The organism is Microbacterium kunmingense (assembly GCF_023155745.1).
Lineage (GTDB): Bacteria > Actinomycetota > Actinomycetes > Actinomycetales > Microbacteriaceae > Microbacterium > Microbacterium kunmingense.
On the sequence record NZ_JAKNUS010000007.1, the window covers coordinates 113854 to 170905 of the forward strand.

The 57052-nt window shown below is 69.1% G+C and carries 57 protein-coding genes and 2 tRNA genes (2 of these 59 running past the window's edge); 34 read left to right on the forward strand and 25 right to left on the reverse strand.

The window, feature by feature from the left end; all coding sequences use genetic code 11:
* Both MA875_RS11685 and pknB read left to right on the forward strand, forming a co-directional pair.
* A protein-coding gene (locus tag MA875_RS11685; protein WP_248242462.1) for a serine/threonine-protein kinase crosses the window boundary here: on the forward strand, window positions 1-347 show its 3' end. Its footprint begins 1420 nt before the window's first position; the window shows 347 of its 1767 coding nt (coding positions 1421-1767); the start codon falls outside the window, past its left edge; the stop codon is at window positions 345-347.
* A 79-nt stretch (window positions 348-426) separates the two neighbouring features.
* Window positions 427-2127 carry a Stk1 family PASTA domain-containing Ser/Thr kinase gene (gene pknB, locus MA875_RS11690; RefSeq protein WP_308221524.1) on the forward strand — a complete coding sequence of 567 codons (1701 nt, stop codon included), beginning with the start codon at window positions 427-429 and terminating at the stop codon, window positions 2125-2127.
* A gap of 341 nt (window positions 2128-2468) precedes the next feature.
* Here the strand turns inward: pknB and MA875_RS11695 are convergent, their stop codons facing one another.
* From MA875_RS11695 to MA875_RS11705, 3 genes are read right to left on the reverse strand one after another with little or no spacing between them, the layout of a single operon-like run.
* On the reverse strand, window positions 2469-3113 hold the full coding sequence (locus tag MA875_RS11695) for an anthranilate synthase component II (protein WP_248242463.1): 645 nt from the start codon (window positions 3111-3113) through the stop codon (window positions 2469-2471).
* Window positions 3110-3265: a hypothetical protein gene (locus MA875_RS11700; protein ID WP_248242464.1), complete on the reverse strand. Its 156-nt coding sequence runs from the start codon at window positions 3263-3265 to the stop codon at window positions 3110-3112. The genes MA875_RS11695 and MA875_RS11700 overlap by 4 nt, the downstream gene beginning before the upstream one ends.
* Window positions 3265-4119, reverse strand: a complete 855-nt coding sequence (locus MA875_RS11705; protein WP_248242465.1) for a class E sortase — start codon at window positions 4117-4119, stop codon at window positions 3265-3267. The genes MA875_RS11700 and MA875_RS11705 overlap by 1 nt, the downstream gene beginning before the upstream one ends.
* A gap of 54 nt (window positions 4120-4173) precedes the next feature.
* On the opposite strand from MA875_RS11705, the gene MA875_RS11710 reads away from it, so the two are divergent.
* Window positions 4174-4413 (forward strand): cell division protein CrgA, encoded by a 240-nt coding sequence (locus MA875_RS11710; RefSeq protein WP_248242466.1) that lies wholly within the window; start codon window positions 4174-4176, stop codon window positions 4411-4413.
* Between the two features lie 58 nt (window positions 4414-4471).
* Here the strand turns inward: MA875_RS11710 and MA875_RS11715 are convergent, their stop codons facing one another.
* Both MA875_RS11715 and MA875_RS11720 read right to left on the reverse strand, forming a co-directional pair.
* A complete protein-coding gene (locus tag MA875_RS11715; RefSeq protein ID WP_248242467.1) occupies window positions 4472-5353 on the reverse strand; it encodes a rhomboid family intramembrane serine protease in 882 nt (293 codons plus the stop codon).
* A 23-nt stretch (window positions 5354-5376) separates the two neighbouring features.
* Complete coding sequence (locus MA875_RS11720; protein WP_124292015.1) at window positions 5377-5934, reverse strand: peptidylprolyl isomerase; 558 nt, start codon at window positions 5932-5934, stop codon at window positions 5377-5379.
* Between the two features lie 101 nt (window positions 5935-6035).
* On the opposite strand from MA875_RS11720, the gene MA875_RS11725 reads away from it, so the two are divergent.
* Both MA875_RS11725 and MA875_RS11730 read left to right on the forward strand, forming a co-directional pair.
* The gene (locus MA875_RS11725) at window positions 6036-6620 is read left to right on the forward strand and encodes a DNA helicase (protein ID WP_248242468.1); all 585 of its coding nucleotides are present in this window, start codon (window positions 6036-6038) and stop codon (window positions 6618-6620) included.
* Window positions 6621-6637: 17 nt separating this feature from the next.
* The gene (locus MA875_RS11730; RefSeq protein WP_248242469.1) at window positions 6638-7096 is read left to right on the forward strand and encodes an aminoacyl-tRNA deacylase; all 459 of its coding nucleotides are present in this window, start codon (window positions 6638-6640) and stop codon (window positions 7094-7096) included.
* On the opposite strand, the gene MA875_RS11735 is transcribed toward MA875_RS11730, so the two are convergent.
* From MA875_RS11735 to dnaA, 10 genes are all read right to left on the reverse strand, one after another.
* Window positions 7093-7551: an NUDIX hydrolase gene (locus MA875_RS11735; RefSeq protein ID WP_248242470.1), complete on the reverse strand. Its 459-nt coding sequence runs from the start codon at window positions 7549-7551 to the stop codon at window positions 7093-7095. The two genes, MA875_RS11730 and MA875_RS11735, sit on opposite strands and share 4 nt — an antisense overlap.
* A 198-nt stretch (window positions 7552-7749) precedes the next feature.
* Window positions 7750-7822, reverse strand: a tRNA-Ala gene (locus MA875_RS11740).
* Window positions 7823-7832: 10 nt separating this feature from the next.
* Window positions 7833-7909: transfer RNA gene (locus MA875_RS11745), tRNA-Ile, on the reverse strand.
* A 69-nt stretch (window positions 7910-7978) separates the two neighbouring features.
* The gene (locus MA875_RS11750) at window positions 7979-8383 is read right to left on the reverse strand and encodes a DUF3566 domain-containing protein (RefSeq protein WP_124292011.1); all 405 of its coding nucleotides are present in this window, start codon (window positions 8381-8383) and stop codon (window positions 7979-7981) included.
* A complete protein-coding gene (gene gyrA / locus MA875_RS11755; RefSeq protein WP_248242471.1) occupies window positions 8380-11004 on the reverse strand; it encodes a DNA gyrase subunit A in 2625 nt (874 codons plus the stop codon). The genes MA875_RS11750 and gyrA overlap by 4 nt, the downstream gene beginning before the upstream one ends.
* 65 nt (window positions 11005-11069) lie before the next feature.
* Window positions 11070-13118 (reverse strand): DNA topoisomerase (ATP-hydrolyzing) subunit B, encoded by a 2049-nt coding sequence (gene gyrB / locus MA875_RS11760; RefSeq protein ID WP_248242472.1) that lies wholly within the window; start codon window positions 13116-13118, stop codon window positions 11070-11072.
* A gap of 120 nt (window positions 13119-13238) precedes the next feature.
* Window positions 13239-13760 (reverse strand): DciA family protein, encoded by a 522-nt coding sequence (locus MA875_RS11765; RefSeq protein WP_248242473.1) that lies wholly within the window; start codon window positions 13758-13760, stop codon window positions 13239-13241.
* On the reverse strand, window positions 13753-14958 hold the full coding sequence (gene recF, locus MA875_RS11770; RefSeq protein WP_248242474.1) for a DNA replication/repair protein RecF: 1206 nt from the start codon (window positions 14956-14958) through the stop codon (window positions 13753-13755). Before recF ends, MA875_RS11765 begins: the two co-directional genes overlap by 8 nt.
* A 51-nt stretch (window positions 14959-15009) precedes the next feature.
* A complete protein-coding gene (gene dnaN, locus MA875_RS11775) occupies window positions 15010-16161 on the reverse strand; it encodes a DNA polymerase III subunit beta (protein WP_248242475.1) in 1152 nt (383 codons plus the stop codon).
* A gap of 471 nt (window positions 16162-16632) precedes the next feature.
* The gene (dnaA, locus tag MA875_RS11780) at window positions 16633-18084 is read right to left on the reverse strand and encodes a chromosomal replication initiator protein DnaA (RefSeq protein ID WP_248242476.1); all 1452 of its coding nucleotides are present in this window, start codon (window positions 18082-18084) and stop codon (window positions 16633-16635) included.
* Between the two features lie 326 nt (window positions 18085-18410).
* Between dnaA and rpmH the strand changes: the two genes are divergently transcribed.
* From rpmH to MA875_RS11830, 11 genes are all read left to right on the forward strand, one after another.
* A complete protein-coding gene (gene rpmH / locus MA875_RS11785; protein WP_248242477.1) occupies window positions 18411-18548 on the forward strand; it encodes a 50S ribosomal protein L34 in 138 nt (45 codons plus the stop codon).
* 8 nt (window positions 18549-18556) lie between these two features.
* Entirely contained in the window at window positions 18557-18895 is a 339-nt protein-coding gene (rnpA, locus tag MA875_RS11790) for a ribonuclease P protein component (protein WP_248242478.1), read from the forward strand.
* Entirely contained in the window at window positions 18892-19248 is a 357-nt protein-coding gene (gene yidD / locus MA875_RS11795) for a membrane protein insertion efficiency factor YidD (protein ID WP_248242508.1), read from the forward strand. Before rnpA ends, yidD begins: the two co-directional genes overlap by 4 nt.
* 8 nt (window positions 19249-19256) lie before the next feature.
* Window positions 19257-20303, forward strand: a complete 1047-nt coding sequence (gene yidC, locus MA875_RS11800) for a membrane protein insertase YidC (protein WP_248242479.1) — start codon at window positions 19257-19259, stop codon at window positions 20301-20303.
* 25 nt (window positions 20304-20328) lie between these two features.
* Window positions 20329-20838: a Jag family protein gene (locus MA875_RS11805; protein ID WP_248242480.1), complete on the forward strand. Its 510-nt coding sequence runs from the start codon at window positions 20329-20331 to the stop codon at window positions 20836-20838.
* Complete coding sequence (gene rsmG / locus MA875_RS11810; RefSeq protein ID WP_372492572.1) at window positions 20831-21499, forward strand: 16S rRNA (guanine(527)-N(7))-methyltransferase RsmG; 669 nt, start codon at window positions 20831-20833, stop codon at window positions 21497-21499. Before MA875_RS11805 ends, rsmG begins: the two co-directional genes overlap by 8 nt.
* 302 nt (window positions 21500-21801) lie before the next feature.
* Complete coding sequence (locus MA875_RS11815; protein WP_248242481.1) at window positions 21802-22089, forward strand: GIY-YIG nuclease family protein; 288 nt, start codon at window positions 21802-21804, stop codon at window positions 22087-22089.
* A 658-nt stretch (window positions 22090-22747) separates the two neighbouring features.
* A complete protein-coding gene (locus MA875_RS17565; protein WP_282448962.1) occupies window positions 22748-22876 on the forward strand; it encodes a hypothetical protein in 129 nt (42 codons plus the stop codon).
* 679 nt (window positions 22877-23555) lie between these two features.
* A complete protein-coding gene (locus MA875_RS11820) occupies window positions 23556-24488 on the forward strand; it encodes a ParA family protein (protein ID WP_248242482.1) in 933 nt (310 codons plus the stop codon).
* Entirely contained in the window at window positions 24488-25525 is a 1038-nt protein-coding gene (locus MA875_RS11825; RefSeq protein ID WP_248242483.1) for a ParB/RepB/Spo0J family partition protein, read from the forward strand. The genes MA875_RS11820 and MA875_RS11825 overlap by 1 nt, the downstream gene beginning before the upstream one ends.
* A gap of 58 nt (window positions 25526-25583) precedes the next feature.
* The gene (locus tag MA875_RS11830; RefSeq protein WP_248242484.1) at window positions 25584-25931 is read left to right on the forward strand and encodes a tryptophan synthase subunit alpha; all 348 of its coding nucleotides are present in this window, start codon (window positions 25584-25586) and stop codon (window positions 25929-25931) included.
* A gap of 115 nt (window positions 25932-26046) precedes the next feature.
* On the opposite strand, the gene trxA is transcribed toward MA875_RS11830, so the two are convergent.
* The 4 genes from trxA to MA875_RS11850 form a co-directional block, all read right to left on the reverse strand.
* Window positions 26047-26370 (reverse strand): thioredoxin, encoded by a 324-nt coding sequence (gene trxA, locus MA875_RS11835; protein WP_124291993.1) that lies wholly within the window; start codon window positions 26368-26370, stop codon window positions 26047-26049.
* A gap of 87 nt (window positions 26371-26457) precedes the next feature.
* Entirely contained in the window at window positions 26458-27444 is a 987-nt protein-coding gene (gene trxB, locus MA875_RS11840) for a thioredoxin-disulfide reductase (RefSeq protein WP_248242485.1), read from the reverse strand.
* 100 nt (window positions 27445-27544) lie between these two features.
* Window positions 27545-29164: a murein biosynthesis integral membrane protein MurJ gene (gene murJ, locus MA875_RS11845; RefSeq protein ID WP_248242486.1), complete on the reverse strand. Its 1620-nt coding sequence runs from the start codon at window positions 29162-29164 to the stop codon at window positions 27545-27547.
* On the reverse strand, window positions 29161-31449 hold the full coding sequence (locus tag MA875_RS11850) for a DUF6049 family protein (RefSeq protein ID WP_248242487.1): 2289 nt from the start codon (window positions 31447-31449) through the stop codon (window positions 29161-29163). Before MA875_RS11850 ends, murJ begins: the two co-directional genes overlap by 4 nt.
* A gap of 185 nt (window positions 31450-31634) precedes the next feature.
* Here MA875_RS11850 and MA875_RS11855 point away from each other — a divergent pair, with 185 nt between their 5' ends.
* From MA875_RS11855 to MA875_RS17820, 6 genes are all read left to right on the forward strand, one after another.
* Window positions 31635-33212: a DUF7059 domain-containing protein gene (locus MA875_RS11855; protein ID WP_248242488.1), complete on the forward strand. Its 1578-nt coding sequence runs from the start codon at window positions 31635-31637 to the stop codon at window positions 33210-33212.
* A 22-nt stretch (window positions 33213-33234) separates the two neighbouring features.
* A complete protein-coding gene (locus MA875_RS11860; RefSeq protein WP_248242489.1) occupies window positions 33235-34665 on the forward strand; it encodes a CCA tRNA nucleotidyltransferase in 1431 nt (476 codons plus the stop codon).
* Window positions 34666-34880: 215 nt separating this feature from the next.
* On the forward strand, window positions 34881-36218 hold the full coding sequence (locus MA875_RS11865) for a GAF domain-containing protein (protein ID WP_248242490.1): 1338 nt from the start codon (window positions 34881-34883) through the stop codon (window positions 36216-36218).
* Window positions 36219-36302: 84 nt separating this feature from the next.
* Window positions 36303-37853, forward strand: a complete 1551-nt coding sequence (gene exaC, locus MA875_RS11870; RefSeq protein ID WP_248242491.1) for an acetaldehyde dehydrogenase ExaC — start codon at window positions 36303-36305, stop codon at window positions 37851-37853.
* 102 nt (window positions 37854-37955) lie between these two features.
* Window positions 37956-38354: a DUF779 domain-containing protein gene (locus tag MA875_RS11875; protein ID WP_248242492.1), complete on the forward strand. Its 399-nt coding sequence runs from the start codon at window positions 37956-37958 to the stop codon at window positions 38352-38354.
* 218 nt (window positions 38355-38572) lie between these two features.
* Window positions 38573-39748 (forward strand): mechanosensitive ion channel family protein, encoded by a 1176-nt coding sequence (locus tag MA875_RS17820; protein WP_248242493.1) that lies wholly within the window; start codon window positions 38573-38575, stop codon window positions 39746-39748.
* Between the two features lie 29 nt (window positions 39749-39777).
* Here the strand turns inward: MA875_RS17820 and MA875_RS11885 are convergent, their stop codons facing one another.
* From MA875_RS11885 to MA875_RS11895, 3 genes are all read right to left on the reverse strand, one after another.
* Window positions 39778-40815 carry an NAD(P)-dependent alcohol dehydrogenase gene (locus MA875_RS11885; protein WP_248242494.1) on the reverse strand — a complete coding sequence of 346 codons (1038 nt, stop codon included), beginning with the start codon at window positions 40813-40815 and terminating at the stop codon, window positions 39778-39780.
* A 103-nt stretch (window positions 40816-40918) separates the two neighbouring features.
* Complete coding sequence (locus MA875_RS11890) at window positions 40919-42142, reverse strand: hypothetical protein (RefSeq protein WP_248242495.1); 1224 nt, start codon at window positions 42140-42142, stop codon at window positions 40919-40921.
* Window positions 42139-43155: a hypothetical protein gene (locus MA875_RS11895; protein ID WP_248242496.1), complete on the reverse strand. Its 1017-nt coding sequence runs from the start codon at window positions 43153-43155 to the stop codon at window positions 42139-42141. The genes MA875_RS11890 and MA875_RS11895 overlap by 4 nt, the downstream gene beginning before the upstream one ends.
* 620 nt (window positions 43156-43775) lie before the next feature.
* Between MA875_RS11895 and mmuM the strand changes: the two genes are divergently transcribed.
* From mmuM to rplI, 5 genes are all read left to right on the forward strand, one after another.
* Window positions 43776-44678, forward strand: a complete 903-nt coding sequence (mmuM, locus tag MA875_RS11900; RefSeq protein ID WP_248242497.1) for a homocysteine S-methyltransferase — start codon at window positions 43776-43778, stop codon at window positions 44676-44678.
* Window positions 44679-44827: 149 nt separating this feature from the next.
* Window positions 44828-45232 carry a 30S ribosomal protein S6 gene (gene rpsF, locus MA875_RS11905; protein ID WP_308221525.1) on the forward strand — a complete coding sequence of 135 codons (405 nt, stop codon included), beginning with the start codon at window positions 44828-44830 and terminating at the stop codon, window positions 45230-45232.
* A gap of 5 nt (window positions 45233-45237) precedes the next feature.
* Window positions 45238-45747, forward strand: a complete 510-nt coding sequence (locus tag MA875_RS11910) for a single-stranded DNA-binding protein (RefSeq protein ID WP_248242498.1) — start codon at window positions 45238-45240, stop codon at window positions 45745-45747.
* 28 nt (window positions 45748-45775) lie between these two features.
* Window positions 45776-46030 carry a 30S ribosomal protein S18 gene (rpsR, locus tag MA875_RS11915; protein WP_124291977.1) on the forward strand — a complete coding sequence of 85 codons (255 nt, stop codon included), beginning with the start codon at window positions 45776-45778 and terminating at the stop codon, window positions 46028-46030.
* Window positions 46031-46039: 9 nt separating this feature from the next.
* Complete coding sequence (rplI, locus tag MA875_RS11920) at window positions 46040-46492, forward strand: 50S ribosomal protein L9 (protein WP_248242499.1); 453 nt, start codon at window positions 46040-46042, stop codon at window positions 46490-46492.
* Window positions 46493-46809: 317 nt separating this feature from the next.
* Here the strand turns inward: rplI and MA875_RS11925 are convergent, their stop codons facing one another.
* The 3 genes from MA875_RS11925 to MA875_RS11935 form a co-directional block, all read right to left on the reverse strand.
* Complete coding sequence (locus MA875_RS11925; RefSeq protein ID WP_248242500.1) at window positions 46810-48363, reverse strand: chaplin family protein; 1554 nt, start codon at window positions 48361-48363, stop codon at window positions 46810-46812.
* Window positions 48364-48442: 79 nt separating this feature from the next.
* Window positions 48443-49663 carry a hypothetical protein gene (locus tag MA875_RS11930; protein ID WP_248242501.1) on the reverse strand — a complete coding sequence of 407 codons (1221 nt, stop codon included), beginning with the start codon at window positions 49661-49663 and terminating at the stop codon, window positions 48443-48445.
* A gap of 72 nt (window positions 49664-49735) precedes the next feature.
* Window positions 49736-50254, reverse strand: coding sequence for a GNAT family N-acetyltransferase (locus MA875_RS11935; protein WP_248242502.1), 519 nt, complete (start codon window positions 50252-50254; stop codon window positions 49736-49738).
* A gap of 417 nt (window positions 50255-50671) precedes the next feature.
* Between MA875_RS11935 and dnaB the strand changes: the two genes are divergently transcribed.
* The 7 genes from dnaB to MA875_RS11970 form a co-directional block, all read left to right on the forward strand.
* Window positions 50672-52039 carry a replicative DNA helicase gene (dnaB, locus tag MA875_RS11940; RefSeq protein ID WP_248242503.1) on the forward strand — a complete coding sequence of 456 codons (1368 nt, stop codon included), beginning with the start codon at window positions 50672-50674 and terminating at the stop codon, window positions 52037-52039.
* A 303-nt stretch (window positions 52040-52342) separates the two neighbouring features.
* On the forward strand, window positions 52343-52552 hold the full coding sequence (locus MA875_RS11945; protein ID WP_067119704.1) for a heavy-metal-associated domain-containing protein: 210 nt from the start codon (window positions 52343-52345) through the stop codon (window positions 52550-52552).
* Window positions 52552-53514: a DUF8832 domain-containing protein gene (locus MA875_RS11950; protein WP_067119702.1), complete on the forward strand. Its 963-nt coding sequence runs from the start codon at window positions 52552-52554 to the stop codon at window positions 53512-53514. Before MA875_RS11945 ends, MA875_RS11950 begins: the two co-directional genes overlap by 1 nt.
* A gap of 35 nt (window positions 53515-53549) precedes the next feature.
* Window positions 53550-55823: a heavy metal translocating P-type ATPase gene (locus MA875_RS11955; RefSeq protein WP_067119698.1), complete on the forward strand. Its 2274-nt coding sequence runs from the start codon at window positions 53550-53552 to the stop codon at window positions 55821-55823.
* A 49-nt stretch (window positions 55824-55872) separates the two neighbouring features.
* A complete protein-coding gene (locus tag MA875_RS11960; RefSeq protein WP_067119694.1) occupies window positions 55873-56115 on the forward strand; it encodes a YHS domain-containing protein in 243 nt (80 codons plus the stop codon).
* Window positions 56116-56170: 55 nt separating this feature from the next.
* On the forward strand, window positions 56171-56467 hold the full coding sequence (locus MA875_RS11965) for a metal-sensitive transcriptional regulator (protein WP_067119691.1): 297 nt from the start codon (window positions 56171-56173) through the stop codon (window positions 56465-56467).
* A 55-nt stretch (window positions 56468-56522) separates the two neighbouring features.
* Window positions 56523-57052 carry the 5' portion of an FAD-dependent oxidoreductase gene (locus tag MA875_RS11970; RefSeq protein ID WP_067119688.1) on the forward strand. The gene runs 622 nt beyond the window's last position, so only the first 530 of its 1152 coding nucleotides appear in the window; the start codon lies at window positions 56523-56525; its stop codon lies off the right edge, out of view.

Here is a 57052-nt window from a genome sequence, read left to right on the forward strand (position 1 = left end):
CCCCCGGCGGCACGCTCACCGTCAACTGGCAGGGCTACTCCTGCCCGGCGGGTGAGGGATCGCCCGGCGCCTACACGCTCACCGCGGTGAACGGGACGTTCTCCAACGGCCAGAACACCATGCCGTTCGACACCAACACGCGCCAGGCGCAGCTGTCGGTGCCCAACAACGCCAGCGGCACGGTGCTCGTCACCTACACCGTAACGTGCACCGGCGGGCCGTCGGGAGAGCGCACGTCGGGCAACTCGCCCGAGGCGCAGGCGGCCATCCAGGCCGCACCGTCGCCCTCCCCGTCCGACGACAACGGCGGGGGCGAAGGCGGCGGTGACGACGGCGACAACGGCTGACCCGCGTCATCCGATCCGGTCCCCAGGAAGACCCCGGTGACCGTCCGTTAGGCTGTACCCGTTCCACCAGGGGGTGACTGTGACCACTGAGACGCGCGTGCTTTCAGGGCGATACCGCGTCGATGAGATCATCGGTCGCGGCGGAATGGCCACGGTGTACCGGGGCGAGGATCTGACGCTCGGTCGCCAGGTCGCGATCAAGATCCTCGACCGCGATCTCGCCGGCGACAACGCCTTCCGCACCCGGTTCCGGCTGGAGGCGCAGGCGGCGAGCCGCATGGCGAACCCCGCGATCGTGCGCGTGTACGACGCCGGCGAGGACTCCGAGTCCGGCGTCGACGGCGTGACGCGTCCGGTGCCCTTCATCGTGATGGAACTCGTGCGCGGGCGTCTGCTGAAGGACATCATCGCCGCGGGTCCGGTCCCGGTCTCCGACGCCGTGCGCTACGTCGACGGCATCCTCGAGGCCCTGGAGTACTCCCACCGTGCGGGGGTCGTCCACCGCGACATCAAGCCCGGCAACGTCATGGTCACCGATGCCGGCCAGGTGAAGGTGATGGACTTCGGCATCGCCCGCGCGGTGTCCGATTCGTCGTCGACGGTCGCCGAGACCACGCAGATCCTCGGCACCGCCGCCTATTTCTCGCCCGAGCAGGCCAAGGGCGAGCCGGTCGACGCGCGCGCCGACTTGTACTCGACGGGCGTCGTGCTCTACGAGCTCCTGACCGGACGGCAGCCCTTCCGCGGCGAGTCGCCCGTCGCGGTGGCGTACCAGCACGTCAGCGAGACGCCGCTCGCTCCCTCCGAGGTCGTCGAGACGGTACCCCGGGCCCTTGACACGGTCGTGCTGCGGGCGCTGGCGAAGGATCCGTTCCAGCGGTATCAGGATGCCGCGGGCTTCCGCGAGGCGCTGGATGCGACCATCGACGGTCGCACCCCCTCCAAGCGCCAGGTCGGCGCGCTCACGAGCGAGCTCTACGGCCCGAACCCTCGCGCCGCGGCTGAGACCGCGCGGTCGCTGCGCCAGCTCAGCACCGACACCACCATGAAGCGCACCCAGGCCGGACCCCCGGTCGCGTGGATCTGGGCGGGCGTCGCGCTCCTTGCCGTGCTGCTCATCTCCGTGCTCTTCTGGGTCGTCACGATCCAGCCGGCGAACGAGGTGCCCACGAGTGCTCGCATCGTCCCCGACGTGTCGGGGATGACCTATGAGCGCGCGGTCGAAGAGCTCGAAGCGCAGGACCTCGTGCCCTCTCAGCTCACCGAACCGAGCATCGACGTTCCCGAGGGCGCCGTCATCCGCACCGATCCCGCGTCGGGCCTCTCGGTCTCGCCCGGGCAGGGCGTGCTCGTCGTGGTGTCGGAGGGCCAGGATCTCTCGACCGTTCCCACCCTCGAGGGTCTGACGCGCGACGCCGCGGCTCAGGCCCTCGCCGACGCGGGGCTCCGCGTGGGAACGATCCGCACCGAGAACGATCCCGGACGCGAGGCGGGCATGGTGCTCTCGGCCGACCGCGATGCCGGGGTCGAGGTGCCCGCGGGCACCGTGGTGAACCTCGTCGTCGCCACGGGCAACGTCACCATCCTCGACTACCGCGGCTACACCGTCGAAGCCGCCACGCGCGAGCTGCAGTCCGAAGAGCTCGGCCTCACGGTCGAGACCGCCGAAGACCCCGGCTGCCCGGCCACGAACCCGGCGACGGTGTCGCAGCAGTCCCTGGCGCCGGGCGATGTGCCGGTGCGCTCGACGATCACCCTGACGTACTGCACCGGCGGCTGACGGCCCCGCGAGTCGGCCGCGCGGGCCGGGCCGGGGCATCCTGATGCCTCGCGCTTGCACGCTCGGCTCAGACGCGTACATTCGGCCCGGACGCGTACATTCAGGCCGGAATCGTCCTCGCCTCAGCCGATCGTCCGCGTGCGGGCTGCTTCCGCCGCGACGTCTGGCCCGCGGCATCCGGATTCCTCGCGCGCGTACGTTCGGCTCGGACGAGTACGTTCGGGTCGGGATCGTCCTCGTCTCACCCGATCGTCCTCGTCTCAGCCGATCGTCCTCGTCTCAGCCGATCCTCCGTGCGCGGGCGGGCGGCACGCGGCCACGCACCGTCGGCGGAGACGTCGTCAGCGGCGCGGGCTGAGCTGGGCGCCGCGCTCCCCAGCCCCGGCGACGCCGAGCGTCTCGAGCCAGTTGCCGAGGAGGCGGTGCCCCCCGTCGGTGAGCACGCTCTCGGGGTGGAACTGCACACCGAGCACGGGCGCCGAGACATGGGCGATGCCCATGATCACCCCGCTGCCGGTCTCGGCGGTGACCTTCAACTCGCGCGGGAGCGTCTCGCGCTCGATGGCGAGCGAGTGGTACCGGGTGGCGGTGAAGGGATCGGCGAGCCCCTCGTACAGCGCACTGCCGTCGTGTCGGACCTCCGAGGTCATCCCGTGCATCAGCTCGGGAGCGTGGCCGACCCGCGCGCCGAACGCCTCGGCGATGGCCTGGTGACCGAGACACACCCCGAGAAGCGGGATGCCACGGGCAGACGCGGCGCGGACGACATCGACCGACGCCCCCGCGTCGGCGGGAGCGCCGGGGCCGGGGGAGACGAGGATGCCGCGGTATCCCCCGAGGGCGTCGCCGTCGCCCGCCTCGAGTGCCGCCGCGTCGAGCGCGTCGGCCTCGACCATCCGGGTGGTGACGCCGAGTTGGTGGAGGTACCCGACGAGGGTGTGGACGAAGCTGTCGTGGTTGTCGACGACGAGCACATCGGCCGTCACTCGACCGTCACTTCCTGCGGATTGACGAACTGGCTCACCCACGGGAAGGCGTAGAAGAACAGGCCGTAGAGGACCGCCGCCACCAGCACGATGACGATGAACAGCCGCACCCACCAGGGTCCGGGAAGAACGCGCCAGAACGCGGCGTACATCAGCTGACCCCCTCGGTGAGCGACGCGGGCGGTCCGTCGGCGTACGGCTGGAACGACTCGAAGACGCCGTAGGCGACGATGCGCTCGGCGAGGGAGAACATCGGACTGCAACTGGTCATCGTGATGTAGCGCCCGTTGGCGGGCACGTCGGGCATCTGCGGCACGGGGAGGAGCACCTCGACCTCATCGGGGGTGACGTACTCGAGGGTGCGGAACCGGTAGGTGTACCACCCCGCCGGCGTCTCGATCACGATCGCGTCGCCGACGTGGAGTTCGGCGATCCGTTTGAACGGCGCGCCGTAGGTGGTGCGGTGCCCGGCGACGGCGAAGTTGCCGACCTCCCCGGGCATCTTGCTTCCGGGGTAGTGGCCGATGCGGAAGTTGTCGAGGGTGCCCGCGCGCGTGACCCCGCCCGCCATGGTCCAGGCGTAGTCGGCGCCGAAACGCGGGATGCGCATGATCGCGAAGTCCTCGGTGCCGGTCGGCTCCGGGAGGATCACCGGCTCCGGCGGAGCAGCCTCGGCGGCCGGCTCTTCGGTCGGCGCCGGCGTCGTCTCGGGGAGACTCTCCTGGAACTGCTCGGCCCACTGCTCCGACAGCTCCTGCCCCTCGGCGTTGGCCTGCGCGCCGAAGATGAGGTCGCCAAGGTACATCTGCCACCCGACATAGAGGAGCGTCAGCACGCCGGCGGTGATGAGCAGCTCGCCGAACACCCCGACGATCGAGACCCGCTGTCGCGGCTTGGCGTGGCGCGGCGCTTTCCCGGAAGGAGGCGCCTGCGGCGGAGCGGCACGCGCGGTGCGATCGCGGCGCAGGGCCGGCTCGGTCATCCGCTCGTCGCGCTCGTCACCCACGGTGCGATTGTAGCCATCTCTCGCTGGGATCCCGCTGGCGGATAGAATGGGGCCATGGCACGCTCAGGCAGGGACGACGACACGCTCATCGAGCGCGCGGAGGGCGAAGCGGCCCCCAACCCGGTGTGGTTCAAGCCGATCATGATCGGCCTCATGCTGATCGGACTCGTGTGGGTCCTCGTCTTCTACATCAGCGGCATGCAGTGGCCGATCCCCGGCATCGCCGCCTGGAACCTCCCGATCGGCTTCGGCATCGCGTTCATCGGGTTCCTGATGACCACACGCTGGCGCTGACCTAATTACACCGGTGTCATTCATCCCCAACTGGGGATGAACCTGTGGATAAGTCCGCTCAGAAGTACAGCACGGGCGGCACCAGCAGCAGCGCCAGCAGTCCGACGGTGAGCGTGATCAGCAGCGCGATTTGCAGAGGTCGGCGCGAGCGCGCTCGCGTCTGGGTGAGGATGACCGCGACGAGCAGTCCCGCGATCAACCCGCCGACGTGCGCCTGCCAGGAGATGTTGAACCCCGGGATGAATCCGATCACCAGGTTGATGCCGAGGACGATCGCGATCCCCGTCACGGGCGCACCGAGGTGACGACCGATGATCAGCAGGGCACCGAAGAGGCCGAACACCGCACCCGATGCGCCGACGACCGGCGTGCCGAACGACAGCAGCGCCACCGCCACCGAGCCGCCGAGGGTGCTGATGAGGTAGAGGGCGATGAAGCGCCACCGGCCGAGGAGCGGTTCGAGACTGCGCCCGATGAGCCAGAGCGCGAGCATGTTCAGACCGATGTGCCAGAAGCCGGAGTGCACGAGCGACACCGTCAGCAGGCGCCACGGCTGGAAGACTCCGAACGCCTCAGGGTAGAGGGTCGGCGCCCAGAACGACAGGGTGTCGGTGACCGTCCCGCCGAACCCGGGGATCAGCGAGATCAGATAGACCAGCGCGGTGATGCCGATGATCGCGTAGGTGGCGAGCGGTCGGGTGTCGCCGACGGCCACGGTCGCGGGGCGTCGGGCCCACCGCCGCTCGGCCTTCTTCTGCGCGGGAGTGCGTGAGGCCTGCTGCTGCGCGAGGCACTCGGGGCAGATCACGCCGACGGGCGCCTGGATCTGGCACTCCGGGCAGATGGTGCGCAGGCACCGCTGACACAGGACGAAGCTCTGCCGATCGGGATGCCGGTAGCAGAAGTTGTCGCTGTTGCGACGAAGGTCGTCGGAGCTCACGTCCGTGTCAGCGGCGCCGCCGCTCAGGCGGTGACGACGTCGATCGACTCGATGACGACGGGCTCGACCGGGCGGTCCCCCGCCGCGGTGGGAACCTTCGCGATGGCGTCGACCACGGCACGCGAGGCGTCGTCAGCGACCTCGCCGAAGATCGTGTGCTTGCCCTGCAGCCACGGGGTGGGATCGGTGGTGATGAAGAACTGCGATCCGTTCGTGCCCTCGGGCTTCCCCGTGAGGCCGTTGCGACGCAGCCCCGCGTTGGCCATGGCCAGCTTGTAGGGGGCGTTGAAGTCCAGCTCGGGGCTGATCTCGTCGTTGAAGGTGTAGCCGGGGCCGCCGGTGCCCTGACCGAGCGGGTCGCCGCCCTGGATCATGAAGCCGGGGATGATGCGGTGGAAAATGACGCCGTTGTAGAGGGGGCCTTCGCCGGGCTTGCCGGTCGCGGGGTGGGTCCAGGAGCCCGAACCGTCGGCGAGGCCGACGAAGTTCTGGACCGTGCGGGGGGCCTGGTCGCCGAACAGGTTGACCACGATGTCTCCGTGGTTGGTGTGGATCGTGGCGACAGCGGTGTGAATGGGCATGAGTACATTCTTTCAGAGTCCCGTGCAAGCCCTGGCGGTCGGAGGGCAGTCTGGCAAGATGGACGAAACGTCCGATCACGCCTGTCCAGAGGGAGGGCCCCGTGAGCCTCAGCCGTAAGCGCAAGAAGGAACTCCGCAAGCTTCAGCGTGAAGCCAACAACCTGTGGGAGTCGCAGCAGGTGCTCGTGGGCCAGGCGGCGAACGTCGCCCGTGAGGCCGGCCGTCAGCTCGGCAAGTACGGCCGCGAAGACCTCGGTCCGCAGGTGCAGGCGACGTACGGCAAGTACGCCGAGCCGTACATCACCAAGAGCCTGGACGTCTCGCGCGACGTGCTGACCCACCGTGTGATTCCCGCCACCGGCGCCGTTGTCGGCTCGGCACTGTCGGTGTGGGATGCCGCGAACGACACCCGCGTCAAGCTCGCCAAGGGCAAGGGTCTGTCGCTGCCCGACTCGAAGACCTACTCGAAGAAGGCCGAGAAGTACGGCAAGGACGCCACCAAGGCGCTGTCGAAGAAGTTCTCGGCGCTCGAGCCCAAGAAGCAGGGCATGGGTGCCGGTGGGGTCATCGCGATCATCCTCGGTGTCGCCGCTGCTGCGGGTGTGCTCTACGCCGCGTGGCAGACGTTGCGCGCCGACGACGAGCTCTGGGTGGCCGACGACCCGCTGCGCGCCCCCGACGCTTGACCTCAGCGCTCGAACACGTGAGAGAGGCCGCGCAGGCGCGCGGCCTCTCTGTCGAATTCCGCGAGCGGCCGGCGGCGAAGACTTTGCCCGAGGCGGCCGAGCTTCTCGGCATCCCTCCCGCGGGCATCGTGAAGACGCTCGTGGTCAAGCGAGCGGACGACTCGTACCTGTTCGTCCTGGTGCCGGGGGATCGCGCGATCTCGTGGCCGAAGCTGCGTGCCGTCGTCGGCGTCAATCGTCTGAAGCTCCCCGACCCGGATGCCGCGCTGGCGGCCACCGGCTACGAACGGGGGACGATCGTTCCCATCGGAAGCAGCACGGAGTGGCCGATCTATGCCGACGAGCGCATCGTCGGTCAGCGGATCGCGATGGGCGCCGGTGCCCACGGGTACAGCCTGTTCGTCGACGCCGACGCCCTGATCGCCGCCTACGGTGCCACGGTCGCCGACATCTCGCAGCCGGCGGAGGGCACCTAGCCCGACGCTGCAGCGAGACTCGGTCCTTCGTCGGTGAGCCCCGCCAGACCGAGGGCGACGTCCACCAGTCGCACGTGTTGCAGCTGACCCACCTCACTGAGGGCGAACCATCCCGCCCTGTCGGTGCTGCCGCCGATCTCGTGCCGCAACGTGCCCCCGGTGATGTGGGCGCGGTAGACGATCTGCAGGGTATGGAGCGGCTCAGTGGCGCCGGGCGTGATGCGGCGATTGCCGGGGATGACGCGGGAGTTGATGCCCAGCAGCTCGTCGAGTTCGACGTCGAAGCCGGTCTCCTCCCGCACTTCGCGACGAGCAGCCGCCGCCGGGTCCTCACCGGGCTCGAGGCCGCCGCCGGGAAGTGTCCAGGCCGCGCGGCGCCCCTCGTTCCAGTGTGCGAGGAGAAGGCGATCCGCGTCGTCCACGACGACCGCGTACGCGGCGACGCGCAGGTCCATACGACGACCCTAGATCAGCGGAACCGCCTCCCCGCCGTCATCCCGCCGACTCGCTCCCGGATCGGGGCGGCTTCTTTCGTTCGGGGCGGAGGAATCACGCCCCGAACGGATTCGCACGCCCCAAACGCCGCGCGGGCGTCGCGAGATGGCCGGAAACGCAGGAAGGGCCGACCCTTTGGGCCGGCCCTTCCTGCGTTGTGGAGCCTAGGAGATTCGAACTCCTGACATCCTGCTTGCAAAGCAGGCGCTCTACCAACTGAGCTAAGGCCCCGGGGCAGGGATGGTGGGGCTACCAGGACTTGAACCTGGGACCTCTTCATTATCAGTGAAGCGCTCTAACCGCCTGAGCTATAGCCCCGATCGTGACGACGACTCGCGTCGTCAACCTCCAAGAGATTACCGGACGCGCCCGGTTTTCTCGAATCGGTCAGTTGGAGGTGAAGCCGACCAGCAGACCGCCGGTCACCTTCACCGCGAGGTTGTAGATGCCGGCCATCACCGCGCCGAGCACCGTGACCACGACGAGGTTCAGGATGCCGACGACCGCCGCGAACGCCAGCACCTGGGGAAGGCCCAGGAACTGTGCGAGCACGAAGCCTCCGTCGGTGAAGCTCGCGAGCAGCTCGTCGACCTCGGCGATCAGCCCGGTGGTCGACACCACGAGGTAGATCATCACCAGCGAAACCACCGTGACGATCGCCACAGCCACCGCCGCGAGGAAGGACAGCTTGACCGCCGACCAGAAGTCGACGTACACCAGCCGCAGGCGCACCTGCTTGGCGCTGGTCTTGCTGCTGGATTTCCGGGCGAGCTTGTCGGCTACCGTGCTCATGCGTCAGTACTTCCTTCGGGCGTCTGGGGGGTGTCGGGTGCATCCGCCTCCTGCGGCACCGCACCGGCCGGGAGGTCTGGGTCGGCCGCCAGACTCGAGTCTGCCTCGGGTGCCTCGCCGTTCTCTGTGAGATTGCGCTCGGAGTTCCTGGCGATCGCGATGATCCGGTCATCGTCGCCGGCACGGGCGAAAACGACACCCATCGTGTCGCGTCCCTTGGCAGGCACCTCGGCCACCGCAGAGCGTACCACCTTGCCGCTGGCAAGAACCACCAAGACCTCGTCGTCGGCGGAGGCGATGAGACCGCCCGCGAGCACCCCGCGGTCCTCGGTCAGACGGGCAACCTTGATGCCCAGTCCGCCGCGGCTCTGGCTGCGGTACTGGTCGACCGACGTGCGCTTGGCGTAGCCGCCTTCGGTGACGACGAAGACGAATCCGTCGTCGGAGACCACCGACGCCGACAGCAGCGAGTCGTCGCCTCGGAACGACATGCCCTTCACGCCCTCGGTCGCGCGGCCCATCGGGCGAAGGGCCTCGTCGGTGGCGGTGAAGCGCAGCGACATCCCGTGCCTGCTGATGAGCAGGAGGTCGTCTCCATCGTTCACCAGCAGCGCGGAGACGAGCTCGTCGCCGTTCTCCTCATCGGCGCCGCGGAGCTTGATGGCGATGACCCCGCCCTGGCGGTTCGTGTCGTACTCGGTCAGGCGGGTCTTCTTCACCAACCCACTGCGCGTGGCCAGCACGAGGTGCGTCGCGACGTTGTAGTCGCGGATGTCGAGGATCTGCGCGATCTCCTCACCCGGCTGCAGCGCCAGGAGGTTCGCCACGTGCTGACCCTTGGCGTCGCGGCCCGCCTCGGGCACTTCGTAGGCCTTCGCCCGGTAGACCCGTCCCTTCGTGGTGAAGAACAGCAGCCAGTGGTGGGTCGTGGTGACGAAGAAGTGCTCGACCACGTCGTCGGCGCGCAGCTGCGCACCCTTGACGCCCTTCCCGCCACGGTGCTGCGAGCGGTAGTTGTCGCTGCGGGTGCGCTTGATGTACCCGTCACGGGTGACGGTGACGACCATCTCCTCCTCGGGGATCAGGTCTTCGACCGACATGTCCCCGTCGAATCCGGGCAGGATCTCGGTGCGACGGTCGTCGCCGAACTTGTCCACGATCGCGGTCAGCTCGTCGCGGATGATCTCGCGCTGACGCGCGGGGTCGGCGAGGATCGCGTTGAACTCTGCGATCTGCGCCTCGATCTCGCGCGCCTCATCGACGATCTTCTGGCGCTCCAGCGCCGCGAGGCGGCGCAGCTGCATCGCGAGGATCGCGTCGGCCTGGGTGTCGTCGATGTCGAGGAGGGTTTTGAGCCCTTCCCGCGCGTCGTCGACCGTGGGCGACCGACGGATGAGCGCGATGACCTCGTCGAGCGCGTCGAGCGCCTTGAGGTAGCCGCGCAGGATGTGCATCCGCTCCTCGGCCTTGCGCAGGCGGAATCGGGTGCGCCGGACGATGACGTCGATCTGGTGGGTGATCCAGTAGGAAATGAACTGGTCGAGCGAGAGCGTGCGGGGCACGCCGTCGACGATCGCCAGCATGTTGGCGCCGAAGTTCTCCTGCAGCTGGGTGTGCTTGTACAGGTTGTTCAGCACGACCTTCGCCACGGCGTCGCGCTTGAGCACGATGACCAGGCGCTGGCCGGTGCGGCCCGAGGTTTCATCGCGGATGTCGGCGATGCCGGTGATCTTGCCCTCGCGTGCCAGGTCACCGATCTTCACGGCCACGTTGTCGGGGTTGACCTGATAGGGCAATTCGGTGATCACCAGGCAGGTGCGGCCCTGGATCTCCTCGACGTTGACCACCGCGCGCATGGTGATCGAACCGCGGCCGGTGCGGTAGGCGTCCTTGATCCCCCGGGTGCCGAGGATCTGCGCCGCGGTGGGGAAGTCGGGGCCGGGGATGCGCTCCATGAGCGCCTCGAGCAGCTCCTCGCGCGTGGCATCCGGATTCTCCAGTGCCCACAACGCGCCCGCGGACACCTCGCGGAGGTTGTGGGGCGGGATGTTGGTGGCCATACCGACCGCGATGCCGACCGAACCGTTGACGAGAAGGTTCGGGAAGCGCGCCGGCAGCACGACGGGCTCCTGGGTGCGTCCGTCGTAGTTCGGCTCGAAGTCGACGGTCTCCTCTTCGATGTCGCGCACCATCTCCAGCGCGAGCGGAGCCATCTTCGTCTCGGTGTATCGGGGAGCAGCCGCGCCCTGGTTTCCGGGAGAGCCGAAGTTGCCCTGACCGAGCGCCAGCGGGTACCGCAGGGCCCAGGGCTGCACCAGCCGGACGAGGGTGTCGTAGATCGGAGCGTCACCGTGAGGGTGGAACTGACCCATCACCTCGCCGACGACGCGCGTGCACTTGGAGAACGCCTTGTCGGGGCGATAGCCCCCGTCGTACATGCCGTAGATCACGCGACGGTGGACGGGCTTCAGTCCGTCTTCGACGCGGGGCAGCGCACGGCCCACGATGACGCTCATCGCATAGTCGAGGTAGCTGCGCTGCATCTCCAGCTGCAGGTCGACCTGGTCGATGCGTCCGTGGTTGTGTCCGGCGTTGGCGTCGGGACGCTCGTCGTCAGCCATCAGTTGTCTCTACTTTCTTCGTTCCGCCTCGTCGCACCGAGACGTCGACGCACAGGGTCGAGTCGTCAGATATCGAGGAAGCGCACGTCTTTGGCGTTGCGCTGGATGAATCCCCGGCGCGACTCGACGTCTTCTCCCATGAGGACGGAGAAGATCTCATCGGCCGCCGCCGCGTCGTCGATGGTCACCTGACGCAGAATCCGCGTCTCGGGATTCATCGTCGTCTCCCACAGCTCGTGGTCGTTCATCTCGCCGAGACCCTTGTAACGCTGGATGCCGCCGTCGTTGGCCTTCGGGAGCCGGTTGCCGCGCGCCTGTCCTTCGACGAGCATCGCATCGCGCTCGCGGTCGCTGAACGCGTACTCGTGATCGGCGTTCGCCCACTTCAGGCGGAACAGGGGCGGCTGTGCCAGGTAGACGTAGCCCGCCTCGATGAGACCCCGCATGTAGCGGAAGAGGAGCGTGAGGAGAAGCGTCGTGATGTGCTGACCGTCGACATCGGCATCGGCCATCAGCACGATCTTGTGATACCGCGCCTTGGTGATGTCGAAGTCCTCGCCGATGCCCGTGCCGAAGGCCTGGATCATCGCCTGCACCTCTTTGTTGCCGAGGGCACGATCAAGGCGCGCACGCTCGACGTTGAGGATCTTGCCGCGGAGGGCGAGGATCGCCTGGGTCCGCGGGTCGCGTCCCTGCACGGCCGAGCCACCGGCCGAGTCACCCTCCACGAGGAAGATCTCGCTGATCGACGGGTCTTTGCTCGTGCAGTCCTTCAGCTTGTCGGGCATCGCCGCCGACTCGAACACGCTCTTGCGCCGCGCGGTCTCGCGGGCCTTCCGTGCGGCGAGGCGCGCGGTCGCGGCGTCGATGGCCTTGCGGATGATGTTCTTCGCCTGCACGGGGTTGCGGTCGAACCAGTCGCCGAGCCGATCGCCGACGACCTTCTGAACGAAGGCCTTCGCCTCGGTGTTGCCGAGCTTGGTCTTGGTCTGCCCCTCGAACTGCGGCTCGGAGAGCTTGACCGAGATGACCGCCGTGAGCCCTTCGCGGACGTCCTCGCCCGAGAGGTTCTCGTCCTTCTCCTTCAGGAGGTTGTTGGCCCGGGCGTACCGGTTCACCAGCGCCGTCAGTGCCGCGCGGAACCCCTCCTCGTGCGTGCCGCCCTCGTGCGTGTTGATCGTGTTGGCGAACGTGAAGACGTTCTCGGTGTAGCTCGTCGTCCACTGCATCGCCATCTCGAGGGCGATCTTGCGCTCGGTGTCCTCCGACTCGAACGCGATCACCTCCTCGTTGACGATCTCGGCACGGCGCACCTTGTTGAGGTACTCGACGTAGTCGACGAGCCCCCGCTCGTAGAGGAAGCTGTCTCGCGGATGATGCGGTTTCTCCTCGCCCGACTCATCCGCCTCCACCGACACCGCGCTCTCGCGCTCATCGCTGAGGGTGATGCGGAGCCCCTTGTTCAGGAACGCCATCTGCTGGAAGCGGGTGCGCAGCGTCTCGTAGTCGAAGTCGACGGTGTCGAAGATGCCGGCGTCGGGCCAGAAGGTCACGGTGGTTCCGGTCTCGTCGCTGGCCTCGTCCTTCGACAGCGGCGCCTGAGGAACTCCGCCGTCGCGATACGACTGGCGCCAGACATGACCCTGGCGACGCACCTCGACCTCGAGGCGCGAGGACAGGGCGTTCACCACCGACGAGCCGACCCCGTGCAGACCACCCGAGACCGCGTACCCGCCCCCGCCGAACTTGCCCCCCGCGTGCAGCACGGTCAGGACGACCTCGACGGTTGACTTGCCCTCGGTGCGGTGCATGTCGACCGGGATGCCGCGGCCGTTGTCGACAACGCGGATGCCACCGTCCTCAAGGATGGTGACCTCGATCGCATCGCAATAGCCGGCGAGAGCCTCATCGACCGCGTTGTCGACGATCTCGTAGACGAGGTGGTGGAGCCCGCGTTCACCGGTGGATCCGATGTACATACCGGGGCGCTTGCGGACGGCTTCGAGGCCCTCGAGCACCTGGATGGCGTCGGCTCCGTAGTCACCGGCCACCCGGTTGTCGGCGGGACGGGCCTCGGGTTCTTCGGGAACGCTCTCGGGGGTCACAGACGTCATAGATTTCCAGCGCTCCACATCGGTTCACGAACCTTCACAGTCTATCAAGCGGACGGCGCGTTTCACGCCTCTACGCCGCTGTGGCGGCACGAAATGCCTCCGGACAGGATCGGACGTGGCTCAGCCGTAGGTATCGCGCGGACCGCGCCCTGGAATGGCTCTCGGACCCCATTTCCAGGAGGGGACGTCCGGGCCGATGAAACGAATGGACTCGACACCCGCCTCCGGATTGCGCCGGACGATCTCCGACAGGATGTGCGCCCGCATCAGCTGGAGCTGCTTCGCCCACGCCGTCGAATCGGCCTGGACGGTCAGGATGCCGCGGTCGAACGCCACGGGACGGGTGTGCTGCGCGGTGTTCTCGCCGGCCACCTCGTTCCAGGTGCGCACCACGTCTTCGCGCGCGAGCTGGGGCTCCCACCCCGCCTGGCGGGTGAGGTCGGCGAGGACGTCGGCCACCCCTTTGGGGTCGCGACCCGGTGCGAACGGCTGATGAGCCTCGTCGACGTCGCGGGTGCGACGGCGCCGACGCAGCGCGCGCGGGGAGGGATCGAGGCCGCGCAGGCGCAGATAGGTCGCGATCGTCTCGGGGACAGCATCCTCGCCGAACGCGCCCGGCCCGACTGCACCGGAATCACCCATGCTCGGCGCCTTCCGGCTCGATGATCGCGCCCGCTTCGACACGGAGGGTGTGCGCGCGGAGCGCGCCCGGCACATCGGCGCCGACCGCGGCCGTGACGATCACCTGCTCGAACCCCGACGTCAGTTCGGCGAGGCGCCCGCGGCGCCCGCTGTCGAGTTCGGCGAAGACGTCGTCGAGGATGACGATCGGGTCGCCGAGCTGCGAGTCGGCGCGCAGCAGCTCCGCCGAGGCGAGGCGGAGCGAGAGTGCGACCGACCAGGATTCGCCGTGCGAGGCGTAGCCCTTCACCGGCAGACCCCGAACGCGCAGGACGAGGTCGTCCCGATGCGGCCCGACGAGGGTGATGCCCCGATCCAGTTCGGCGGAGCGCCGCGCGGCGAGCGCGGCGCGGAACTGCGCGATGACCTCGGGTGCCGGAGGAACGGCCGCGGGCGCGGCATCCGTCCTCGATTCCTTCGGAACGGCCGCATCGGCGTCGTCGGCGTCGGTGTCGGCATCGCGCGAGAACGACAGCGCCCACTCGAGCTCGGGACGGTGATCCTCGCCGGCGATCGCGCGGTACGCCGCCGCGACGGGGGGTGCGAGGTCGGCGGCGAGTGCGATGCGCGCGCGGATGATCTCGGTGCCGAGTGCGACGAGCTTGTCGTCCCAGACATCCAGCGTCGACAGCGCCTCTCCCTTGAGGCCGCGGGCGCGGGCCGACTTCAGCAGCGCCGTGCGCTGCTTGAGCACCCGGTCGTAGTCTGCGAGCACGCCGGCCATGCGCGGAGCGCGCTGCACCAGCAGCTGATCGGCGAATCGGCGACGGGCGGACGGGTCGCCGCGGACGATCTGCAGGTCTTCGGGCGCGAACAGCACGACCTGCGCGTAGCGGGGCAGTTCGGCGGTCCGGACCGGTGCGCCGTTCACCCGCGCCTTGTTCGATCCCTGCCGGTTGACCTGCGCTTCGAGCTGCACCCGACGCTCGCCGTGGGCCAGTCGCGCGCGGACGATCGCGTACTCCGCGCCGTCGCGCACCATCGGGGCGTCGCTGGACACCCGATGCGACCCCAGGGTGGCGAAGAAGGCGATGGCCTCGACGAGGTTGGTCTTCCCCTGCCCGTTCTTGCCGACGAAGACATTCGGACCGGCGCGCAGAGCCAGGTCGACGGCCGCATAGTTGCGGAAGTCAGCCAGACTCAGGTGCTCGACGATCACCGTGACAGCCTCCTTCCGCTGTTCCGACCTCGACCCGGGGCCGAAGGTCGCTCAGCGCAGCAGGAGGTTGGGCTGCAGCAGGTACTTGAACGACTCCGCGCCCCCCTTGTCGACCGAGGTCTGGGGCGTGATGAGCACCGGGCTGAGCTTGTTGGCGTTCTCACTGGACGTGAAGGTGATGCGGGTGAACTCGCTGCGCACCGCGCCGAGCGACTCGAGCAGGTACTGGGGGTTCAGACCCAGGGTCACGTCGTCGCCCACGAGCGTCGCGTCGACCGACTCGGTCGCGCGCGCCTGCTCGGTGCCGCTGGCATCCATCGCCACGCCCTCGGAGGTGAAGGTGAAGCGCAGGGGTGCCGAACGGTCGAGCACCAGGGACACACGGCGCACTGCCTCGGCCAGTTCGGCGGTGTTGACCACCGCGTGGTGCTCGGTCTGCTCGGGGAAGAGGCGCCGCACCGGAGGGAAGTTCCCCTTGATGAGGAGCGAGGTCACCGTCTTGTTGCCGGCGGTGAACGCGATGATCTCGCGGTCGCCGGCACCGGAGAAGGCGATCGAGATGTCGCCGCCGTGGGCGAAGGTCTTCCCCACCTCGGTGAGGGTGCGTGCGGGGACGAGGGCGGTGGTCGCCTCGTCGGATGCCGCGGAACCGCCGTCCCACGGGATCTCGCGCAGCGCCACACGGTAGCGGTCGGTCGCCACGAGGCTCAGCCGGGTTCCGGTGACCTCGAGCTGCACACCGGTGAGGACGGGGGTGACGTCATCGCGGGAGGCGGCGAAGGCCACCTGGGCGATGGCGGTGGCGAAGTCCTCGGACGGCACGAGACCCGATTCGCCGCTCACCTCGGGGATCGCGGGATACTCCTGCACCGGCATGGACGACAGGGTGAAGCGCGCCGAACCGCATGTGAGGAGGATTCCGCCGTCGTCTTCGACCGCGATCTGGATCGGGGCGTTGGGAAGCCGGCTCGCGATCTCGGACAGCAGACGCCCGTGCACGAGGATCGTGCCCGGCTCGTCGACCGTCGCCTCGATCGTGGTGCGCGCCGACGCCTCGTAGTCGAAGGCCGACAGCGACAGGCCGCTCTCGCTCGCCTCGATCAGCACACCCGCCAGGATCGGCTGCGGGTTGCGCTGCGGAAGGAGCTTGACCACGAATGACACGGCTTCGCTGAACACATCGCGATTGACGTGGAACCTCACGGGCGCTCCCTCGACGTCGGCTTGGGCCTTCTCATGCTAGTAGTCGGCCTCGCCCATGCTAGTGCCCGCATCGAGGCGTCCTCGGACCAGTCGCTCCGGCCGAACGAACCGGTGGAGGTGATCGGACGGGATTCCAAGAGAGAGTTTTCTGTCGTCTTGTTAACAGCTGTGGAAACTGTGGAGAACTCAGTGGATGCCATGGCGCACACGGAAACTACACGTGTGTGAGATGTGGATCGGCTGCGGACGGCGACGTGAACAGTCGAGGCGCCGACTCCGTGTCATCCACAGTTCTCCACAGGCTGACGCGGTGCGTGCACAGTGATTCCGCAGGGTCACGAAGTTATCCACAAGTTTTCCACACTGTGAGAAACGGATAATGGCGTCGCCCAGGGGGTCGTGTCAAGCACGAATTCCGGCATACGCCGGCGCGTCTGGCCGCATCGCATGCGGCATGGACGATCGACCGGGTCAGCGGCCCGCGCGGCCGAGCTGCGTGGTGATCTCCGTCACCTGGTTGTAGATCGAGCGACGCTCCTTCATCAGGTCGCTGATCTTCTTGTAGGCGTACATCACGGTCGTGTGATCGCGGTTGCCGAAGAGCTGTCCGATCTTCGGCAGGGACAAGTTGGTGCGCTCCCGACACAGGTACATCGCGATCTGCCTCGCAGTCGCCACCGCCTGCGATCTGCTCGAGCCGTACAGGTCGTCGACGGTCAGTTTGAAGTACTGCGCAGTCGCGGTGATGATGTCCGTCGGCGAGATGATGTTCGCGTCGTCCTGATCGACGATGTCGCGGAGGACCGTCTGAGCCAGCGACATGTCCAGGCTCGACCGGTTCAGACTGGCGAAGGCCGAAACCCGGATGAGCGCGCCCTCGAGCTCCCGGATGTTGCTGGAGACCACCGTGGCGATGTATTCCAGCACCTCGTCGGGGATGTGCAGCCGCTCGGACTGCGCCTTCTTCCGCAGGATCGCGATTCGCGTCTCGAGGTCGGGCGCCTGCACGTCGGTGATGAGTCCCCACTCGAACCGGCTGCGCATGCGGTCTTCGAAGCCGGTGAGGTGCTTGGGCGGGACATCGCTCGTGATCACGACCTGCTTGTCGTGATCGTGCAGCGTGTTGAACGTGTGGAAGAACGCTTCCTGCGTTTCGGCGCGGCCCTGAAGGAACTGGATGTCGTCGATGAGGAGGATGTCGACGTCGCGGTATCTCGCCTGGAACGCCGAGCCGCGGTTGTTCGCGATGGAGTTGATGAAGTCGTTCGTGAACTCTTCGCTCGAGACGTAGCGGACCTTGATGCCGGCGTACAGGCTGATGGCGTAATCGCCGATGGCATGAAGGAGATGCGTCTTGCCGAGCCCGGAATCGCCGTAGATGAACAACGGGTTGTAGGCCTTCGCCGGCGCCTCGGCGACCGCGACCGCCGCGGCGTGCGCGAACCGGTTGGACTGGCCGATGACGAAGTTGTCGAAGGTGTACTTGGGATTCAGTCGCGTGTCGGTGCGGGATCCGGATGCCGCCTCGATCGGTTCTTCACGCGGCGACCGGATCGGGGTGAGAGGTGCCGTGACCGTCGGGGCGGTCCCATTGGACTCGACCGCGGCGACCTGAGCGACCGGTGCGGACATCGGGGCGTCGACCAGATCGGGGTTCACGACCACGCGGAAGGCGCTGGCTGCCGGATTGCCGTCGACGTCGACACGGGAAAGGGCCTCGAGAAGAGGAGCGCGCATGCGCTTGTTCACCTGCGCGGCAGTCAAGTCGTTGGGGACGTCGAGATACAGCGTCCCGCCGATCACCCCCTGCGGCACAGCGAGGTTGAGGAAGCCATGGAGCTGCGGTGTGACGCGCTCATCCGACGCCAGGATGTCCATGACGGCAGGCCAGAACGGTACATCTGGTGCGTCCTGCTCGGCCATGTGCCCCCCGGGTGAGATTCGCGGTCCCAGGCCGTGCGGAGTCGACACGCCGGGCCTGTGGATAACTGCCGGAGCCACGCTAGTCAGCGCGGGTCGCGGGAGCAAACTCCACTGTATGGTGCGGCGGCGTGTCGTGCCACCGCCCGAGTACGTCACACTGGTAATGCGACGAGAGGACCCGAGAGCGCGTCGGTTTGAGTTCTCAGGCGTCTCGACGTAGCCTTAGTCGGTTGACTTATGCCCTCGTGGCAGTCCCCGTAACGTCGTCCCCGGTCCTCCAAGGGTAGAACCCCGTCCCGGTGACACCTGATCCGGAGTTGATCTCTATGAGCAAGCGCACCTACCAGCCCAACAACCGTCGCCGGGCCAAGAAGCACGGCTTCCGCGCCCGCATGCGCACTCGCGCCGGCCGCGCCATCCTCTCGGCTCGTCGCGCCAAGGGGCGCACCGAGCTCTCCGCTTGATCTGACCGGTGCTCGCGCGGTCGCACCGGCTCACCCGCGGATCGGACTATAAAGCCGTCGTCCGTCGGGGGCGTCGCTGTGCAGGCGCGCACACGGTGACGTATTCCCTGCGCGCCGACGATTCCGCTGCGCCGCGCTTCGGCTTCATCGTGAGCCGGCAGGTGGGTGGCGCCGTGGTGCGCAACACCGTGCGCCGACGGTTGAAGGCCGTGTGCGCCGCCGCCATCGCCGATGTGGGAGATGGACGCGACGTCGTCATCCGCGCACTTCCCAGCTCGGCGAATGCGTCGTTCGCGGAGCTTCGCGCCGAGGTGACCCGGTGCCTGACACGGAAGCCCGTGGCATGAGCGTCCTCCCGGCTTACGCCCGAGGAGAGGCGCACTTCGATGCATCCGCTCTGCTTTCCTCCGTGCCGCTTCTTCCCCGCAACGCTCTTCTCGGACTTCTCCATGCCTACCGTGCGACGATTTCCCACACGTACGGTGATGTGTGCAAGTACTACCCGTCATGCTCGGCCTACGCGGTCGGTGCGGTGCAGCAGCACGGTGCCGTCGTCGGGACGGCGATGACGGCGGCAAGACTTGCACGCTGTCACCCGTGGGCGAAGGGCGGCGTCGATGACGTTCCCCTCCGTCCCGGCTTCCGCCACGGCATCACTCCCCACGGCTTCGTCGTGCCTGCCACCCCTGGAAAGGACTGATCCGTCACATGGATCTCATCGGCATCATCCTCTGGCCCCTGAAATGGGTGGTCGAGCTCGTCCTCGTCGCGTGGCATGCGCTCTTCACCGCGATCGGCCTCCCGCCGGCAGACGGCATCACCTGGGTGCTGTCGATCGTGGGGCTCGTCATCGTCGTGCGTGCGGCGCTGATCCCGCTCTTCGTGCGGCAGATCAAGAGCCAGCGGAAGATGATGGAAATTGCCCCTGAACTGCGCAAAGTTCAGGAGAAGTACCGGGGTAAGCGCGACCAGCTGTCGCGTGAGGCCATGAGTCGCGAGACGATGGCGCTGTACAAGAAGCACGGCACGACACCGGTGTCGAGCTGTCTGCCGCTGCTCGTGCAGATGCCGATCTTCTTCGCCCTGTTCAGCGTGCTCAACGACGTCACCCGGCACGTCCAGCAGGGCATCGGCGGCGTCGGCCTGCTCAACGCCGAGCTCACCCAGCAGTTCTACGACGCCAAGCTCTTCGGCGTCGCTTCTCTCCACGAGACGCTGATCAACGCGTTCGAGTCGAACAACGTCACCGCGATCATCATCCTCCTGACGCTCGTGGTGCTCATGATCGCGTCGCAGTTCTTCACCCAGCTGCAGATCATCTCGAAGAACCTCTCCCCCGAGGCCAAGACCGGCCAGGCGTACCAGATGCAGAAGATCATGCTCTACGTCCTGCCGTTCGCCTTCGTGTTCTCGGGTGTCTTCTTCCCCCTGGGTGTCGTCATCTACTGGTTCGTCTCGAACCTGTGGACGATGGGTCAGCAGTTCCTGGTCATCCGCGAGATGCCGACCCCGGGATCGGATGCCGCGAAGGCGCGCGAGGAGCGGCTCGCCCGCAAGGGGAAGGCCATCGACGCCTCGGGCAAAGTCGTTCCGCTCGAGAAGTACCAGGCCGAGCAGCAGCGCCTTCTCGAAGAGGCGGAGCGGGCCAAGGCGACCCAGCCCAAGCGGCAGCAGCCGATGAGCAAGCAGCGCGCGAAGAAGCAGCAACGCCCGAACTCGCAGGCCGGGCAGAAGCCCGACCCCGCGGCGAGCTGACCCGACCGACCCCCGAAGGAAACCCATGTCTGACGTCGCGCCCGTTGACGCCCGCCCCTCCCGCGAAGAGCCTTCCGTCGAGCAGCTCGAGGAGGAAGGCGATATCGCCGCTGATTTCATCGAGGGCCTTCTCGACATCGCCGACGTGGATGGCGACCTGACCCTGGACGTCCGGGCCGGGCGTCCGTACGTCTCGGTCGAAGGCGAGTCGGGAGACTCGCTTGCGCTGCTGTCGGACCCTGACACCGTGCAGGCGCTGCAGGAGCTCACGCGTATCGCCGTGCAGAACCGCACCGGTCGGCTGTCACGCGTCATCCTCGACATCGGTGGGTCGCGCGATGCGCGGCAGCGGGAGTTGGAGAAGCTCGTCGATCGTGCGATCGCGCGTCTGGACGAGGGTGCCACCCAGGCCTCGCTGCCGGCGATGTCGAGCTACGAGCGGAAGCTGATCCACGACATCGTCGCTGAGCGCGGGTTGGTGTCGGAGTCGTACGGCGAGGGTGCCGACCGTCACACCGTCATCCGACGTGGCTGACGACAACGTTTCACGTGAAACCCCGGCGTCGGTAGAGGCAGAGCCGCAGGCCGCGGCGACGCTGTTCAGCGACGCCACCGCTCTCGATCGGGCCCGGCGCTTCACGCACGCTCTGGCGGAGCAGGGCGAGGAGCGCGGGCTGATCGGCCCGCTGGAGCTCCCCCGTCTCTGGACACGTCATGTCTTGAACAGTGCGATCGCCGCCCCGCTGTTCCCCGCCGGCCGGGTCGGCGATGTCGGCTCGGGTGCGGGATTGCCGGGAATCGTCCTGGCGATCGCACGTCCCGACGTCCAGTGGGTCCTCATCGAACCGATGGAGCGACGCGTCGCGTGGCTCTCCGAGCAGGTCGAAGCACTCGGTCTCTCGAACGTCGAGGTTGTGCGCGCTCGTGCGGAAGAGTGGTCGAAGGGCCCGGTTCTCGATGCGGTCACAGCTCGCGCGGTAAGTGCTCTCCGAACCCTGCTACCCCTGACGGCGCCTCTTGTGCGCAACGGTGGCGAGCTCATCTTCCTCAAGGGGCAGAACGCGCAGGTGGAGATCGACGCGGCCGCGAAGCAGATGCGTAAGTTCCATGTCGTCGACGCGCGCGTCGAGCTTCTCGGTGAGGGTGTCCTGGCGGAACCTACCCGCGCCCTGCGAGGTCGCATCGCCCGCCCCTAGCCCTCGATCGGCGTCCGGGGCCTGTGGAGGAACCCGCCTCTGTCCGGTGAGCGAGTAGCGCCGCAGGCGCGTATCGAGATCCCCCGCGCGTGTGTTCCGGTGACTCGTTGATGCGGGATGCCGTGGTGCGTGCATGGCGCCCAGGTCCGGTGATCGAGTAGCGCCGCAGGCGCGTATCGAGATCGCCCGCCCTTGATACCGTCGTCCTGCCACTTTTCCTGCACACGTCGATACACGCGCGACTTATCCACGTTGTCGTGCAAACGCCGATCCTTCCCGCCCCGCGCAGGCACGATCATCCCATGGCTTACATGTACATCCTCGAGTGCAGTGACCGCTCGACCTACGTCGGCAGCACACGCGATCTCAACCGGCGTCTCATTCAGCACAACGAAGGGATGGGTGCGTTGTACACGCGAGCACGGCTGCCGGTCCGTCTGCTGTACGTCGAAGAGTTCCAGAACGTCGGCGACGCATTCCGACGCGAAAAGCAGGTACAGACATGGGGTCGAGCGAAACGTCTCGCGCTTGTTCACGGGCGACTTGAGGAATTGAACCGCCTGAGTCGCAAGCCCCGTCGCTCCGGATGACGTGCACGCGGTGACGAGCGGTCAGTTGTGCCTTCCCCGTGCCTCGAGACGCTTTGCGGGTCACACACCGGCTCAGCTCGACCCGATGAGTCGCGCGTACTGGAGTGGCGGGCCGCGGGCACACGGCGACGATCTGCTGCGGTAGCGCGGAGGCTCGTGTCATCGCGTCGTCGAAGCGACGAGGCGAACCGTCGGGTTCTCAGTCCAGCGTGTAATCGATGTTTCACGTGAAACGCGTCGCGTTCGTTCACGCCGAAGGACACGACAACCTGGCCCAGTGGCGGTCGCGCACTCCGTCCTGAGCTTGACGGGCAGTCGACGCTCGGACTGGAGGCGTGAAGGACGCGGCCAGTCAGGTCGGCACTGCCTTCCGCATTGATGGGGTTCCCTCGACCGGAGTGGGTCGCGCCCTGCCAGGTGTGGTGTCGACAGTGTTTCACGTGAAACGTGGACGTTCACGCCCTCTTTCGTTGCATGGCCTAGACGCCGGAATCGATTCCCCGTCAGTGTCGAACTGAAAGTGAGTGAACGTGGTCGAACGAGCTGGCACGGAGCCAGGGGGTCTAAATGTCGCTTCGGTTATCCGCGCTCGCGACCGCGTGCAGTTCACACCCTTTCACATGGTGCGCCGCAACAGGAGATCCGAGAGCTGACACCGGTGGACGTTGTGCTCGAGAATCCGCGTCTGCAGGTCATCCACCGCTACTGGATCCGGCTGCGCCGCCTGTTCGACCACCGTGGGTTTGACGCCCGTCGATCTCGCTACGGCGGCTGCATTGACTACTGAACGGTGCAAGCGTGTTTCACGTGAAACATGGCCGCGGCGGTACCGTGCACAAATAGAAGGTTGGTCTCAGAACAGCGGGTCTGCACTCATTCGGTCACTGCTGACTTGACGCTCAAAGGTTTCAGGAGGGCGATCCCCAACATCCTCGACGGAAAGTGCAGTGCACTGTTTCACGTGAAACGCGATCGGATCATCTGCGGGCCGACTTGAGGCAGCGCCAATCCTCGATACGGCGCCTTAGTCGCCGCTCGCCCACCGACGAACGCGACGGCGCTGGATCGCAGTCGGGAGTTGCGCCGGCTTCAGGGCAGACCGCCAGGTCGCGAGTGTTTCACGTGAAACGTCGGCGCAGGCGCCGTCGATGTCGGGCAGCCGCAACGTGGGTCTCGGTATGGCGGCTATGCGCCTACTGGACCACCGTGGGGTGGGGCGCGCGTTCCTTCCGGTCTCGATACGGCGGCTGTGCCGCCTACTCGACCACCGGGAGGTGGGGGCGCGGGTTCCTGCTGGTCTCGGTACGGCGGCTGTGCCGTCTACTCGACCACCGATCCGGAACGGTGATTCGCGCTCGCGCGACCCCCGGAAAGGGGACTGCGGGATAGCGGAGGGGCGTCGGGGGATGTCGGGCCGGGCGATTAGAGTGGAACGAGTGATGGACGAAGTGAGCGGAGCGTTTCACGTGGAACACGCCGAAAGTCGGACGCCCGCAGCATCCGTCACTCTCGATGACACGCCTCTCGCCCGAGAACTCGCCGACCTGACGGCGCGACGCCGCCGACTGGAGAACGTCGACGTGCAATTCTCGGGGAAGACCCGTGTGTTCACGGTCGCGAATCAGAAGGGTGGCGTGGGAAAGACCACGACCACCGTCAACATGGCGGCTGCGCTGGCGTCACTGGGCGCCCGCGTACTGGTCATCGACCTCGATCCCCAGGGAAACGCCTCCACGGCACTCGGCGTTCCCCACGATGCGGATACGCCCAGCATCTACGACGTACTCATCGACGACTTCCCCCTTGCGGACATCATCCAGACGAGCCCGGAGTCGGACAATCTGCTCTGCGCTCCCAGCACCATCCATCTCGCCGGCGCCGAGATCGAGTTGGTGTCTCAGGTCGCGCGGGAGCATCGACTCCGTACCGCCGTCGACGACTTCCTCGCAACGACGAGCGAGCACCTCGACTTCGTCCTCATCGACTGCCCGCCCTCTCTCGGGCTTCTCACGATCAACGCGTTCGCCGCCGGGCACGAGCTGCTCATCCCCATCCAGTGCGAGTACTACGCGCTCGAAGGCCTGAGCCAGCTTCTCGGCACGGTGAGGATGATCCAGAAGCACCTGAACCCCCGGCTTCACCTTTCCACGATCATGCTCACGATGTACGACGGACGCACCCGTCTCGCGCAGCAGGTAGCCGAAGAGGTGCGCCAGCACTTCCCGAAAGAAGTGCTCAAGACCGTCATCCCGCGTTCTGTGCGGGTTTCGGAGGCACCGAGTTTCGGGCAGACGGTCATCGCCTACGACGGTCAGTCGGCCGGAGCCGTCGCCTATCGCGAGGCAGCGGTGGAGGTCCTCCGTCGCGAAAGCAACACTCAGCAAGAAGGAGACGCCTGATGGCGAAGCGCACAGGACTCGGACGCGGCATCGGCGCGCTGATCCCCACCAGTGAACCGAACGAGTCGCGACCCGCGGACGTCTTCTTCGCACGCAGTGCCGTCGCCGTGGAGGATCGACCCGAGACGTCATCAGCACCGGGCGCCGCCGGCGAGCCGACCGCTTCCGACGCGGATGACGCGTCGCGGGCGGTGTCCGACGACGAAACCACCTCGGACCTCGTGGCCGTGCCCGGAGCGCGCCTCGTTCAGGTCGACCCGCACGCGATCGTGCCGAATCCCCGGCAGCCGCGCACGCACTTCGACGCCGACGATCTCGCCGAGCTCGTGCACAGTGTCCGCGAGTTCGGCGTCCTGCAGCCGGTCGTGGTCCGAGACCTCGGCGACGGCTCGTACGAGCTCATCATGGGGGAGCGGCGAACCCGCGCCGCACGGGAAGCCGGGCTCGCCACGATCCCCGCCGTCGTCCGCGACACCTCAGACGAGCATCTCCTCCGGGACGCGCTTCTGGAGAACCTGCACCGGTCCCAGCTCAACCCGCTCGAAGAGGCCTCGGCGTACCAGCAGCTCCTCGAGGACTTCGGCATCACGCAGGAGGAGCTGGCCGCGCGCATCGGTCGGTCGCGGCCGCAGATCAGCAACACCATCCGCCTACTCAAGCTCCCGGTTCCCGTCCAGCAGCGGGTGGCGGCGGGAGTGCTCAGCGCCGGGCATGCCCGCGCCATCCTGTCTCTCCCCGACGACGACGCCATGCAGCGCCTGGCCGACAAGATCGTGAACGAGGACCTCTCCGTCCGCGCGGCGGAGTCCGCCGCCAAGCTCACGGATGCCGGTCTGATCCGCCCCTCACGACCGAAGGCCGGCGCACGTCGAGGCCACTTGGACGAACTCGCCGAGCGCCTCGGCGATCGCCTCAACACCCGCGTGAAGATCTCGCTCACGGCTCGAAAAGGCCAGATCAGCATTGATTTCGCCAGCATCCAGGACCTCAATCGCATCCTCGCTGAGCTGGGCGAGAACGGGTACGGCGACGGCTGAATCCACAACTCCCCACGGTGAAGAGCCGAGTGTCAGCGAGGGCACGTAGGCTGGTCAGGTGACATCCCAGGACCGCTCTCCACGCCGACGCGCCAGCCTCGAACTGCTGCGCGCGGAGGCCTCGGACGAGCTGTCGGTCATCGTCACGGAGCGACTCCGGGGCGGCGAGGATCCGTGGGATTTCATGGAGGACCTCCCCACCGTGGATGAGCTCGTGGTCTTCACCCTGCGGGCCGAGCACATCGAGGCCAACGGCGGAGTCCGCTTGAACGCCGCGCGCCACTATCGCGTTCTGCGGCAGATCGCGCTCGACTATCCGCCCCTGACTCGCGCGGTCTGGCGGCTGCTGGGAACGGACACGCCCTACCGACGGTGGGACGCCGCCGTGCAGGCAGACGCGTCCTGAGGCTCGCTCCACACGCCACACGACCTCTATGCCCCGTGCGGCATAAACCCGTCGTCGCCGTCAACGACGAAAGCCCCGGTCGCGTCGCACGCGAACCGGGGCCTTCGAGGAGAGCTCAGGACAGGTAGGACGCCAGGTCCTGCTCGAGGGCGAACTTCGGCTTCGCACCGATGATCGTCTTCTCGACCTCACCCTTGTTGAAGACCTTCATCGCGGGGATGGAGGTGATCTGGTACTTCATCGCGAGATCGGGGTTCTCGTCGACGTTGAGCTTCAGAACCGTGATTTTCTCGGGGTTCTCGGCCTGGATCTGGTCGAGAACGGGCGAGACCATGCGACACGGTCCGCACCACTCGGCCCAGAAGTCGACGAGCACGGGGCCGTCGGCCTTCAGGACATCCTGCTCGAACGTGGCGGAGGTGGTGGCCTTCGCAGTCATAGGTGTCTCCTTCGTTTCAAGTCCAACTTTGTGATCAAACGCTCACGAGCGCCGTCGTGTTCCCGAATCGGTCGCCGGGGCCCCGCCTCAGGCGGCGTCAGCATCCGGCAGGTTGTCGATCTCCGCGACATCCGGAGCGGGCTCGCCGGCCTCACCGAGCGCAGCGAGGTAGTGCTCCACATCCAGGGCGGCGACCGTGCCACTGCCTGCGGCCGTCACCGCCTGTCGGTAGGTGGGGTCGATGACATCGCCGGCGGCGAACACGCCCGGCACCGAGGTGCGCGACGAGCGCCCGTCGACCCACACGGTCCCCGCCTCGGTGAGGTCGAGCTTGCCGTGGACCAGATGCACACGGGGGTCGTAACCGATCGCGACGAAGATGCCGTCGAGCGCGAGCTCGCGGCGGGAGCCGTCGACGGTGGACTCGAGCACGACGCCGCTCACGGCGTCCTCACCCAGGATGTCGACGACCTCGCTGTTCCAGACGAACTCGATCTTGTCGTTCTTGAACGCCCGCTCCTGCATGATCTTCGAGGCACGCAGCTCTTCTCGGCGGTGGATGACGTACACCTTGGAGGCGAACTTCGTCAGGAACGTCGCCTCTTCCATCGCCGAGTCGCCGCCGCCCACCACGGCGATGGTGCGCTCGCGGAAGAAGAACCCATCGCAGGTGGCGCAGTACGACACACCGCGACCCGACAGGCGCGACTCGCCCTCGATGCCGATCTTGCGGGGCGCCGAGCCGGTGGCGAAGACGATCGACTCCGCCTCGTGTGAAGCGCCGCTGCCGAGGGTGACGCGCTTGACGTCGCCGTCGAGGTCGAGCGACACGACGTCGTCGTAGACGACCTCGGCGCCGAACTTCTCGGCCTGCTCCTGCATCTTGGCCATGAGCTCAGGCCCCTGGATGCCCTCGGGGAACCCGGGGAAATTCTCCACCTCGGTGGTGTTCATCAGCTCGCCGCCCGCCTCGACCGAGCTGGCGATCACGAGAGGTTCGAGGTTGGCCCGGGCCGCGTAGATGGCCGCCGTGTAGCCGGCAGGGCCCGATCCGATGATGATGACGTGACGCACGACGCGCCCCTTTCGATTGCTTCCGGGGTTCTCAACACATGCTAGACGCCCGGCATTCCACACCTGGAAGGTGAACGAGGGGTAGCGGGGGCAGCCCCCGTCACCGCTTGCCGGGCAGGAACCGCTTGACCATGCTCAGCGCAGGCGTCAGCTCGGGCGCCCGCAGGAGCGCCAGCATCCCGATGTACACGCCGAGCACGATGACACCGATCACAACACTCCCGAGGGCGCCGAGGAAGCGGTCCGCCACCGTCCACCCGTCCACCCCGCCGAGGAGCAGGAACACGCCCCAGCCGACGGCGGCGGCGGGAACGGCGGCGAGAGCGAACCGGGCGAGCGACAGCATCCACCCCCGGGCGTCGATGTCGCCGATCCGTCGGCGCAGCAGCCGCGTGGCGATGATGACCTGCACGAGGCTGGCGAACGACTGCCCGAGGGCGACGGCCGCCGCGAGGCTCTCGATGGGGAGGACACCGGCCTCGTACGCACCGCGCGCGGCCCACGCGGTGGCGACGACGACACCGCACTGGAACAGCGTGAAGAAGAAGGGCGTCCGGGTGTCGTTGTAGGCGTAGAAGGTGCGCTGCACGGTGAAGAGCACCGCCAGGGGGATGAGCCCGACGAGGTAGGCGAGCAGCACCCACGCCGCCTCGACAGCGTCGCCCGCCGAATTGGTGAAGATGCGCGAGGCGGGCACGGCCGCGACGGCAACGGCGGCGGTCGCGACGACGATGAAGAAGCCGAGGGTGCGGATGCTGCGCCCGACGTCGGCGCGGACCTCGGCCTCGCGGCCTGCGGCCGCGTGCTCACTGAGTTGGGTGAAGTACGGCGTCCCGATCGAGATCACGATGATCGAGTAGGGGAGCATGAAGATCAGCCAGGCGTTGGCCATCACCGTAAGCGACGCGCCGTCACCCGACGCCTCGGAGACCACGCGCGTCTGCACGAGGCCGGCGAGCTGCCCCGCGAGCACCATGAGGAACGTCCAGCCGGCGAGGCGCCCGACCTGACCGAGACCGACGCCGCGCCAGACGAAGTCGGGCCGCACCCGGATACCGGTGCGTCGCCAGAACGCCAGGAGGAGCACGGCCTGTACGACGATGCCGAGGGTCGCGGTCCCGCCGAGGACGGCCACGCGCGTGGCATCCCACTCATCGATCAGTTCCAGATTGGACCCGAACACGGCGATGAAGATCCCGAAGCCGACGATCGAGATGACGTTGTTCACGATCGGCGCCCAGGTGAACGGGCCGAAGACGCGCCGGGCGTTGAGGGTCTCGCCGACGAGGGCGTAGAGGCCGTAGAAGAAGATCTGCGGCAGACACCAGTAGGCGAAGGCGGTGGCGAGGGCGAGCTGATCGGCGGTGAATCCGTCGGCGTAGAGGGCGATCAGCCACGGGGCGACCAGCAGCGCGATGGCCGTGGTGACGAGCAGCACCACGGTACCCAGCGTGAAGAGCTTGGAGATGAACCGTTGCCCGCCGTCGGTGTCGGCGCTCGCCCGCACGATCTGCGGCACGATCACCGCGGTGAGGATGCCGGTGGAGATGATCGCGTAGATGTTGTTCGGCAGCTGGTTGGCGATCGTGAACGCGTCAGCCGCGCGGCTGCCGACCGAGCCGATCGCGGCGACCAGGACGATCGTGCGCAGGAGCCCCGTCACCCGCGAGACGATCGTGCCCGCGCCGATGAGGACGCTCGCCCTCCCGATCCCGCTCACGGGGCCTCACCCGCGGCAGCCGGGGACTTCCGTCGGCGCAGGCGCCGCACCGTGCGGATGACACCGATCACGAGGAAGACGCCGACGAGGGTGGCGAGCACGATGAGCCCGATCGACTCCCACTCGGCGCTGACGACCACCTCGACCGACTGGGTCTGACCGATCGGCTCGAGCGTCGGGCTCCGCAGCTGCAGGTCGACGCGCACCTCGCCGTTGCCCAGTCGCGCCTGCACCGGAACCTCGACGCGCGCGTTCGATCCGGCCGGGACGGTGAAGGCCGTCACCTCCTGCACATCGAGGCGGACGTCGTCGGGGGCGGCGCGAAGCTCGAGATTCACCGACCAGGGGAGGTCGTTGCGCACCCAGGGCCGCAGGGCCGAGTCGGCGCTGATGAGCTGTGTGGTGCTCGGGGGGAGCATCTCGACCGCCGAAAGCGTCTCCTCGGTCGCCGCGCGGTGCTCGGTGAGCGCGAGGGTGCCGGCCGCCGGAGTCGCGAGCCACGACACCCCGAGCAGCTGCAGCAGCTCGGCGCGTTCGGGTCCGGTGAGCAGCTGTGGATCATCGAGGATGCTGGAGAACCGGCCGATCCGGGCTTCGTCGTCGATGAGGGCGGATGTCGCGGCCGCGCGCTCCGCCTCGAGGACGCCTTCCTCAGCGGTGAGCGCCGCGATCTCGACGGGCGTCGGCGGCGCAGCGATGAGGCCCGGAAGAGACAGAGCGGTCACGCCCGGTGCTTCGAGCGCGGCGGCGATCGCGGTGTCGAGCGCGACGTAGGAGCGCGTGGACGACCGGTCGAAGGCGACGAGGAGCGGGGCGTCGGGCACGTCGGCCTTGGCGAACGCGAGCTCGGCGCTGGCTGTGGCGAGCTCCGCCCCGCGCAGGACGGCGTCGTCGAGGAGGGAGGCGGTCTGCAGAGCGTCGGAGAGGCGGCTGTCGTACACCAGGACGCCGGCACCGCCGGCGTCGCCGCGCGCCGGGACGGGCGACCCACCCGAGCCGGCTGCGGTGCGGTCGGACGGCACGAGGGTGAGCGCCGGCGAGCTCTCCGTGCCGAGCGGTGCGAGCCCCGCGACGGTGTCGGGGGCGACGGCGACGCCCGCGGGCCAGTAGACCGCGTCGCGCGCGTTGCCGATGGACAGCAGCTCCGCGAGGTCGGGGAGGACGGGCGCGGACGGGTCGACCGGAACCGACGGACTGGTCGACGGGGTGGGGGTGCCCGTGCCCGGCGTGGTCGCACTCGGGGTGGGCGCGGCGGTGCCGCTCGGACCCGCCGTGGGCTCGGGGTCGTCCTCCTCGCCGTTGCCGGCGAAATCGTCGACGTCCATGTACGACAGCAGTGAGGTCGGCTGCAGCGGCACGGTCAGCCCGGCGCGCAGCTGTGTGGCCACGTCGGCGTCGCCGAACTGGGTGGCGAAGCGCGAGTTCGGCAGGGAGAGCAGACGGTCGAGCCACTCCACAGCCTGCTCGGGGGCGCTGTCGCCGAGGACGCGGATGCTCGCGGGGATCGCCGGATCGACCGCGAGGATCGCCGCGGTGCCCTCGACGCCGGTGAGCTGCGCGTCGAGGTCGCCGCCGGGGGCGGTCAGGGTGGCCAGCTCGTCGGCCGTGAGAAGCCCCGCTGACAGCGCAGGGGCGGTGATCGGCACCACCGCGGCCACGGCGGCGGTTGCCGCCGGATCGGGCACGACGATCACGCTGCGCGCCTCGATCTCACCCTCGGACCCGGTGACGCGCGCCGTGAGGGGGTAGACGCCGGGCGCCTTGCCGGCGAGCACGGGGTTGTCGGCCGCGACCGTGACGGCGACCGTCTGGCGCGCGCCGGTCGCGACGGGTTCGACGGGCGCTGCGCCGGCCTGCTGGACGGTGGCGCCGTCGCCTCCCGAGAGCCAGCCGTCCAGCGCCCCGCGGTCGCGGAGCGCCTCGAGGCCGACCGAGACGATGGCCTCCGCGCCGGCGGTGGGCAGTTCGGTGCCGTTGTCCACGGCCGCCGAGACGGTGAGGGCCTCGCCGCCGGCCACGACACCCCCGCCGATGGGGGCGAGGAGCAGCGACACCTCGCCCGACAGGGTCGGCGTCGCGGAGGGGCTCGGCGTGGGGTCCGGCGTCGCGGCGGTCGCGCGTCCCGACAGGGTCGCCGGCACCGGCTCCGCCGCGGACGCTGCGGACGCGCCCAGCGGGGCTGCGACGAGGGTCAGCAGGGTCGCGAACGCCGCGACCGTCGCGCTCCAGCGGGCGCGCGTGCCGCGTCGGGATCTCGCCCGCGACTCGGAGGGGCTCAGCGTCATAGATAGTCGGCCCGGGAGTCGCGGTGTGCGACCGAAGACCCGCGGCCGGGTGCGATTCTACGGTCCGGGCCTTCGAGGTTCCCGATGCCCGCCCGCGCGGCCGCCGATCCGCGCTGCGCACGCGGACCCTGACCGCTCGCGCGCAGCAGCGGAGGGCGTCTCGGTCGATCGGCTTGAATGGGCAGATGCCTCCCGCCCCCCGTCCGACCGTCTCGCCGCTTCCCGAGCCCGACGCCGTCCGCTGCCGCGCGCTCGCCGACGATCTCCGCGCCGCCGGTTTCACGTCCGAAAACCTCCGAGCGGTGTGGGGCCCGACCGCCGACACCGCCATCGCCCGGGGGCTGCGCGGCCCCGCGGTGGCCGCCCTCGGCGACCGCACCGATCCGCTCGCGGTGCTCGGACGCCTCTTCGTGCTCGGCGTCACCGAGCCGGCCGGGCGCGTCGCGGCATCCGTACCGCACACCGGCATCGAGGGACTGGTCGCCCTCGGCCTTGTGGATGTCATCGAGGGCCCGGATGCCGGGGTGCGGCCGCTGGCGATCATCCGCCCCCAATCCTTCGTCGACGAGCACGGCGAGGGCGAATGGTGGATCGCGAGCGACCTCGATGAGGCGGCCCTCGGCGGCCCGCTCGCCGAGGGACACGTCCTGGGCGTCGGCGGCGCGTCGCAGACGCTCGCGCGACTGCAGCTGCCGGGGGGCGGGGTGGAGCGCGGTCTCGACCTCGGCACGGGGTGCGGAATCCAGGCGCTCCGGCTCGGGCGCGGCGTGGGGCGGGTCGTGGCGACCGACATCTCCGAGCGCGCCCTCCGCTTCACCCGCCTGAACGCGCTGCTGAACGGTGTCGACGGCATCGAGACACGCCTCGGAAGCCTCTTCGACCCGCTCGAGCCGGGCGAGCAGTTCGAGCGGATCGTCTCGAACCCGCCGTTCGTCATCACCCCGCGCGTCGAGGGCGTGCCGGCGTACGAGTACCGCGACGGCGGCCTCGTCGGCGACGCGCTCGTCGCGGAAGTGGTGACCGGACTCGGGGTGCACCTCGCGCCCGGCGGCCTCGCGCAGCTGCTCGGCAACTGGGAGTATCGCGAGGGGGAAGACGGCCTCGACCGGGTGCGCGGCTGGGTGGCCGACGCCCCGGTGGCCCTCGACGCCTGGGTGATCGAGCGTGAGCGTCTGGATCCGCTGGCCTACGCCGAGCTGTGGATCCGTGACGGCGGCACCGCGCCGGGAACGGCCGAGTACGCCCGGCTCATCGAGGCGTGGCTGGATGACTTCGCCCGCCGCGGCGTCACCGGGGTGGGGTTCGGGTACATCCTGCTGCACCGCCCGCCGTCCTGGCGGGTCACCCTCGAGCGGTACGAGCGGGTGCGCGGCGCCGCCGAGGCCTCCGGCGCCGACCTTGCCGCTTCGCTCGCCGCGCACGCCCGGCTGGTGTCGCTCGGGGAGGGACAGGCCGGTGACGCGGCGCTCGCGGCATCCGTCCTCCGGGTCGCGCCCGACGTGACCGAGGCCCGCCATCACCGCCCCGGCGAGGAAGCGCCGACGGTCATCGAACTGCACCAGGGCGGCGGGTTCGGGCGGGTCGTGTCCGTCGACCCCGCCCTCGCCGCCCTCGTCGGTGCCAGCGACGGCGACCTGGCCGTCGGGCCCCTCATCGAGGCGATCGCCGAGCTGCTCGAGGTCGACGCCGGTGAGCTCCGCGCCGACCTGCTGCCGCGGGTGCGGGAGCTGCTGGTGACCGGCTTCCTCCGATTCGCCGACTGAGCCGCCGGATATCGTGGAAGCCATGCTCAACATGGCCGAAGGCCTCGCGCGCCTGAGCGCGCTCGCCGCATCGCCGGTCGTGTCGACCCTCGCCGCCGCGTTCGACGCCGCCGGCCGGGAACTGTCGATCGTCGGGGGACCGGTGCGCGATGCGTTCCTGGGGCGGCCGACGAACGACCTGGATTTCACCACCGATGCGTCGCCCGACGAGATCCTGCGGATCGTCACGCCCATCAGCTCCACGCAGTGGGACATCGGTCGCGCCTTCGGCACCATCGGCGCGAAGGTGCAGGGCGAGAGCGTCGAGATCACGACCTACCGCGCCGACAGCTACGACGGTGTCACCCGCAAGCCCACCGTCGAGTTCGGCGACACCCTGGACGGCGACCTGGCCCGCCGCGACTTCACCGTGAACGCGATGGCGCTGCGGGTGCCGGCGTGCACGCTCGTCGACCCGACCGGCGGCGTCGAAGACCTCGTGGCGCGGCGCCTTCGCACGCCCGGGGATCCCCGGGTGAGCTTCGGTGATGATCCGCTCCGGATGCTGCGGGCCGCGCGTTTCGCTTCGCAGCTGGAGTTCGACGTCGACGCCGACACGGTGGCGGCGATGACCGAGCTGCGCGACACCCTGTCGATCGTCAGCCCCGAACGGATCCAGGGTGAGCTGGTGAAGCTGCTGCAGACCGATGAGCCGGCCCGCGGCATCCGTCTTCTCGTCGAGACCGGACTGATCGACCTCTTCCTCCCCGAGGTGCCGGCGCTGCGCCTCGAGATCGACGAGCATCACCACCACAAGGACGTCTACGAGCACTCGCTGACCGTGCTGCGACAGACGATCGAGTTGGAGCGAGAGCGGAATCCGGATGCCGCGGCCGACGTGCCGCTCCGGCTCGCCGCACTGCTGCACGACATCGGCAAGCCCGCGACGAGGCGGCTCGAGCCCGGCGGCGGCGTGACGTTCCACCACCACGACGTCAAGGGTGCGCGCATGGCGCGCAAGCGCCTCCAGGCGCTGCGGTTCGACAGCGACACGATCGGCACGGTGACCCGGCTGATCGAGCTGCACCTGCGGTTCTTCGGCTACGCCGAAGGCGCGTGGACCGACTCCGCCGTGCGTCGGTACGTGCGCGACGCCGGAGCGGAGCTCGAGCGACTGCACATCCTCACCCGCGCCGACGTGACGACGCGCAATCGCCGCAAGGCGGCGCGGCTGGCCTCGGCCTACGACGACATCGAGAACCGCATCGCGGCCCTGCGAGAGCAGGAGGAGATCGACGCGGTGCGCCCCGAGCTCGACGGCAACCGCATCCAGGAGGTGCTGGGCATCCGCCCCGGCCGCGAGGTCGGCGAGGCCTACCGGTTCCTGCTCGACCTGCGTCTGGACGAGGGGGTGCTCGGCGAGGAGGAGGCCGAGCGGCGCCTCCGCGCGTGGTGGGCGGCGCGCTCGGCCTGACCCGTCGTCGCGGGCTGCGCCCGCACTCCGCCCCGCGCCCCGCCCGCACCCTGCCCCCTCCGCCTCGCTCTCACCCGACCCCGCGAGAGTGCAACGGGGCGCCGAGAATCCGTGGTTCACCCGCATCCTCGGCGCGCAGATGCACTCTCGCCGAGAGCGCGGGAAGCGCGCGGACGTACACTGGCGGCAACCGCTCGCTGAGGAACGGAGTCGGCGTGGCATCGTCGTGGTCGTCGCGCCGCGAGGTCTCGCCCGAGACCACGCGGCTTCTCATCGAGCGCGCGCACGAGGAGCTGCTCGCCGGCAACGCCGCCGACCGCCGGCTCGACGACGTGCGACCTCTGGTGCGCGACTCATGGCGCCGATCACTGCAGGGACTCGTCGGAGCCGAGGACCTCCCGCCCCTCGACCTCGACGCCGACGCGCTCGAGCAGTACCGGCGAAGCCACCCGCTCGGGTCGGTCATCGACATGGTGCGGGGCCTGCTGCTCCCGGGCGGTCCGGACGAATCGGGCGTCATCGTCGCCGTCGGCGACGCCGCGGGCCGGCTCATCTGGGTCGACGGCGACCATCGCATCCGCACCCTGACCGGCGACATGGGCTTCGTCGCGGGCGCGAACTGGTCGGAAGACGCGGTCGGCACCTCGGCGCCCGGCACCGCCCTCACCCTCGACCGCTCGGTGCAGATCCACGGCGCCGAGCACTTCAACCGCCTCGTGCAGCCCTGGTCGTGCACCGCGGCGCCCGTGCACGATCCCGAGACGCGCCGCCTCCTCGGGGTGATCGACGTCACCGGTGGCCCCGACGCGGCGACTCCGCAGGCGCAGCTGCTGGTGGATGCCGCGGCGCGGGCCATCGAGGGCGAGTTGCTCATCGCACGGCTGCGCGAGAGGGCGGCCCCGTCGCATCCGTCCTCGTCAGCGCGCCCGCGCTCGCGCCCCGCGCGCCCGCACCCCGCCCGCGCGACGCTCCGCGTGCTCGGACGCGACCGGGCGCTGCTCGAGGTCGGCGCCGGCGACACCGAAACGGTCGTCGAGGTCAGCAGCCGGCACGCCGAGCTGCTGCTCCTCCTGGCCGTCCATCGCGAGGGCCTGTCGGCTGAGCGGCTGAGCGAGCTCGTCTACGGTGACCCCGAGGCGGTCGTGACCCTCCGGGCCGAGATGGTGCGCCTGCGCAAGGTGCTGGAGCGGACGGCGCCCGACCTCGTCCCCGCGTCCCGCCCCTACCGCCTGACGACGGCGGTGGAGACCGACGCCCACCAGCTCCTCTCCCTGCTCGACCGCGGCGCGCACCGGGTCGCCCTTTCGGCCTACCGCGGGGACGTGCTGCCCGATTCGGTGGCACCAGGGGTGGAGGAGTTCCGCGCGACCGTCGCGTCCACGCTGCGCGAGGCGCTGCTCGCCGAGGCGTCGGTCGAGGTCCTCCTCGCCTACGCCGACACCGCCGCGGGCGCCGACGACGTCGAGGTGCTGCGCCTCTGCCTGTCGATGCTGCCGCCGCGCTCTCCCAAGCGGGCGGCTCTCGTCGCGCGCGTCGCGCAGCTCGAGGACTGACCCCGCAACCGGATGCAACCTCCGCTCACCTAGCGTCGGGGCACGCGACGACGACCTGTCGCGAACCTGTCGAAGGAGACATCCATGACCATCGTCGAAGAAGGCGTGTCGAGCATCTACGCCGCTCCCGGCCAGCGCGGAGCCCTGGCCGACTATCGTCCCCGCTACGGCCACTACATCGGCGGCGAGTTCGTCGAGCCGATCAAGGGCCAGTACTTCGAGAACATCTCCCCGGTCAACGGCAAGCCCTTCTGCGAGGTGGGGCGCGGCACCTCCGAAGACATCGACCGGGCGGTGGATGTCGCGTGGCGCGCCTTCGAGTCGTGGAAGCGCACCACGCCGGCCGAGCGCGCGGTGATCCTCAACAAGATCGCCGACCGCATCGAGGAGAACCTCGAGAAGATCGCCGTCGCCGAGACCTGGGAGAACGGCAAGCCCGTCCGCGAAACGCTCGCCGCCGACATCCCGCTCGCCGTCGACCACTTCCGCTACTTCGCCGGGGTGCTGCGGGCCCAGGAGGGATCGCTCAGCCAGCTCGACGAGGACACCGTCGCGTACCACTTCCACGAGCCGCTGGGAGTGGTGGGCCAGATCATCCCGTGGAACTTCCCGATCCTGATGGCGACGTGGAAGCTCGCGCCGGCGCTGGCTGCGGGCAACTGCGTCGTTCTGAAGCCGGCCGAGCAGACGCCGGCATCCCTGCTGTTCCTCCTCGAGATCATCGGCGACCTGCTCCCGGCCGGTGTGGTGAACATCGTCAACGGCTTCGGCATCGAGGCGGGCGCGCCGCTGGCGCAGCACAAGCGCATCCGCAAGGTCGCCTTCACCGGCGAGACCACGACCGGGCGCCTCATCATGCAGTACGCGTCGCAGAACCTGATCCCCGTGACGCTCGAGCTCGGCGGCAAGAGCGCGAACGTCTTCTTCGAGGACGTCGCGCGTTCCACCGACGACGCGTACTACGACAAAGCGCTCGAGGGCTTCACCTTCTTCGCGCTGAACCAGGGCGAGGTGTGCACGTGTCCGTCGCGGGCGCTCATCCAGCGGTCGATCTACGACCGGTTCCTCGGCGACGGGCTCGACCGGGTGTCGAAGATCGTGCAGGGGAACCCCCTCGACCCGGCGACGATGATCGGCGCGCAGGCCTCGAACGATCAGCTGGAGAAGATCCTGTCGTACATCGACATCGGCAAGCAGGGTGGCGCGAAGCTCCTCACCGGCGGTGAGCGCGTCGACCTCGGCGGCGACCTGTCGGAGGGGTACTACGTCGCCCCGACGGTGTTCGAGGGTACGAACGACATGCGCATCTTCCAGGAGGAGATCTTCGGGCCCGTCGTCTCGGTGACCTCGTTCGACGACTTCGACGACGCCATCTCGATCGCCAACGACACCCTGTACGGCCTCGGCGCCGGGGTGTGGAGCCGGTCGGGCGACACCGCCTACCGTGCGGGTCGGGCGATCGAGGCCGGTCGGGTGTGGACGAACACGTACCACCAGTACCCGGCCCACGCGGCCTTCGGTGGCTACAAGCAGTCGGGCATCGGGCGCGAGAACCACCTGAAGATGCTCGACCACTACCAGCAGACGAAGAACCTCCTGGTGTCGTACGCCGAAGGCGCGATGGGCTTCTTCTGAGACCGGCGGCGTTTCGTCGCGCCGCTGCGCGGCCCGCCCAACGACCGGATCCCCCGCCCGGTCGTTGAGCGGGCGCAGCGAGTCCACACGAGAGGAGGACTCATGAGTGAACCGAAGCCGTACAGCCGCGTCGCCGTGACCGACGCTGCGGCGGCCCTGCTCCGCACACTGACCGCCCAGCACGGGCCGCTGATGTTCCATCAGTCGGGCGGATGCTGCGACGGCAGCGCGCCCATGTGCTACCCCGTGGGCATGTTCCTCATCGGCCCGAGCGACGTACACCTCGGCGCGCTCGAGGTGGGGCTCGCCGACCCCGTCGAGGTCTACATCTCCGAGGCGCAGTTCGAGTACTGGAAGTACACGCACCTCACGATCGACGTCGTCCCCGGGCGTGGCGCCGGGTTCAGCGTGGAGGGCCCGACGGGCAATCGGTTCATCATCCGCTCCCGCATGCTCGACGAGCCTGAGCTGAGGACGTTCGGCCTCGCCCCGTCGGCCTGATCGCCGCGCCACCCGGCGCACCGTCCCGCGAGAGTGCAACGGGGCGCCGAGAATACGGGTGAACCCCGCATCCTCGGCGCGCAGACGCACTCTCGCGGGGCGACGCCGCAGCCGCGGCATCCGGCGCACCTGGGCGTCGCGTCTGAGATCCCGTGAGGATTTGCGTCCGCCTCCCCACCGATGCCTACCGTGGACGTCGGGCGACGGAAGGGAGTGGTGTGTTCCTCACCACGGACGACGGGAACATCGGCGACAACGTTACGCAGGCGCTGGAGGACGGTTGGCGCACCTGGACGGGCTTCGGCCTCGCGCTGGCGATCGCCGTCGGCGTCGCGCTCGCGGTCATGGTCGTCGTCTCGATCGCCCTTTCCCTGATCGGTCGCCGTGGTCGGTGGGCGGCTGAGCTGCACGCCCGCACGCGGTGGCCGTTCCGTACCACCCTGCTCGTCATCGCGCTCCTCATCGCGTCGATCGCGCTCCCGGTCGGGCAGAGTCTGCGAGACGGAGTGCACCACGCGCTGGGGATCGCGCTCATCGCGTCGGCGGCCTGGCTTCTCACCCGGGTGTTCCTCTTCTTCGTCGACAGCGGGACGAAGCGGTATCAGCGCCACGGCGTGGACAGCTTCTCGTCGCGCAAGATGAGGACGCAGCTGCAGATCATCCGGCGCCTGGTCGTGGCGGTCATCGTGATCTTCGCGGTCGGTGCGATCCTCATGACCTTCGAGTCGGTGCGGGCGGTGGGCGCGAGCGTGCTCGCCTCGGCCGGTGTCGCGTCGATCGTCGCGGGCCTTGCCGCGCAATCCATCCTCGGAAACCTGTTCGCCGGCGTGCAGCTCGCCTTCAGCGAGGCGATCCGGGTCGGCGACATCGTGGTCGTGCAGGGCGAGTACGGCAAGATCCGCGAGATCACGCTCAGCTATGTCGTGCTCGAGGTCTGGGATCAGCGCACGCTGGTGCTGCCCTGCACCTACTTCACCACCACGCCGTTCGAGAACTGGACCAAGCTCGGCCGGGCTCTCATGGGCACGGTGTTCTTCGATCTCGATTGGCGGGTCGACGTCGACGCCCTGCGCGCTGAGGTCGACCGCCTGCTGTCGACCACCGATCTCTGGGACGGGGTGGGAAGCGGCGTGGTCGTGACCGACGCCAGCGGCGGGATGCTGCAGGTGCGCGTCATGGTCAGCGCAGCCGACGCCGACAAGCTGTGGTCGCTGCGCTGCCTGGTGCGCGAGCACCTCGCGAGCTGGGTGCGCCGCGAGCATCCGGATGCCCTTCCCCTGCAGCGGGTGCGCATGGACGGGCCGACCGGCGGCGAGGGCGACTCGGCCGACGCGATGAACGCCCGCGACCTGACCGGTCCCGGCGCGGCGCTCCCCGCGCGGTCGTACGGCTAGCGCAGCTTACGCACCGCCCCGCGGCGCGCTCAGCTCGGCACGACCACCGCGCGCCCGCGCACCGTTCCGTCGTGGAGCTTGCGGTAGGCAGCGACCGCGTCGTCGATCCCGTAGCGCTCGACGTGCACCGACACCGCGCCGGCCCGGGCGAGGTCGAACACCTCCTGCAGCTCTGACCGGGTTCCCCAGTAGGGCGCGCGCACGGCGGCACCGAACGGTGTGGCGAAGAACCCCGTCGGCAGCACGCCGCCGCCGATGCCCACGATGTGGATGTACCCGTCGATCGCCACGATGTCGCCAGACATGTCGAGCGTCGGCTGCGCACCGACGAAGTCGAAGACGGCCTCGGCCCCGCGCCCGCCGGTGAGGGCGCGGATCTGCTCGGCGGTGTCTGGTCCCGACACGAGGGTCTCGTGGGCGCCGACCTCGGAGGCCAGGGCGAGCTTGTCGTCATTGAGGTCGACCGCGATCACGCGCGCCGTGGAGATGGAGCGAAGGATCTGGATGCCGACGTGCCCGAGGCCGCCCGCACCGATGACGACGGCGGTGGAACCCGGGTACAGCTTGTGCTGTGCGGCGCGGATCGCGTGATACGGCGTCAGGCCGGCATCCGTCAACGACACGAACTCCACCGGATCGAGGTCGCCGAGCGGCACGAGATGCCGCGGGTCGTCGACGATCATGTACTCGGCCATGGCGCCGGGCGCGCCGAGTCCGGGCGGCACGATGCCGAGGTCGGCGGCGTTCGGGCAGTAGTTCTCGGCGCCCTGCGCGCAGGCGTGGCAGAGACCGCAGCCCCACGGTCCGTACACCGCGTACGAGCCGCCGAGCTCCACGCCCTCGACGCCTTCGCCCAGCTTGTCGGCGATGCCGGCGCCCTCGTGGCCGAGGGTGAGGGGGAGGCCGTAGATGTACTGCTCCTCCGGAAGGTCCATGAGGAACCAGTCGGAGTGGCACAGCCCCGCGGCGGTCACCTTCAGTCTGATCTGGCCGGGCCCCGGCTCCGGTACGTCGATCTCGACGACCTCGGGACCCTTCCCGATCTCGCGATACTGCACGGCCTTCATGGCGCCTCCCTGCTCGTGGTGGACGGTGTGGCTCCAGTCTCCGCCGCCGCGGCGTGCGCCGCCACCCCTCCTCCCACTGGCCGCGCCTCGGCGTGCGTGGGCGTCAGCGGAAGAAGAGGCTGAGGAACCCCGTCTGACTGATCAGCCAGAACAGACCGAGCACGCCGAACACGATGATCGCCGCCCACGGCACACCGCGCTTGAGGCGCCGACCCGGCGCGGCGACCCCGGGCGGGGGGCGCAGGGCCGTCGTCGGCACCCCGAACGGAACGCCGGCGGGGCCGGAGGCGCCGGCGGGTCCGGCGGGTCCGGAAGCCGGAGGAGCGGATGCCGCGGCGGCGGCGTGCGCGGCATGGGCGGCGCCGTCCGCGAGCCGTTCGTCGCGCCACCGGGCCCACTGGGCGAGCTTGTCGAGCAGGGCGCCCACGACGGAGAACAGCCAGGCCCAGGTGGCGGGGTCGAGGGTGGAGAAGTCGCGTTTGGCGTAGAGGAAGAGCCAGTCGTCGACGATCTCGACGTCGAGGGCGGCGGCGTTGTCGATGAACCGCGCCATGATGTCGGGCGTGAAGAGGTACAGCGCGTCGCGCTCGTATCCCGCGGGGCAGTAGAGGGAGAAGTAGCGGTCGAAGTCGCCCTCGAGACCGAGGCGCTGGTCTTTGTCGAAGGCGAGGGGCAGGTTCGAGCCGAACAGTCCGTTGTTGCCGGTGGCGTCGAGCACGATGTGGGGAAGGGGCACGTCGAGCTTGACGGCCACGTAGCCCCACTTGTGGGTCGTCTGGTTCTTGCCCGACCCGGTGACGTAGCGGTAGTTGGCGAACTCGACGAACCGCGGCCGATCGCCGCGGACGAGGTCGGACGACTGCCGCGAGCGCCCCTGGGTGAAGATCATGCCCGGCAGGCCCGGCGACCCGAACTGCGGCAGGTAGCTCATCCCGTTCGCCCGGGCGAACCAGTCGAGGCGATACCACCGTTCCGCTGAGCCCTGCGCGGCCCGGACGATGAGCACCACCGCCAGCGCGATCACACCGATGACGAGCACCGTCGGAAGAAGCGCGGCGAGTCCGGCCGCGAGCCCGTTGCTCTGGGCGAGCGAGAACACGAGGGAGGCGAACACCCCCAGCACCGACGTCCCGACGAAGAGCAGGATCACCCCGGCGATCACGAACCCGATGATCGCCTGCGGCGACCCGAACATGCTCGTCACCCGGCCCTCGGCGCGCAACCGACGTGCGTATTCCCGCACCGCCCGGCGGTCGACCGGCTGCACGAGCGGGCCGGCATCGAACGGGTACACCGTCCGCGTCCTGCCCTCGTCGGGTGACGTCATCGATTCACTCCGTCCCCGCTCCACGACAGGTCGGCGCCCTCGTCGATCTCCCGCACCTCGAGGCGCGGGTCGGCGCAGACGGCCCGGATCGCCGCAGCCGAACCCGCGACCACGGTCGAGTCGGCGTCGACGTCGGTCGCCATCACCCAGGCGTGGTCGGCGGGCCACACGAGGCTCGGCGAGACGGCGCTCGGAGACAGAGCGGATGCTGCGCCATCGGGTCCTTCCTGCGCGGCGTCGCGCCAGGGCGCCTGCCACGGCCATTCGGGATCGGCGAGTTCGGTGAGGTCGCCTCGGAAGAGCACGTGATCGCGCTTCGGAAGGCTCAGCCGGGCGCCTCGCGACGCCTCGTCGTCGAGAATGCCGGGCTGCCACGAGGGCTTGCGGAACACGTCGTTGAACCGGTCGCGCACCGAGGTGGCGAGGAAGCTCGCGTGCCGGTCGGTGGTGGGGTCGGCGGCGTCCCCGGGCGCGCCGAGGAGCACGCGGGACGGCCCGTAGCCGAGGTGCCCGACGAGTCCGCCCCAGCCCTCCCACAGCGCGACGAATCCATCGGCCGGACTCGTGGTGTGCGCCAGGAGGGTCTGCGTCACCGCCGCGACGAGATCGCTCGGCAGCTGACCGGTCGGCGGATCGGCGTACCGCCAGCCCGCGGCATCCCTCGGTCCGTCCTCGCCCTCCACCTCCTGCGGGCCGACGATGCGGTGCCACTGCGCCCCGGGGTGCATCGTCGTCCCGAAGGCCTCGGCGACCTCGGCCCAGCCGACCCGTTCGACGTCGATCTGCGGGGACTCGGCCTGGAAGGCGTCCCACGCGCGGTGGTGCCTGGCGTAGGGAAGCGGCGGCCAGGGCCGCCCAACGGGGCGGTCGCGGTCGGCCGGGTGGAAGATGCGGGCGTAGGCCTCGAACCCGCGGGGAACCCAGGCGTGCATGGTCGTGCCCCACGTCGGGCCGTCTCCGTCGATGCGCTGTCGCAGCCAGTCGCCGGCGGCGACATCCCCCGTCCAGTCCATGTGTTCACGCTAGTCGGGTGCGCCGCCGGTCACCCCTCGCGCCCCGCGCGCCGCGGCCCTGCGGCGCCGCGTCCTGCCCTGCCCGGCGCGGCAGTCACCGCGGCTGGCACCGCCAGCGCGCCGCACCCCTGCCGCACCGCGGCGCCGCCCGGCGCGGCAGTCACCGCGGCTCGTTCGTCGCAGACGTACGCACGGGAAGGCCCGAGGCGTACATGTGTGACGGATGAAGGCGGTGAACGCGTTCAGGGGGCCAGACCGTGGCCCTGGCGCGCAGCACCCCTTCCCGCCTCACCTCGCCCGGCCTCGACGCCACGCGCCGGTCACGGCGGCTCGTTCGTCGCAAACGTACGCTCTCAGAGACCCGCGGCGTACATGTGTGACGGATGAACGCGGAGGGGGGCGGGTCCGGGGGGCCAGACCGGGGGGCCAGAACCCGGGGCCCGACCGCGGGGCCCGACCGGGGGGCCAGACCGGGGGGCCCGACCGGGAGGCCAGACCGGAGGGCAGGTCGCGGGGCCGGGCCAGGCCGGGGCGGGGACGAGGGCGACGTGCCAGCAGGGAGGTGACCCCGCCCCCGGAAACACCGCGGATGGCACACCGCGGCGATCTACACTGTCGCCGTGCCGACACTCGCCGAGGCCCTGACGCAGGGAACCGTCGTGCTCGACGGCGGCCTCGGCACGCTGCTGGAGGCCCACGGGCACGACCTGACCTCGCACCTGTGGACCGCGCGGCTGCTGCACGACGACCCGGCCGCGGTGCGCTGGGCGCACGCGGAGTACTTCGCCGCGGGCGCGCGCGTGGCGATCTCGGGGTCGTACCAGGTGAGCTATGACGGCCTCGCCGCCGTCGGGGTGGAGCGGGCCGAGGTCGACCGGCTCCTTCACCGCAGCGTCGAGATCGCACGCGACGCCCGGGACGACGCCGGGCTGCGGTCCGGGGAGGCGTGGGTGGCCGCGTCGGTCGGGCCGTTCGGCGCCGCGCGTGCCGACGGTAGCGAGTACACCGGTGAATACGGGATGTCGGTGGCGGCGCTCCGGGAATGGCACCGCCCGCGCCTCGCCGCCCTCGCCGCCGCCGGGGCCGACGTGCTGGCCGTCGAGACGATCCCCTCTCTGGCCGAGGTGGAGGCAATCTGCGCCGAGCTCGACATCCTCGACGTGCCCGTCTGGCTGAGTGTCACGATCGCCGACGACGGCAGGCTGCGCACCGGTGAGTCGCTCGCCGAAGCGGCCGCGATCGCGGCATCCCTCCCCCTCCTCGTGGGCATCGGACTCAACTGCTGCGATCCGCGCCGGGTCGCCGACGCCCTCGGCGTGCTGAGGTCGAGTGTCGATGCCCCGCTGCTGGTGTACCCCAACAGCGGTGAGGCATGGCGGGCCGAGGAGCGGCGATGGACGGGCGCCGGCCGGTCATTGGCCGACGACGCCGCCGCATGGCGCGCCGCCGGCGCGCGAGGCATCGGCGGGTGCTGCCGCGTCGGGCCGGATGACATCCGCGCGATCGCCCGCGCGCTCGCCTGACCCGCGGAATCGCGCCCGGACGGGCCATCCGGTAGCATGGGAGGGTTGTCCGGCTGGGCCCCACGCCCGTGAGCCCGTGACGACGTGCACACACCCTCCTGCTGCCGGGAAATGCCTGGCAGCCGTTCTAGTCCGAAGGAGGTGGGTAAGTGACGCACATCCACCAGTACGAGCTCATGGTCATCCTGAACCCTGAGATCGATGAGCGCCAGGTCGCCCCGAACCTCGACAAGTTCCTGAAGGTCATCACCAACGCTGATGGCTCGATCGACAACGTCGACATCTGGGGTCGCCGCCGTCTCGCCTACGAGATCCAGAAGAAGACCGAGGGCATCTACGCCGTCGTGAACTTCACCTCGACCAGCGAGGCCGCTCAGGAGCTCGACCGTCAGCTGAAGCTCAACGAGAGCATCATGCGCACCAAGGTCCTGCGCGCCGAAGAGGCACAGGCCATGGTCGCCGCCGAGAAGAAGCGCGCCGACGAGAAGGCTGCCCGCAAGGCCGCCGCTCCCGCCCGGGCCTCGCGCCGCGAGTCGGCTGAAGCGAAGGCGTAACGACGATGGCCGGCGAAACGATCATCACCGTCGTGGGCAACCTCACGGCAGACCCCGAGCTGCGGTACACGCAGAACGGCCTGCCCGTCGCGAACTTCACGATCGCATCGACGCCGCGTACCTTCGACCGTCAGGCGAACGAGTGGAAGGACGGCGACGCGCTGTTCCTCCGCGCGAGCGTGTGGCGGGAGTTCGCCGAGCATGTCGCCGGGTCGCTGACCAAGGGTTCCCGCGTCATCGCGACCGGTCGCCTGAAGCAGCGCAACTACCAGGACCGCGAGGGCAACAACCGCACCTCCATCGAGCTCGAGGTCGACGAGATCGGCCCGTCGCTGCGTTATGCGACGGCCCAGGTCACGCGCGCATCGAGCGGCGGCGGTGGTGGCGGCGGAAGCCGTCAGCAGGCGCAGGTGGCGGATGAGCCGTGGGCGACCCCCGGCTCGTCGAACACCGGCGGCGCCGATGCCTGGAGCACGCCCGGGTCCGCCGCCTACGGCGACGACACGCCGTTCTAACAGATCTCAAGAAACGTAAGGAAAAACCATGGCTGGAAAGTCGAGCGGCGACCGCCGCAAGCCGCGGAAGGGCGCGAAGAACGCCGCTCCCGCGAAGGCGATCCGCGTCGGCGTCATTGACTACAAGGACGTCGCCACGCTTCGCAAGTTCATCTCGGAGCGCGGCAAGATCCGCGCCCGTCGTATCACCGGTGTCTCGGTGCAGGAGCAGCGTCTGATCGCCCGCGCGATCAAGAACGCCCGCGAGATGGCGCTCCTGCCCTACTCCGGCGCTGGCCGCTAAGGAGCATCCATGTCGAAGCTGATTCTCACGAACGAGGTCGCCGGCCTCGGCTCGGCCGGTGACGTCGTCGATGTCAAGGACGGGTACGCCCGTAACTACCTCATCCCGCAGGGCTTCGCCGTGCAGTGGACCCGCGGTGGCGAGAAGCAGGTGGCGTCGATCCGCGCCGCCCGCGAGGCCCGCGCCTTCCACGACCACGAAGAGGCCGTGGCGCTGAAGGACCGCCTGGAGTCCAACACCGTCAAGCTGACCGTCAAGGCCGGCGCCGAAGGGCGTCTGTTCGGCTCGGTCAAGACCGGTGACGTCGCCGACGCGGTCAAGGCCGCCGGTCTCGGCGAGCTGGACAAGCGCACCATCCACATCACCTCGCCGATCAAGGCCGTGGGCGAGCACGAGGCGACCGTTCGCCTCCGTGACGACCTCACCGCCGTGATCACGCTGCAGGTCGTCGCCGCGAAGTAGACGCGACCCGCACAGCGGATTCCGGATGCCGCGGAGCGGCCCTCTTCTCAGGGGGCGGCTCCGCGGCATCCGTCGTTTCGGGCCCGCTCCGCGAGACCGCACTTCGCCGTCGAGACACCATGTGTCGCGGTAGGTTTCGGCAACCGAATGCGGTCTCGGCATCGGGTGAGGCAGCGGGGCGACGAGTGTCACCGAACGTGGCGATAGCGGATGCCGCGGAGCGGCCCATCCCCAGGGGCCGGTGCCCCCGCGGCATCCGTCGTAGCGGCGTGACGGCCACGGTGCGTGTCCCCGCGCACGCACCGCGACCGGGTGTGTCACGCCGTACGGTTGCGCACCGTCCGCAGGACAGCGCCTGCGGCGATGAGTCCGAGCGCGAGCAGCAGCGCCGCTGGGCCGGTCATCGTCCCGCCAGTGGCGGCAAGGGGCACGGATGCGCTGGCGGTGCCACCCATCACGCGCTGCGCGGCGAGTGACGGCCCAGCGTATGTGCCGGCGACGCCCGACGTGCCGGGCTGTCCGGGGGTTCCGGGCGTGCCGGGCTGTCCGGGGGTCCCGGGCGTGCCGGGCGTTCCGGGCGTGCCGGGCGTGCCGGGCGTTCCCGGGGTTCCGGGCGTGCCGGGCGTTCCAGGAGTTCCGGGCTGTCCGGGGGTGCCCGGCGTACCGGGCGTGCCCGGGGTCCCCGGCTGACCCGGGGTTCCAGGCAAGCCAGGCGTGCCGGGTGTTCCCGGTGTTCCGGGCTGTCCGGGCGTTCCCGGTGTTCCGGGCTGTCCGGGCGTCCCCGGGGTTTCGGGCTGTCCAGGAGTCCCCGGGGTGCCGGGCGTCCCCGGCACGACCGTGGTCGAGCCGGTCTCGCTGTCTCCGCTGACCGAGATGGCATTGCCGCCGATGGTGACGGGTAGCGTGATCGGCGCCAGGATCTGGGATCCGCCGAGGATGCTGTCCTCGCCGGAGGTCACCCCGGTGATCCCGCCGTTCCCGCCCGTGTTCACGACGGTCGACGACGAGCTGTCGCTGTCGCCGATGCCGGAGACGGCGTTTCCGACGACGGTGACGGGTGCGGTGATGGGGGCGATGACCTGGGTTCCGCCGAGGATGCTGTCCTCGCCGGAGGTCACACCGGTGATCCCGCCGCCGGTGCCGCTGCCGTTCCCGCCGGTGGTGACGGCGGTGTCGGAGTTGCTGTGGCTGTCGCCGATGCCGGAGATGGCGTTTCCGGCGACAGTGACGGGTGTGGTGATGGGGGCGATGACCTGGGTTCCGCCGAGGATGCTGTCCTCGCCGGAGGTCACCCCGGTGATCCCCCCGCCGGTGCCGCTGCCGTTCCCGCCGGTGGTGACGGCGGTGTCGGAGTTGCTGTGGCTGTCGCCGATGACCGAAACGGCGTTGCCGGCGACCGTCACCGGCGCATCGACCGACACGATCCCTTGGGTGCCACCGAGGATGCTGTCCTCGCCGGAGGTCTCGGCCGTGACCGGCGCCGAGACGGGCGCCGACATGGTCGTCGACGACTCCGACGAACTGTCGCCGATCACCGAGATGGCGTTCCCGGAGACGGTGACCGGCGCGTCGACGTCGAGGACGGCCTGCGAGCCCGATCCGATCCCGTCGGAGCCGTCGGTGGTGGCTGCCGACGAGCCGCCGCTTGTGGGCGCGGTCGACGTCTCCGCTGACGACTCGCTGTCGCCGATCACCGAGACGGCGTTGCCGACGACCGACACCGGTGCGTTGAGTTCGACGACGGCTTGGGTGCCGGAGAGGAGGCCGTCCTCCCCCGTGGTTTCGGCCGCGGTGGCGACCGTTGCGCCGAACAGCGTGAGACCGCCGGCGATCACCGTGCCCCAAAGGGCACGTTTGACGAACGTGTGCATGAAAGGTTCTCCCTTGAACTGATGGATGTCGCGCGAACGCGGATGACTCTGCGGGCGCCGCAAAGCGGCGCGGAGTCCATCAGTCGGGAGAGGAATCGGTGTCGTAGATCGGCGCCCCGGGCAGGCGGTCGTCGTCGGGACCGGCGCGTCGCATCCAGGCACGGTATGCGAAGAGCGGTCCGAAGGCGATCAGCCCCCAGGCGCCGAAGCCGGCGCCGCCGGACGCGGCGGCGGTGGCATCGCCGGGGAGAACTCCCCCGGGTGAGTCGAAGGGTCCGCCGCGATCGAAGGCGACGGCGGGGATGGTGGACGCGTCGCTCGCTTCCGCCGTTGTGACGACGGTGTGCGTTCCCGGTCCGATCGGCGCCGGGGATGCACCGTACAGGCTCTGGAAGAGCTGAAGAATGCCGGATGCTGCGAGCGAGGCCGTCTCGGCTGCATCCGCCTTCTGAGTTTCCGGAACGGCGACGTCGACGATCGACGTGGACGGAACGAGGGAAGGCCCGGTCTCAGGGCGGTCGGTGGAAAGCGGCGGCCGGACAACGGGCAACGCGGGGATCGGGGCGGCGGGCGCGACGTTGTCACCCGACTCGCCGATCGTCTCACCGATCGACCCGAGGCCGCCGTCGAGCGATCCGCCGACCTGCTCGACCGCGTCGGGAAGGCCGAGTTCCTCGGCAACGTCACCGACGATCGGCGTGTGCTCGACGACGTCGGTCACGACGCCCACAACCCCCGACACGGGTCCCTGCTCACCCACCGACTCCACCACGTCACCGACGGTGTCGAGTGCGGATGACGCGACGTCGGCCACGGGGGTGACGATGGGCTGCAGCGGGGCTGCGTCCAACAGGACGCCCGCCTTATCGGTGACACCGTCGACGGCGGACCCGGCTGTGCCGGTGAGGGCGCCGACAGCGTCGTTGACGACCACTGCTCCGCCGCCGACGATCTCGCCGACGGCCTCTCCGGCCATGTCGAGGACAGGTTCTGCGACCGTGTCGACCGCGTCCGCGACGGGCTCGGCAACCTTCTCGACCGTCGCGGTCCCCCCGCCGACCACGTCACCGGCGGTCTCGACGACCGGCTGAGCCACCGGGCCGACAGCCTCCGTGCCGCTTTCTGCGACGGTGGTCACGGCACCCAGCAGTCCCCCAGAATCCTGCGACTCATCGGCGAGTGCGCTCGAGGACGACAGTCCGAGCACGAAGGACACCAGCATCCATCCGATCGCGACGCCCAACCCCGCCAGCACAAGCTGCGCGAGTCGCGGGTTCCGACCGGGGACTGCCGAGTCCATCCTTCACCTCCGCACGCGAATGATTCGCTCCGCGCGTCATCGCGCGGATCTGGGGTGCCTGGATTTCCGACCCTATGACTGAGCTATGAGCCTGTCAAGGGGCCCCGGATCGAGCCGCAGCTCGAAGCACAGCGAGTTCGGCATGGTGGCGCGGTACGGCTCGTACACCGGAATCGGGGTGAATCCGAGGCTGGAGTACAGCGCGATCGACTCCGGTTGCGGAGCGCCGGTCTGCAGGATGAGGCGTCGTGCGCCGCCTTCCACGGCTCGGTCGATGACCCGGTGGGTGAGGGCGCGGCCGATGCCGCGGCCGCGAGCGCCGGATGTCACGACGAGACGTTTCAGTTCCCACTCGGCTCCAAGGCGGCGGAGCATGACGTGTCCCGCCGGCTCGTCATCGAGGAGGGCGATCCAGGTCGATACGACGTCATCCGGCGCTACGCGAAGCGCCTCGATCCGCGCGGCCGCGACCTCGGCGGGCTCGTCTCGGTTCAGCGGACCGTACCGTCGGTCGAGGTCCTCATCGAGGTGGGCGCGCAGGCTCGTGGCTCGCGGATCGTCCACGTCGACCTCGAGAATCTGATACGTCACCCTTCCATCCTCGCGGTGTTGCGGCATCCGGATGACCGCGGACACCGCTCGCAGGTTGTCCACACCTGTTTGTCAAGTCGGCAAACCTTCAACGAATACTTCAACCACATCGTTATCCACATTCTGCGGGTCAGGAAAAGCCTGATCAAAGGCAATATCAGACGCGACTGACCCGCCCATTCCCAAAGTTGTCCACAGCGGTTGTTCACAGGCCATGCGGCGTTTCGCGCACAGTTTGCACAGAGTTATCCACAGGTCGTCTTGCGACTGTCGGAGCCCCTCCTTAGCGTGAGTGGAGCTCAGGACGAGCCGCGCGCACAGCGTCGATGTGGACGCTGCGGGAGATCACCGACCCGGGGCCGGCGTGACGGTTCGTTGCTTTCGCGCGCGCACAAGAAGTGGGAGAACACATCGCCTATGTCGATCGCAGACATCTCTGATGAACGCATGGGCGGTCGCCGCGAGCCGGAACGCACGCCACCGCACGACATGGCCGCCGAGCAGAGCACGCTCGGCGGAATGCTGCTGTCGAAGGATGCGGTCGCCGACGTCATCGAGACGCTGCGCGGCGCGGACTTCTACATCCCGAAGCACGAGGTCATCTACGAGGCGATCCTGTCGCTGTACTCGCACGGCGAGCCGACCGACGTCATCGCGGTCACCGACGAACTGATCAAGACCGGCGACCTGCAGCGCGCGGGCGGTGCTGACTACCTCCACACGCTCACCTCGATCGTGCCGACGGCGGCAAACGCGGGCTACTACGCATCGATCGTGGCGGAGCGCGCGCTGCTGCGCCGTCTCGTCGAGGCCGGGACGCGCATCGTGCAGATGGGCTACAAGGGCGAGGGCGATGCGATCGAGCTCGTCAACAACGCCCAGGCCGAGATCTACTCCGTCAACAGCGGGCAGGAGACCGAGGATTACGTCCCGCTGACCATTGCCGTCGACGCTGCGGTCGACGAGATCGAGGCCGCGCGGGGGCGCGACGGTCAGATGACCGGCATCCCGACCGGTTTCTCAGGACTCGACCAGCTCACGAACGGTCTGCACCCCGGTCAGATGATCGTCGTCGCGGCACGGCCCGCTATGGGCAAATCAACCCTGGCTCTCGATTTCGCGCGTGCGGCCGCGATCAAGAACAACATGCCGACTATCGTCTTCTCCCTCGAGATGGGGCGAAGCGAGATCGCGATGCGCCTGATGAGCGCCGAGGCGGCTGTGCCGCTGCAGAACATGCGCAAGGGCACCCTCGATTCGCGCGACTGGACGACGATCGCCTCCACGCGCGGCCGGATCAATGACGCGCCCCTTTACATCGACGACAGCCCGAACATGACCCTCGTCGAGATCCGCGCGAAGTGCCGTCGCCTCAAGCAGCGGGTCGGTCTGAAGATGGTCATCATCGACTACCTGCAGCTGATGACGAGCGGCAAGCGCGTCGAGTCGCGTCAGCAGGAGGTCTCGGAGTTCTCCCGTGCCCTGAAGCTTCTCGCCAAGGAACTCCAGGTGCCGGTGATCGCCCTGTCGCAGCTGAACCGTGGTCCCGAGCAGCGAGCCGACAAGAAGCCGGCGCTGTCAGACCTCCGTGAATCGGGATCGATCGAGCAGGATGCCGACATGGTCGTCCTCCTTCACCGGGAGGCGGCGTATGAGCGCGACAGTCCCCGCGCGGGAGAGGCCGATCTGATCGTGGCCAAGCACCGCAACGGGCCGACCGACACCGTCGTCGTGGCGTTCCAGGGTCATTTCTCGCGGTTCACCGACATGGCTGTGGGGATGTAGGACAATTGTAGGGATTTTTCTAAAATGTCCATTTCGCAGATGAAGTGTCCACGTGGTGTCCATATGGACATTTCGGTCGGGTGGTTCGGGTGATCTCTCCTGCAGCAAGGGGATAGCTGCTGGGCGGGAGACGTAATTCACGCACAGGCGGCCGGTTCGAGGCGGTAGGTCTCACGCGATGCCACAAACAAATCTGAGCATGGACACCACGATTTCCTCAGTACTCCGGAATACCCTAGGGGGGTAGGGGTGTTAGGGTGGGTGTCGCCGATTCTGGCGCATCACCGACGGAAGGAAACCATCATGGCCACCAGCGAGTACCAGGTCACCGGCATGACGTGCGGACACTGCGAGATGTCCATCCGTGAAGAGGTCTCCCAGATCCCCGGCGTGGACGAGATCCAGGTGAGCGCCCAGACCGGCAAGCTCGTCGTGTCTTCCACCAGTGCTCTGGATGACGCCGCCGTGCTGGCCGCGGTCGACGAGGCTGGTTACTCCGCGGTGCGCGCCTGATGAACGCTGCGGGACGACTCAGCCTGTATGGCGCCGGCGTCGTCGTGGCTTTCGGCGGGGCGTTCGGCATCGCGGCAGCTGTCGTCCCGGACAGCGCCGTCGCCAACTGGACGGCCGCGGCTGACGACAGCTCGATGGCCGATCACGCCGGCATGACCGGCGAGGACACCGCCGAGACCGCCACCATCCCCGGCGTCTCCCTCTCCGGTTACGGATACGAACTCAGCCCGATCGCCGCGCCCACCGGAACGGGCGAGTCAGGCGAGTTGAGCTTCCAGATCCTCGACGCTGACGGGACTGCGCTGACCGCGTACGAGTCCTCGCATGAGAAGGACCTGCACCTGATCGTGGTGCGCACCGATGGAACCCAGTTCCGGCACGTGCACCCCACGCTCGACGAGGCCACCGGCACCTGGACGACCTCCTGGGAGTGGACCGAAGCCGGCAGCTACCGGATCTATGCCGACTTCGTGCCGGACGTCGCCGACGGCCCCGACAAGGTCACCCTGACCCGCACGGTCGACGTCGCGGGCGCGTTCACCCCGAACCCGGCGACCGCCACGTCGACGACAAGCGAGGTCGACGGGTACACGGTCACCCTCGATGGGGACCTGACCGCGGGGGAGAGCTCCGAGCTAACCTTGTCGGTCACCCGTGACGGGCAGCCAGTCACCACCCTGCAGCCGTACCTTGGGGCCTTCGGGCACCTCGTCGCGCTGCGCGATGGGGACCTGGCCTACCTGCACGTGCACGCCGAAGGCGACGACCCGCAGGACGGCGACACCGCCGGACCCGACATCCGATTCGCGGCCGAGGCGCCTACCACCGGCCGGTACCTGCTCTACCTCGACTTCCAGGTCGACGGGCAGGTCCACACCGCCGAGTTCGTCGTGGACGCCGGGCACGGCACCGGCGACACGGACACGGACGACACACACAGCGACACGGGCGACGGTCACTGACCGCCCCGCGGTGATCTGAGAGAAGAAGGAACACCATGAGCACCACAGCCCCCGCAGAACAGACCGCGGACTCCGCCGTCGAACTCCAGATCGGCGGGATGACCTGCGCCTCCTGCGCGATGCGGATCGAGAAAAAGCTGAACAAGCTCGACGGCGTCGCCGCCACGGTCAACTACGCCACCGAGAAGGCGAAGGTCACCATCCCCGCCGGATACGACCCGGCCCTGCTGATCGCCGAGGTCGAGAAGACCGGCTACAGCGCGGCGCTTCCGGCCCCGAAGAAGGCCAAGAACGACACCGCCGAGGGCGGGGACGCGGACGATGCCGACCCGGAGCTGACCAGCCTCCGCAATCGGCTCATCGTCTCCATCGTCCTGAGCGTCCCGGTCATCGCGATGGCGATGGTCCCCGCCCTGCAGTTCACCTACTGGCAGTGGGCGTCGTTGGCGCTGGCGGCGCCGGTCATCGTGTGGGCGGCGTTCCCGTTCCACAAGGCGGCGTGGGCGAACCTCAAGCACGGCACCGCGACGATGGACACGCTCATCTCGATGGGCACGACCGCCGCGTTCCTGTGGTCGCTGTACGCGCTGTTCTTCGGCACCGCCGGCACCCCCGGGATGACGCACCCGTTCGAGCTCACCCTCGCCCCCTCGGAAGGAGCCGCGAACATCTACCTCGAAGTCGCCGCCGGGGTGACGATGTTCATCCTCGCCGGCCGCTACTTCGAGAAGCGGTCCAAGCGTCAGGCCGGCGCCGCGCTGCGCGCGCTGCTCGAGCTCGGCGCGAAGGAAGTATCCGTGCTGCGCGACGGGGTGGAGACGAAGATCCCGGTCGAGGACCTGCAGGCGGGGGACGAGTTCATCGTCCGCCCGGGCGAGAAGATCGCCACCGACGGTGTCGTGGTTTCCGGCACGTCCGCCGTGGACGCCTCCATGCTCACCGGCGAATCCGTCCCGGTCGAGGTCGCCGAAGGCGACCCCGTCACCGGAGCCACGGTGAACGCCGGCGGACGCTTGGTAGTTCGCGCCACTCGGGTCGGCTCGGACACGCAGCTGGCGCAGATGGCCAAGCTCGTCGAGGACGCCCAGACCGGAAAGGCTGAGGTGCAGCGCCTGGCCGACAAGATCTCCGGCGTGTTCGTCCCGATTGCGATCCTCATCGCCGTCGTCGCGATGGGGGCATGGTTGGGTGCCGGGTTCCCTGTCGCTGCCGCGTTCACCGCCGCCGTCGCCGTGCTGGTCATCGCGTGCCCGTGCGCCCTGGGTCTTGCCACGCCGACCGCGCTGCTGGTCGGCACCGGCCGCGGCGCGCAGATGGGCATCCTGATCAAGGGCCCGGAAGTGCTGGAATCCACCCGCAAGGTCGACACCGTCGTGCTCGATAAGACCGGCACCGTCACCACCGGCAAGATGACCCTGGTCAACGTCGTCACCGAGCCGGGCACCGATGCGGACGAGCTACTCCGCCTCGCCGGTGCACTCGAAGACGCCTCCGAGCACCCCATCGCGCAGGCGATCGCGAAGGGCGCCACCCAGCAGACCGGCACCCTCCCCACCGTGGAAGGGTTCACGAACCTGGAAGGCAAGGGCGTGCAGGGTGTCGTCGACGGACACGCACTCATCGTCGGCCGGGAATCGCTGCTGGCCGAGTGGTCGCTGCGCCTGAGCGCCGAGGTTGCCGCCGCGAAGGCGCAGGCCGAAAGCGAAGGCAAGACCGTCGTCGCCGTCGGATGGGATGGTGCCGCTCGCGGCATCCTCATCGTCGCCGACACCGTCAAGCCGACCAGCAAGGAGGCCATCGCCCAGCTCAAGGCACTCGGCCTGACTCCGGTGCTGCTCACCGGCGACAACGAGGCGGTCGCCCGCCAGATCGCCGCCGAGGTCGGTATCGACCAGGTCATCGCCGAAGTCCTCCCGAAGGACAAGGTCGATGTCGTCACCCGCCTCCAAGGCGAGGGAAAGGTCGTCGCGATGGTCGGAGACGGTGTCAACGACGCCCCCGCGCTCGCGCAGGCCGACCTCGGCTTGGCGATGGGAACCGGCACCGACGTCGCGATCGAGGCCTCGGACATCACCCTGGTCCGCGGCGACCTGCGCAGCGCCGCTGACGCGATCCGGCTGTCCCGCAAGACCCTCGGCACTATCAAGACCAACCTGTTCTGGGCCTTCGCCTACAACACGGCCGCGATCCCGGTCGCAGCCCTCGGTCTCCTCAACCCGATGCTCGCCGGTGCCGCCATGGCACTGTCCAGCGTGTTCGTCGTGGGCAACAGCCTGCGTCTGCGCGGATTCAAGAGCATCGCCCGCTGACCGGGCAACCCGGCAGCACCTACCACCCACATCGGAAGGAACACCACCCATGTCCAGCTGTTGCAGCACCAGCGCCCCCGCCCCCGGCGGCCGTGAGAACCTCCTCGACGCCGCCGGTGGCGCCGACATGACCACCTGCCCCGTGATGGAGGGCACCCCGGTCAACAAGGCCACCGCCGTGGCGGCCGGCCTGTTCCGCGACTACGAGGGCGAGCGGTACTACTTCTGCTGCGCCGGCTGCGGTCCCGCGTTCGACGCGGACCCGGCCCGCTACGCCGCCGCCATGGCCTGAGCCTCACTCCCGGTGCCCACACACCCCGTGCGGGCACCGGGAGACCGGACCCTTCATGACCTCCACCATCGCGGCCGCCCGCGAACCGGGCTACATCACCGACCCCCGCACCTACCGGAACCGGCTGCGCCGTCTGGAAGGGCAGATTCGCGGGCTCACCGGGATGATCGAGCAGGAACGCCCCTGCATCGATACCCTCACCCAGATCTCCGCCACCCAACGCGCGCTCCAGGGTGTCGGTCTCGCCCTGCTGACGGACTACCTGCGCCACGCGCACGCCACCGGCACCCTCACCGACGACACCGTCCTTGATGCCGCCTCGACCGCGATCACCCAGCTGATCCGGTCCTGACCCTGCCCTCCTCGCAGCGCCGCGACCCCCGTACCCCGGAAGCGAACTGCACCTCATGCCCACCCACCATGTCCTCATCCTCGGGGCAGGAGCAGCCGGCGTCGCCGCCGCAACAGCCCTCGCCCGCCACGAGGACATCCACGTCACCCTGGTCGGCAGAACCCACGAGACCCCGTACATCCGGATGCACATCACCGGCGTCGCGTTCGGTCCCACCTTGCCCGAGACCATCCACGCGCCGCTCCCGCCCGTCACCGTGCTGGCAGACACCGCCACCCACCTCGACCCGATCAGCCGCATCGTGCACCTCGCCTCCGGCGCACAGTTGCGCTACGACGCGGTCATCATCGCCACCGGCAGCCGCCCGGACACCCTCACCCCGGGCCTGCCCGGGCGGCACACTCCCGCTGCACGGCACCAGGTCGTCACCCTGCACAGCATCCAGGACGCCCAACAGATCCGAGAACACCTCACCCGCACCGCCGGGCCGTCCCGGGTCGCGATCTACGGCGGCGGATTCACCGGCGCGGAGACCGCGTCCGCACTCCACGCCGCCGGACATCACGTCGCCCTCATCAGCCGCTC

Coding starts and splice junctions, on each gene's coding strand:
- yidD (WP_248242508.1), top strand. CDS start 18,892: ATGAGCGTCCTCCCGGCTTACGCCCGAGGAGAGGCGCACTTCGATGCA.
- MA875_RS11890 (WP_248242495.1), bottom strand. CDS start 42,142: ATGACGTCACCCGACGAGGGCAGGACGCGGACGGTGTACCCGTTCGAT.
- MA875_RS11735 (WP_248242470.1), bottom strand. CDS start 7,551: ATGGACCTGCGCGTCGCCGCGTACGCGGTCGTCGTGGACGACGCGGAT.
- MA875_RS11875 (WP_248242492.1), top strand. CDS start 37,956: ATGAGTGAACCGAAGCCGTACAGCCGCGTCGCCGTGACCGACGCTGCG.
- dnaA (WP_248242476.1), bottom strand. CDS start 18,084: ATGGCCGAGCAGGACGCACCAGATGTACCGTTCTGGCCTGCCGTCATG.
- MA875_RS11825 (WP_248242483.1), top strand. CDS start 24,488: ATGGCGAAGCGCACAGGACTCGGACGCGGCATCGGCGCGCTGATCCCC.
- MA875_RS11925 (WP_248242500.1), bottom strand. CDS start 48,363: ATGCACACGTTCGTCAAACGTGCCCTTTGGGGCACGGTGATCGCCGGC.
- MA875_RS11955 (WP_067119698.1), top strand. CDS start 53,550: ATGAGCACCACAGCCCCCGCAGAACAGACCGCGGACTCCGCCGTCGAA.
- MA875_RS11950 (WP_067119702.1), top strand. CDS start 52,552: ATGAACGCTGCGGGACGACTCAGCCTGTATGGCGCCGGCGTCGTCGTG.
- MA875_RS11910 (WP_248242498.1), top strand. CDS start 45,238: ATGGCCGGCGAAACGATCATCACCGTCGTGGGCAACCTCACGGCAGAC.
- exaC (WP_248242491.1), top strand. CDS start 36,303: ATGACCATCGTCGAAGAAGGCGTGTCGAGCATCTACGCCGCTCCCGGC.
- MA875_RS11700 (WP_248242464.1), bottom strand. CDS start 3,265: ATGTACGCCGCGTTCTGGCGCGTTCTTCCCGGACCCTGGTGGGTGCGG.
- MA875_RS11965 (WP_067119691.1), top strand. CDS start 56,171: ATGACCTCCACCATCGCGGCCGCCCGCGAACCGGGCTACATCACCGAC.
- MA875_RS11860 (WP_248242489.1), top strand. CDS start 33,235: ATGCTCAACATGGCCGAAGGCCTCGCGCGCCTGAGCGCGCTCGCCGCA.
- MA875_RS11850 (WP_248242487.1), bottom strand. CDS start 31,449: ATGACGCTGAGCCCCTCCGAGTCGCGGGCGAGATCCCGACGCGGCACG.
- rplI (WP_248242499.1), top strand. CDS start 46,040: ATGTCGAAGCTGATTCTCACGAACGAGGTCGCCGGCCTCGGCTCGGCC.
- MA875_RS11945 (WP_067119704.1), top strand. CDS start 52,343: ATGGCCACCAGCGAGTACCAGGTCACCGGCATGACGTGCGGACACTGC.
- MA875_RS11895 (WP_248242496.1), bottom strand. CDS start 43,155: ATGGACTGGACGGGGGATGTCGCCGCCGGCGACTGGCTGCGACAGCGC.
- MA875_RS11720 (WP_124292015.1), bottom strand. CDS start 5,934: ATGCCCATTCACACCGCTGTCGCCACGATCCACACCAACCACGGAGAC.
- gyrB (WP_248242472.1), bottom strand. CDS start 13,118: ATGACGTCTGTGACCCCCGAGAGCGTTCCCGAAGAACCCGAGGCCCGT.
- MA875_RS11765 (WP_248242473.1), bottom strand. CDS start 13,760: ATGGGTGATTCCGGTGCAGTCGGGCCGGGCGCGTTCGGCGAGGATGCT.
- MA875_RS11750 (WP_124292011.1), bottom strand. CDS start 8,383: ATGAGCACGGTAGCCGACAAGCTCGCCCGGAAATCCAGCAGCAAGACC.
- trxA (WP_124291993.1), bottom strand. CDS start 26,370: ATGACTGCGAAGGCCACCACCTCCGCCACGTTCGAGCAGGATGTCCTG.
- MA875_RS11885 (WP_248242494.1), bottom strand. CDS start 40,815: ATGAAGGCCGTGCAGTATCGCGAGATCGGGAAGGGTCCCGAGGTCGTC.
- gyrA (WP_248242471.1), bottom strand. CDS start 11,004: ATGGCTGACGACGAGCGTCCCGACGCCAACGCCGGACACAACCACGGA.
- MA875_RS11805 (WP_248242480.1), top strand. CDS start 20,329: ATGTCTGACGTCGCGCCCGTTGACGCCCGCCCCTCCCGCGAAGAGCCT.
- rpsR (WP_124291977.1), top strand. CDS start 45,776: ATGGCTGGAAAGTCGAGCGGCGACCGCCGCAAGCCGCGGAAGGGCGCG.
- yidC (WP_248242479.1), top strand. CDS start 19,257: ATGGATCTCATCGGCATCATCCTCTGGCCCCTGAAATGGGTGGTCGAG.
- MA875_RS11710 (WP_248242466.1), top strand. CDS start 4,174: ATGGCACGCTCAGGCAGGGACGACGACACGCTCATCGAGCGCGCGGAG.
- MA875_RS11930 (WP_248242501.1), bottom strand. CDS start 49,663: ATGGACTCGGCAGTCCCCGGTCGGAACCCGCGACTCGCGCAGCTTGTG.
- MA875_RS11960 (WP_067119694.1), top strand. CDS start 55,873: ATGTCCAGCTGTTGCAGCACCAGCGCCCCCGCCCCCGGCGGCCGTGAG.
- dnaB (WP_248242503.1), top strand. CDS start 50,672: ATGTCGATCGCAGACATCTCTGATGAACGCATGGGCGGTCGCCGCGAG.
- rpmH (WP_248242477.1), top strand. CDS start 18,411: ATGAGCAAGCGCACCTACCAGCCCAACAACCGTCGCCGGGCCAAGAAG.
- MA875_RS11815 (WP_248242481.1), top strand. CDS start 21,802: ATGGCTTACATGTACATCCTCGAGTGCAGTGACCGCTCGACCTACGTC.
- MA875_RS11855 (WP_248242488.1), top strand. CDS start 31,635: ATGCCTCCCGCCCCCCGTCCGACCGTCTCGCCGCTTCCCGAGCCCGAC.